This window comes from Caballeronia sp. RCC_10, assembly GCF_041360715.1.
In the GTDB taxonomy this organism is placed as follows: domain Bacteria; phylum Pseudomonadota; class Gammaproteobacteria; order Burkholderiales; family Burkholderiaceae; genus Caballeronia; species Caballeronia grimmiae.
The window spans coordinates 571,611-629,281 of record NZ_JBFUPT010000002.1; the positions used below are offsets into that span (position 1 = coordinate 571,611).

Here is a 57,671-nt window from a genome sequence, read left to right on the forward strand (position 1 = left end):
TCGGGCGCCTATGCAAAAGGCGTCTTGGGCAATTTGCTGAACCCTAAAGCGCTTTTGTTCTGTTCGGTGCTTCTGCCGCAGTTCGTGGAACCCGTGGCCGGCGCGGTGTGGCCGCAGGTGATGGAGCTTGGCGTCGTGCTCGTCGTCGTGGGCGCGGCCTTCGACCTGACGCTTGCGGCCGGCGCGACGCGCCTCTCACGCTGGCTCACGCGTCACCCTCGCATGCAGCAAGTTCAGCGTTGGGCGTTTAGCGCGACCCTGCTTGCGTTCGCTGCGCGCCTGTCAATCGATTGAAGCTTCTTGCCGCGTGTCCATGATCTGAAGAATTTGCTTGTACTAGGGTATACGTAGGGTCTTAATTACCGCATTATTTTCGTAAAATCCAGGTAAAACATTCCAACATATCTGAGAGAGCGCGGTAATGGAAAGCGATTACGAAGTGCTGTACAAGGGCTGCACGCTGTCGCCACTCGCTGTTGAGGACGGTCCGTTTTACACGGCGATGCTCATCATGCGCACGGCCGACGGCGAAATGCGCGCGAGCGGCGCGCTCGGCCAGTTTGCATGCGCGTTATCTGCAAGACGTTACGCGCTTGCATACGGCATGGCAGACGTCGACCACCGCGAACCGCCGCTCCCGGACTGGCCACCGGTTCAGGCCAAAGCGGTAAAGGCTACCCATCGCGCAAGGGTTTGACCGGAAGCTCGAACAAGGCTTCCGCGTTACGGCGCGAGGGCGTACGCCACCTCGCTGTTCCAGTACGCGGGAAGCGCTTTATATGGGTTCGGCAGCGTGAACGAAGTGACGTACACGCTTCCGGCACCATGCGTTTTTGCATACGTCACCACGCGCGGCAATTGCGCGGCGCTCACGTTATAGACGATATGCACGAACCGGCTCTTCGGATAAGCCGCCTGCCATCCCATCGTCTGATAGTTCGCATAGCTCCTCGCATTGCTTTCGAACACGACGAATTGATCGGCAGTCGGCAAGCTCGCGTAAAGCTCGGGAATATTCGTACCCGGATTTCCGATGACCGTATATGTCGGCTTCAGCCCCTTGATGTAGTCGTAGACCGACTGATAAAACTGGATATGCGACGCCTCGTTGTCCGCCGTCATTTCGTCGATGAAGAATCCGTCGACCGCATATAGCGCGATATATCGATTGATGTCAGCCACGACCGCGGAAAGCGATCGCTTCGTGTAAGACGTCGATACATAGCCGATCACCTTGCCGCCCGCGGCGCGCAATCGTGCGATGGCGGCCGTGTAGTTCGGATCGGCGGTGACGCCCGGACCGCTATTGGGATTCAGAATCGCGGTGGTCGGTATCTTGCGCGCCGTTGCCGTGAGCGCGTCCCAGTTCGCAACGCCTTTCGCTGCATCGAAATAGGCAGGCACGACCAACGTAACCGGCGCGCTCGCCGTACTCGCCGTCGTGCCCGCGAGCGCAGCGCCGCTGAACGCGATCGACGACACCACTATGCTCGCCTTGATAAATTTCATTCGTCCTCCTTACGCCCGTCGTCGGAATCGTGTCGATTGGCCCGCCTAAGTGCGACGGGCAACTTTGTTATGCGTCGCCGGATTGCTCCCGCTTCGCCCGACGTATTAACGGCGTCGTGGTGCCGGTTCTTTAGTGCATCGGGCAATCCTTGGCGTCCATTTTATGCGCCGATTGCCCGATACGCCCTCGCGAAACAGCCTTCATCGGCGCGAGCAAGCGTCGCGCGCGCTCGACTTCCGCTCCGAGCTGCTCGATCAGCCATCGCGCGACGTGACGCGTGCCGTCCGGCGGATTCGACGAACGATATTCGAGCACGTAATGGCAGCCCGTTTCAATGTAGCGGTCCCATGCGGGAATCACCTTGCCCTCGTTGAGCGGCGCGGCGATAGCCAGCAGCCAGCCGAGCACGACGCCCTGGCCGAGCATCGCGCATTGCACGGCGAGACCCGGGTCCGTATGATGCACCGCCTCACCGATGCCTTTATCCGAAAGCCCCGTCGCGCGATGAAAATCCGCCCATGAATGCGTGGTCACATCGAGATGAATATAAGCATGACCTTCATGCGACTTCGGCGCATCGATCGGTCCGGATTCAGCTAGATAGTTCGGACTGCAAACGGGAACGATGATTTCGGGGCAAAGACACGAAGGATCGCTTTCCGAGCCAGGGCCGTGCAGCCGGATTCCGAGGTCCGCGTCTTCGAGCGGTCCGTACAGGCGGCCCGGCATGACCTGCAGACGCAGATTGATCGACGGAAAGCGCTTGCGAAAGTCCGCATAACGCGGCAGAAGCCATAAGGCGGCGAAACCGCTTGCGAGCGATAGCGTGACGATCTCGCCGCGCGCATGATCGCGCTTGAGTTGGTCGATGGTGTCGCCGATCTGACCGAAGCCGGATGCGACCGCACGTTGCAGCGTTGCGCCGCGATCCGTCAGGGTTAGCCCTAGCTTTGTGCGTTCGAAGAGCTTGAAGTCCAGCGCGTCTTCAAGACGCGCCACCATGCGGCTCACCGCGACGGGCGTCACGTTGAGTTCGCCCGCCGCTTTGGTGAAGCTCAGGAGCCGCGCGGATGTTTCGAATACGAGCAGTGCCTGAAGCGAAGGAAGTCGCAGACTCATACAACACCATGTTATGGGGCATGCATCGATTTGTAATTTGACGGACGATATTGGTCTTCTTACCTTGAGTCCGACGCTCAACTCATCTGGCAGGCCATGACACCCCACACCGATCACCGCGCCGCCGCACCCGCATCGTCGGACCCGTTGCTTCAGCCATTAACCCTCAGGCATCTCGTCCTCAAGAACCGTGTCATGAGCACGAGTCACGCGAGCCGCCTGACGCGCGATGAATTCCCGCAAGAGGTCTATCAACGGTATCACGAGGAAAAAGCGAAAGGGGGGCTTGCACTGACGATGTTCGGCGGTTCATCGAACGTCAGCATCGACAGTCCCAACACCTTCCAGCAGATCAACGTATCGACCGATGCCGTCGTGCCGCATCTGCGGCGCTTTGCCGATCGCATCCACACGCATGGCGCGGCGCTGATGTGCCAGATCACGCATCTGGGACGGCGCGGCGATGCCTACACGGAGCCGTGGCTGCCGATGATCGCACCATCGGCGGTGCGCGAAACGCTGCATCGTGCGATACCTCAGGCCATGCACGATGCCGACATCAAGCGCGTGATCCGCGACTTCGGCCTCGCGGCGAAGCGTTGCCGCGATGGCGGCCTCGATGGCATCGAAACGCATGCGGGCGGGCATCTCATCGGGCAGTTCATGGATCCGACCGTGAACCTGCGCACTGACAAATATGGCGGTTCGACCGCTAATCGCGTGCGCTTTGCGATCGAAGTCCATGAGGAGATATGCAAGCAGACGGGTGACGATTTCATCGTCGGCTTCCGCTTCGCGCTCGAAGACGGATGCAGCTTCGAAGAGGGGCTCGAGATGTCGCGCATTTTGCAGCGCACCGGGCTCTTCGATTTCTTCAACGTCACGTTCGGGCGCATGGACACCAAGATGTCGCTCGCGGTGAATTCCATGCCGGGCATGTTCGTGCCGTCCGCGCCGTGGCTGCCGAAAGCCGCAGCATTCAAGCGCGCAGTCGATTTGCCCGTGTTCCACGCGGCGAAGATCGCGGACCTCGCCACCGCGCGCTATGCGATCCGCGAAGGGCTGCTCGACATGGTCGGCATGACGCGCGCGCATATTGCGGAGCCGCATCTCGTGAAGCTCGTCGAAGCGGGCAAGGAAGACGAAGCGCGGCCTTGCGTCGGCGCATCGTTCTGCCGCAATTTCCGCGCGACCTGCATCCATAATCCGGCCACATCGCGCGAGACGTATCTCACGCATGACATTGCCGAGGCGGCGCAAAAGAAGCGGGTGCTGATCGTCGGCGCGGGACCGGCGGGTCTCGAAGCGGCGCGCATCAGCGCAAAACGCGGCCATGACGTGACCGTGCTCGAAGCCAATTCGACGGCGGGCGGACAGATGCTGCTCGCGGCGACGGGAAGCTGGCGGCGCGATCTCATCGGCATCGTGGACTGGCGCGTGTCGCAACTGGAACAACTCCGCGTCGAGGTACGCTACAACCACTATGCCGAACTGAGCGACGTGCTCAGTCACGGCGCGGATGCCGTCATCATCGCGACGGGCGGCCTGCCCGACCTCGATGCGTTGCCGGGCGGCGAACTCTGCAAGTCGGTGTTCGACGCGCTGACGGAAACGCTGCCGCGTGCCGGCAGCGTGCTCGTGTATGACGGCACGGGCCGGCACAACGCCTATCTGTGCGCCGAGCGGTATGTCGATGCGGGCCTCGACGTATCGCTTGCATTGATCGACAGCACGCCCGCGCAGGAAACGGGCGGACGCGGCGACGATCAGGCATGGATGCGCCACATCGCGCGGTGGGACGTGCCGGTGCGGACCAATGTCGAACTGGTCGAAGTCAGCGCGTCAGCGAGCGGCAAGCGACGCGCGGTGTTCCGCCATCATCTGACGAACGGGCTGGTCGAAGTGGAAGCGGATCATGTGGTCGTCGAGCGCGGCATGCTCGCCGTCGAAGACCTGTTCGAAGCCGCGCGCATGTATTCGGTCAACGACGGCTACACCGATCTCGAAGCCTTCGCGACAGCCAGGCCGCAGCCCGCCGCACAGGAAGGCGAGGCAGGGCAGTTCCATCTGTACCGCATCGGCGATGCAAGCGCATCGCGCGACATCCATACGGCCATCTACGACGCGTACCGGCTCTGCCTCGCGCTGTGACGGACGACCCATCCATCCGCATGACGACATCACCGAGCGAGGCTGCCCATGACATTGCCGAAAGACTTCGTTGTCGCCGATCCTTCCCGCCGCAAGGCGATCAAAACGCTGGCCGCCGCGGGCGCCGCGACGCTCGTTCTGCCGGGTGCATCGTCGCTTGCTTTCGCTGCAACGGAAGCCGCTCCGCAACGCGGCGGACGCATTCGCGTTGCGCTCGCGAATCAGTCGCTGATGGACTCGCTCGATCCCGCGAAGGGCACGCATACCGGCGACTATTCGCGCGCCTATATGTTCTATAGCGGCCTAACCGAACTCGACGCCGACTTCAAGACGCAGAACGCACTGGCCGAGAAGCTCGAATCCGACGACTTCGTGAAGTGGAACGTGACGCTCAGGCCCAACGTGCACTTTCACGACGGCAAGTCCTTCACTGCCGACGATGTCGTGTTCTCGCTGATGCGTCACAAGGACCCGGCGACGGCGTCGAAGGCGAAGTCCATCGCGGACGGCATCGCATCGGTGAAAGCGCCCGGACCGCTCAAGGTCGAGATCACGTTGACGGAGCCGAACGTCGATCTTCCCGCGCTGCTCGCAATCCCGCACTTCGTGATCGTCGCGGCGAACACGACGGACTTCTCGAAAGGCAACGGCACCGGCCCGTTCATCTGCAAGGAGTTCACGCCGGCGCAGCGCTGCATCGGCGTGCGCAATTCGAACTTCTGGAAGCCGGGGAAGCCCTATCTGGATGAAGTGGAAGTCATCGGCATTGGCGACGATGCCGCTCGCACCAACGCGCTGCTCGCGGGCGACGTGCAGCTCATTTCGCCGCTGCCCGCACGCGATGTCGACCGCATCAAGCAGACCGGCAAGGCGACCGTGCTCGAAAGTCCGGCGCAGCTTTATTCGGACCTCGCATTGCGGCAGGACATGCTTCCGACCAAAAGTACCGACTTCAACGAGGGCATCAAATATCTGCATGACCGGCAACGCATCGTGAACGTGATGCTGCGCGGCCACGGCACGCTCGCGAACGATCATCCGGTGCCGGAGTGGCATCCGTATTTCATGAAAGGATTGCCGCAGCGCGCTTATGACCCGGACAAGGCGCAGTTCCACTTCAAGAAGGCCGGCACGCAGAGCGCGCGGGCGGAAATCATCGCGCCGCCATCCGTGGAAACAGCGCTCGATTCCGCGATGCTCGTTCAGCAAGCGGCGAAACAGGCGGGCGTCGATATCAACGTGCGCCGTGTGCCCGCCGATGGTTACTGGAGCACGTACTGGATGAAGTACCCGATGACCTACGGTTCCATCCTGCCGCGCCCGACGCTCGATCTGCTGTACACGCAGTTCTTCCGCTCGAACGCGAACTGGAATGAATCGGGCTGGAAGAACGAGCAGTTCGATCAACTGCTGGTGCAGGCGCGCCGCGAGCGCGACGATGCGAAGCGCAAGCAGATTTACGGCGACATGCAGACCATCGTCTACGAGAAGAACAGTCTCGTGATACCCGCGTTCATCAACTTCATCGATGCGCAGAGTTCGACGCTGCGTGGCTTGAAGGGCAGTCCGTCGGGCCGCGTGATGGGTTATCGCTTTGCGGAATTCGCGTGGCTTGCGAAGGCGTGAGCATGCCTGGTCTTACCAGAGCGCCTGGCTCGTGAGGGCGAACTGCGTGAGCGATGCATCGGTGGATGGCGTGCCGTTCAGCGCCATCTGCTCGATGGTATCGACGAGCGGCAGCCCTTGTCCTTCGAGCCACGCTGAAAGCCCGTACCGCAGCGCGGTATCGACGCGCACGAACATGCCCGCGTTCAGCGCGAGCCAGTAGCTGATCAACGCTTTCGCGCGGCTTTGGTCCGGCGATTCGGGCGCGATCACCGGGCCGATCACGTGGCCATCGCCGAAACGCCGGAACAGCGCAAAGCCGATCAGTTCGCCGTCGCGGTCCAGCGCGATGCCGCTCGCGACATCGAGCAGATGCGGCATCACTTCGGTGCGATCCATGCCCGTCGCGCGGGTCGCGAGATCGGCGAGACGGGGCGTGTCCTTCGCGCCGATCGGGCGAAGCCGCTCGCCCGGCGGCAGCGAAACGAGCGGCGGCTGAAAGGCCGCGCCCTGATGCTGATGAATCGTATCGATGCGCGTGAAGCCGCGTTCCTCGCACAAGTGCCTGCCTTCATTGGATACATGGATGAGCAACATGCGCGAGGCGTGCGCCGCGATCAGGCGGTCGAGCAATGCACGCCCGATGCCCTGACGTTGATGCTCGGGCGACACGATGAACATGCCGAGCGTGGCGGCGCTTTCGCCGAACTGCCAGGCGAGCGCGGTGCCGACGAGCGCGCCTTGCGCATCGACGGCGGCGAAACCGCGGCCGAGACGTGCGGCGAAGCGCCAGTCGTCGGCCCGATGCCGCCATTTGACGGACATGGAAAGCGCATGCCCGGCGGGGATGTCGTCGAGCGTGAAAGCCCGGTATTCGACCACATCGCGATTGTTCGAGTCGGGCACGCCGGCCTCCTCATTTTGAAGACTATTACCGTGACTGTGACACCGCGCCGCGTGCATGGCTAGGACGATCTTCCTGTCCCCCATAGGCAATGGACCGCCGGATGTGGTGCAACGCAAAAGCAAAGGTTATCGCGCCGACAACGCGCGTGCTGTGCTGTATCGGCAATTTTGTCGGCGATTTATGCCGGGCCTCCGGTCCTACGATGATGTCATGCCAACGCAGCATCCCGAGGAGGATTCACGCATATGGACCGTTTCGATCCCGCCAGCATCGGCATCAGGAGCGGGCACTTCATCGGCGGCGAATTGATCGATGCAGGCGCGTCGCGCATCGACGTCGCGCGGCCATCGGATGGCCTCACGTATGCATCGGTGCCCGTCGCCGATGACGCGATGATCGACTATGCCGTGCAAAACGCATACGCCGCGTTCAAACGAAGCGACTGGGCGCGCCGTGCGCCGCGTGAGCGCGCCCGCGTGTTGCGCCAGTTTGCCGATCTCGTCGCGGCCGATGCAGCGAATCTCGCGCCGCTCGAAGCCGTCGGATCGACGCGTCCCGTGCGTGATGCGTACCACTGGGACGTTCCGTTCACCGCCGAGAGCATCCGCTTCTATGCGGAGCTTGCCGACAAGATCGGGGGCGAAGTCGCGGCGACGGATCATCGTCATCTCGGCATGACCATCGCCGAACCGTATGGCGTGATCGGCGCCATCGCACCGTGGAATTTTCCGCTCGTGATGGGCATATGGAAGGTGGCGCCCGCGCTCGCGGCGGGCAATGCGGTCGTGCTGAAGCCTTCGGAAATGACGCCGTTTTCCGCATTGCGGCTGGCCGAGCTTGCGCTGCAGGCAGGCGTGCCGCCCGGCATCTTCAACGTCGTTCAGGGCGATGGCCGCATCACCGGCGATGCGCTCGTGCGTCATCCGCGCATCGGCAAGGTGACGTTCACCGGCTCGACGCGCACCGGCGCCGCGATCATGGCCGCGTGCGCGGAGACGGGCACCAAGCCGGTCACGCTCGAACTCGGCGGCAAGAGCCCGCAGATCGTATTCGCCGATGCCCCGCGCATCGACGAAGTGGCAAGGCGCATTGCGGGCGCGATCACGGGCAACGCGGGACAAGTATGCGTGGCGGGATCGCGTCTGCTCGTTCAACGCGCGATAGCGGATGAACTGATCGAACGCATCGCGCAAGCCTTCAGCGAACTGAAGGCGGGACCGACATGGGCCGCAGGCGCGACCTTGCCGCCGATCATCTCCGAGCCGCAGGCAGCGCGCATCGATGCGATCGTTCAGCGCAGCATCGCGAGCGGCGCGACCTTGCGATACGGCGGCACACGCGCCGATGCCTCGACGCCCGGCGCATTCTATTCGCCGACCTTGCTTTGCGATGTCACGCAGGAAAGCGAAGCGGTGCGCAGCGAAATCTTCGGCCCCGTGCTGACCGTGCAGTCATTCGACACGGAAGAAGAAGCGCTCGAACTCGCGTCGCATCCCGAATACGGGCTTGCCGCCGGCGTGCATACCGCCGATATCGGCCGCGCACTGCGCATGGTGCGCGGCATCGAAGCGGGCACGGTATGGGTCAATCGTTATGGACGCACCAGCGATTTCGTCATTCCCACCGGCGGGTACAAGCGCTCGGGCATCGGCAAGGATCTTGGCCGCCAGTCCTATGAAGCGAATTTGCGCTTCAAGAGTGTGCTCATCGACACGGAAGGCTGAGTTGCACGACCGTGCATAAAAGCACACCGCATTTTGTGCTGTCGCGGAGCTTGAAAACGCATGACTTGTATCGTCGCCGGGCACGCATTCGACGCCAGCAGTCATTTTTGCCTTGTTTAAATTTTCTCGACAGTTCGCTGTTCCTTGTTTCCACCACTGAACTCCGGGCGGGTTCACTACACGACAGGACTGAAACCATGATCGATTTCGAGCCGAAGTACATCACGTTCGACTGCTACGGCACGCTGACGAAGTTCCGCATGGCCGATATGACCCGCGAGCTGTACGCCGACCGCCTGAAAGGCGACGACCTGGAGCAATTCGTCAAGTTCTTCGCAGGCTATCGTCGCGATGAAGTGCTCGGTGCATGGAAGCCGTATCGCGATGTGATCGTCAATTCGGTGCGCCGGGCGTGTGCGCGAATGAACGTCGAGTTCAACGAAGCCGAAGCCGAGAAGTTCTATCTTGCCGTGCCGACCTGGGGCCCGCATCCGGACGTGCCGGAAGGCCTCTCCCGGCTCGCGAAGAAGTACAAGCTGGTGATCCTGTCGAACGCATCGAACGATCAGATTCAAAGCAACGTCGACATGCTCGGCGCGCCGTTCCATCGCGTGTTCACGGCGCAGCAGGCGCAGTCGTACAAGCCGCGCATGCAGGGCTTCGAGTACATGTTCGATCAGCTCGACTGCAATCCGGAAGACGTGCTGCATGTGTCGTCCAGCCTGCGTTACGACCTGATGACCGCGCATGACATGGGCATCAAGCACAAGGCCTTCGTGAAGCGCGGGCATGAGCCGGGCACGCCTTACTACGAGTATTACGAAGTGGAAACCATCGGCGAGCTCGCGGGTCAGCTCGGTCTGTAACCGCACTCCTTCACGCGAGCAATGCCGATGAAACTCGACTCCTACTGGCTCGACACCGCGCCCGCGATGACCTCGGCCTGCGAAGGCCCGGTCGATGGTCAGGCCGATGTCGCCGTGATCGGCGGCGGGTTCACGGGTTTGTCGGCGGCGCTCGCGCTGGGAAAGCGCGGCGCGTCGGTCGTGGTGCTCGATGCCGGGCGCATCGGCGGCGGCGCGTCGGGCCGCAATGGCGGCCAGTGCAACACGGGCGTCGCGCAGGACTACGCGGCGCTGCGCGCGCAACTCGGCGTCGAGCGTGCGCAGGGCTGCTATCGCGCGTATGCGGCGGCGGTGAGTACCGTGGAGCGCCTGATCCGCGAAGAGAGCATCGATTGCGATTACCTCGCGTCGGGCAAATTGAAACTGGCCGCAAAGCCGCATCATCTGGAACACATCGCGGCGACCGCCGAACTGATTCGCCGCGAAGTGGATCCGCACATCGACTTGCTCGATCGCGAACAGGTCCGCAATGAAGTGCAGTCCGATGCCTTTCACGGCGGCCTGTTGCAGCGTCATGGCGGACAGATGCACATGGGAAAGTTCGCCGCAGGACTTGCGAAGGCAGCCGCAAGACAAGGTGCGCGGATTTATGAGCATGCCGAAGTAACGGCGATTGCGAAGGAAGGCGGAGCCTATCGGATCGATTCGAAGCGGGGTACGGTTCGCGCGAAGCAAGTGTTGATCGCAACGGGCCCATCGAAACACGGTCCGTTCTCGTGGTATCGGCGAAGAATGGCGCCGGTCGGCTCGTTCATCATCGTGACCGAGCCGTTGGCCGCTGATCGTTTGAGTCAACTGATGCCGAACCGCCGCTCGTACACGACGAGCCGCCTGATGCACAACTACTTTCGCGTCACGCCCGACTCGCGGCTGCTGCTGGGCGGCCGCGCACGGTTCACCGCGTCGGAGCGTCCATCGGATGAAAAAAGCGGGCGCATTCTGCAAGGCAACCTGGCCTCGATTTTCCCGAGTCTTGCGAACGTGCGAATCGACTATTGCTGGGGCGGGCTCGTCGATATCACCGCCGACCGCCTGCCGCGTGCGGGCCAGCACGACGGCCTCTATTTCTCGATGGGCTACAGCGGCCACGGTACGCAAATGTCGACGCACATGGGCCAGGTGATGGCCGACGTGATGAACGGCAACGCCGATGCCAACCCGTGGCGCGAACTCGCCTGGCCCGCGATTCCGGGCCATACGGGCAAGCCGTGGTTCCTGCCGCTCGTCGGCGCGTATTACTCGATCAAAGACGTGTTTTATTGACGCAACGGAAGCATCGGCATCAAGGACAGGCGGCCCGCAGCAAACAATGAAGCCGTCGCACATTCATAGCCCCCCAATCGCGGAGAAGTCCATGAGCATCGACAAAACGCCTGAAGCTATCGCCCACGCCGATGCCGGTCAACGGCTCGAACAACTGACGCGCCGTGGCGCGTCGCGGCGCACCGTCCTTCGCGCGATGGCCGCGGGCGGGCTGCTGTCGATGACCGGCGCAGGCCTGCTCGCTGCGAGCGGTGCGGCTTTCGCGCAAGACAAGCCGAAGCAGGGCGGCCGCATCCGCGTGGCGACGCAATCGTCGTCCGCGGCCGATACGCTCGATCCCGCGAAGGGCGCGCTCGGCACCGACTACGCCCGCGCCTTCATGTTCTATAGCGGTCTCACCGAACTCGATAACCGCCTCGGCGCGAAGATGGCGCTCGCCGAATCGCTCGACACGAACGACGCGACCGTGTGGGTCGTGAAGCTGCGCAGCGGCGTGCAGTTCCACGACGGCAAATCCCTCGCGCCGCAGGACGTCGCCTATTCGCTGATGCGCCATAAAGACCCGGCGGTCGGCTCGAAAGCGAAGACGCTTGCCGATCAGTTCAAGGAGATCAAGGCGACCGGTCCGAACGAGCTGACGATCACGCTGACGGGCGCGAACGCGGACCTGCCGGTGATCCTCGCGGATTCGCACTTTCTCATCATCAAGGACGGCACGACCGATTTCAAAACGGCCGTGGGCACGGGGCCGTTCAAGCTCAAGGAATTTTCGCCGGGCGTGCGCACCGTGGGCGTGCGCAACGAGAAGTACTGGAAGCCCGGCATGCCGCATCTGGACGAAGTGGAATTGATCGGGATTGCAGATGAACCGGCGCGAGTGAATGCGCTGATGTCCGGCGACGTGCAGCTCATCAACGCGGTAAGCGCGCGTTCGACCGAGCGTATCAAGGGGACGCCGGGCTTCGCGGTGCTCGAAACGAAGACCGGCCAATACACCGATCTCATCATGCGCGACGACGGCGGCATCACCGGCAACGCGGATTTCCGGCGCGGCATGATGCACCTGATGGATCGCGAGCAGATGCGCAAGACCATCTTCCGCGGCTACGGTGCGATCGGCAACGATCAGCCGATCGACCCGAGCAACAAGTACTACATGGCGGGCCTGCCGCAGCGCACGTTCGATCCCGAGAAGGCGAAGTTCTATTTCCAGAAGGCGAAGCTCGGCAACGCGCCGATTCAGCTTTACGCATCGCCGGCGGCGGAGGGTTCCGTCGAGATGGCCGTGCTGATGCAGCAGGTCGCGCCTCAGGCCGGCATCAATCTGCAGGTCGTTCGCGTGCCGTCGGACGGCTACTGGTCGAACCACTGGATGAAGCATCCGCTCGGCTTCGGCAACATCAATGCGCGCCCGAGCGCGGACGTCATCTTCACGCAGTTCTTCAAGTCCGACGCGCCGTGGAACGAAGCGAACTGGAAAAGCGCCCAGTTCGATCAACTGCTGGTCGCCGCGCGAGGCGAGCCGGACGACGGAAAGCGCAAGAAGATCTACGGCGACATGCAGGAACTCGTGCACAAGGATGGCGGCGTCGGCATTCCGATGTTCCAGAGTTCGCTCGATGCGCACACCGCGAAGCTCAAGGGTCTGGGCGGCATTCCGCTCGCGGGCCTGATGGGCTGGATGTTCGCGGAGAACGTGTGGCTCGAGGCATGAGCGTGCTTTAGCAGCGGACGCGCGCCGTTTCCACGATACGGCGCGCGATATCAACCCTTTGAACGAGAGGCGATATCCGATGAAAGTTCACGCGCAACGACTCGTCGCCGCGCGCCTCGGCCTCGCGCTGCTGACGCTCCTGATCGTGTCGATGATCGTATTCGGCATCACCGGCCTCTTGCCGGGCGATGCCGCACAGCAGGCGCTCGGCCAGGCGGCCACGCCCGAACAGGTCGCCGCGCTGCGGCATCAGTTCGGTCTCGACCAACCCGCCGTCACGCGCTATCTGCAATGGCTCGCGCATGTGGCGACAGGCAACTTCGGCACGTCGCTGTCGAACAATCTGCCGGTCAGTGAACTGATCTCGACTCGTTTGCCGAATTCGCTCGTGCTCGCGGGGCTGACGGCGCTCGTGTCCGTGCCGCTTGCGCTCACCATCGGCATTCTGTCGGCGATGTATCGCGGCTCGCTGCTCGATCGCGCGCTGAACGTCCTCACGTTGTCGACGGTCGCGGTGCCCGAGTTCCTCGTCGCGACCATTGCGGTGCTCATCTTCGCCGTGAAGCTGCGCTGGCTGCCGGCGCTGTCGTATCTGTCGGATGTGTCGTCGTTCGGCGCGCTCGTGCGTACCTATGCGATGCCGGTGATGACGCTCTGCTGCGTGATCGTCGCGCAGATGGCGCGAATGACGCGGGCGGCGGTGCTCGATCAGCTCAACGCCTCGTATGTGGAAATGGCCGTGCTGAAGGGTGCTTCCCCGATGCGCGTGGTGTTGCGGCATGTGTTGCCGAACACCATCGGACCGATCGCCAATGCGGTCGCGCTGTCGCTGTCGTATCTGTTCGGCGGCGTGGTGATCGTCGAGTCCATCTTCAACTATCCGGGCCTTGCGAGCCTGATGGTGGATGCCGTCACCAATCGCGACATGCCGCTCGTGCAGGGCTGCGTGATGGTGTTCTGCGCGGCGTATCTCGCGCTCGTTCTGATCGCCGATCTGGCCCAGATCGTCTCCAACCCGAGGCTGCGTCAACGATGAACCGGAACGTCTCTTCTCACGCCACCACCGTGCTATACGACCAGCCGCCCGCCGACGCCCCGCAAGAGCAGGCACCCGCTCCGGCGCGGCGCGGCGCGGTCAGCCGCCTCGTGCACCGCTTTTCCGTGCTTGGCCTGATTGGTCTCGCGCTTGTCGTGTTCTGGCTCGCGGTCGCGTTCATCGGGCCGCTCGTCGCGCCGTATAAAGGCGGCGCGTTTACGTCGACGGAAATCTTCGCCTCATATAGCGCGGCGCATCTGCTCGGCACCGACTACCTCGGCCGCGACATGCTGAGCCGCATCCTGTACGGCACGCAGTACACGGTCGGTCTCGCGCTTGCATCGACGGTCGCGGCGAGCGTCATCGGCACGTGCTTCGGTCTCATCGCCGCCGTCTCGGGCCGATGGGTCGATGAAGTGCTGAGCCGCCTCTTCGACGCACTCATCTCGATCCCGAGCAAGATACTCGCGCTCGTCGTGATCGCGGCATTCGGCTCGTCCATTCCGATGCTGATGACAGTCGCCGCGCTCGCGTATATCCCCGGCGCGTTCCGCATCTCGCGCTCACTCGCGGTCAACATCATGACCCTCGAATACGTGCAGGTGGCGAAGGCGCGCGGAGAAAAGCTCTTCTATATCGCACGCGTCGAAGTGCTGCCCAACATGATTCATCCGATGCTCGCGGACTTCGGCCTGCGCTTCGTGTTCATCGTGCTGCTGCTGTCGGGCCTGAGCTTTCTCGGCCTCGGCGTGCAGCCGCCGAACGCCGACTGGGGCTCGCTCGTGCGCGAGAACATCGGCGGTCTGTCCGAAGGCGCGCCTGCGGTGCTGATGCCGGCGGTCGCCATCGCGACGCTGACGGTCGGCGTCAACCTGCTGATCGACAGCCTGCGCCGTCATGGCGCGCGTTCGCACGGAGGCGCGAAATGACGACGGACATGATCGAAGTAAGGGGCTTGCGCGTGGTCGCGGGCAGCGCGCCCGATGCGGTCGTCGAGATCGTGAAGGGCGTCGATTTCACGGTGAAGAAGGGCGAAGTGCTTGCGCTGATCGGCGAGTCGGGTTCGGGCAAGACGACGATTGCGCTGGCGTTGCTCGGCCATGCGCGCGCGGGATGCGCGATCGCGGGCGGCTCGGTGAGAATCGGCGATGTCGATGTGCTCGCGCTCGATGAAAAGGGCCGCCGCGCCTTGCGTGCGCGCACCGTCGCGTATGTCGCGCAAAGCGCATCGGCGGGCTTCAATCCGGCGCGCACGATCATGGATCAGGTGACCGAGCCGGCGCTGCTGCACAAGCTGATGACGCCCGCCGCCGCGCGGCAGAAAGCTGTCGGGCTCTTTCGCTCGCTTGCGTTGCCGAATCCTGAAATCATCGGCGACCGTTATCCGCATCAGGTATCCGGCGGGCAGTTGCAGCGCCTGATGGCGGCGATGGCGATGATCACCGATCCCGCTGTCGTCGTATTCGATGAACCGACCACCGCGCTCGATGTGACCACGCAGATCGAAGTGCTCGCCGCGTTCAAGGGCGTGGTGCGCGAACTGGGCACGACGGCGGTGTACGTCTCGCACGATCTGGCTGTGGTCGCGCAAATGGCGGACCGCATCGTCGTGTTGAATAACGGACGCGTGCGTGAAAACGGCGCGACGGCTCAAGTGCTCGATGCGCCCGCCGACGACTACACGCGCCAGTTGCTTGCCGCGACGCGCCGTCCAGAACTCGAAGTCGACGGCACGCCAGTAGCGAAGGCAACGCCGCTGCTGGAGATACGCAATCTGAGCGCGGGCTATGGCCGCGTCGATGCGAACGGCGTTCCGGCCGTGCGCGTGCTCGATGACGTGAGCCTGACGATCGCACGCGGCGCGACGCTCGGCGTGATCGGTGAATCGGGCTCGGGCAAGACGACGCTCGCTCGCGTGATCGCGGGTCTCGTCGATCGTGCGCGCGGCGACGTCCTGCTGGACGGCAAGCCCTTGTCCGCGAAGCTGTCGGAGCGCACGCTGGATCAGTATCGCCGTGTGCAAATCGTGTTTCAGAACGCCGATACGGCGCTGAACCCGAGCCGCACCATCGCCGATATTCTCGCGCGGCCAATGAACTTCTATCACGGCTTGCGCGGCGCAGCCGCGCAAAAGCGCATGCTCGAATTGCTCGATCTGGTGAAGCTGCCCGCATCCATCGCGAAGCGTCAGCCGGGCGGTTTGTCGGGCGGGCAGAAGCAGCGCGTGAATCTCGCGCGCGCGCTCGCGGCGAATCCCGAACTCATTCTCTGCGATGAAGTGACGTCCGCGCTCGATACGGTCGTCGGCGCCGCGATTCTCGATCTGCTCGCGGAACTGCGCCGTGAATTGCGCGTGTCGTATATGTTCATCAGCCACGACATATCGACGGTGCGCGCGATCTGCGACGACGTCATCGTGCTGTATGCAGGTCAGTGTGTCGAAGCCGGCCAGCGCGACGCGCTTTCCCATCCGCCGTATCACCCGTACACGGGCTTGCTCGTCGATTCGGTTCCGGCGCTGCGTCCCGGCTGGCTCGACGCGCGACGCGCGACGGCGCTTGCCGCGTTGCCCGCAATGGGCCCCGAAAGCGGTGCGCAGCAACTTTGCAGCTTCCGCTCGCGCTGCGCCGCGCGTATCGACGGTAAATGCAACAAGACGCCGCCCGCGAAGAAGACGCTGCCATCGGGCTCGCAGATTTTGTGTCATCACAGCGCGGATGATCTCGCGCGCATGCAGTCGCCCGAAACGGTGATGGCATGAGCGGACGTTTCGTGAGAGTCGCGGAGAAGGGGCGCAAGACCTTCGCCATTCATATCGACGGCCAGCGCGCGCTCGCAGCGGAAGGCGACACGTTGATGGTCGCGCTGCTGACATCGCACGACGCCTTGCGCGATTCCGAATTCGGCGATGGCCGGCGCGCCGGCTTCTGCGTGATGGGCGCATGCCAGGACTGCTGGGTGTGGACGGCGGACGGCGAACGCGTGCGCGCGTGCACGACGCCAGCGGTCGAAGGCATGTCGATCGTCACGCGGCTGGCGGACAGGGAGGGGTTATGGCCGCGACTGTAATCGTGATCGGCGCGGGACCGGCGGGCGGGCGCGCGGCGCAGGCGCTCGTCGAAGCGGGCTTGCGTCCGGTCGTCATCGAGGAAGGACGGCGCGACGGCGGGCAGATTTATCGCCGGCAGCCCGAAGGATTCACGCGCACCTACGCGGCGCTTTACGGCACCGAAGCGGAACGTGCGCATTCCTTGCACCGGGACTTCGATGCGTTGCGCGCGAACATCGACTACGTGCCCGATACGCTCGTGTGGAACATCGAGCCGCACGCGGTCCATGTGGTGAGCGGCACGCGCCATCGCAAGATGGCGTTCGATGCGCTCATCATTTGCAGCGGCGCGACGGATCGGCTGATGCCGGTTCCCGGCTGGCATCACGCGGGCACGTACAGCCTCGGCGGCGCGCAGGTTGCGTTGAAGTCGCAGGGCTGCGCGATCGGCTCGCGCGTCGTGATGATGGGCACCGGCCCATTGCTGTATCTCGTCGCTGCGCAATACGTGAAGGCGGGCGCGACGGTCAGCGCCGTGCTCGATACATCAACGTTCGCTCAACGCGTGCGCGCATTGCCGCAACTGCTCGCGATTCCGTCGACGTTGAAGAAAGGCATCGCGTTGATGCGTGTGCTCAAGGATGCACGCGTGCCGGTTCATCGCGGCGTCACGCCGGTTGCCATCGAAGGAACGCCGGAGAACGGCGTGCAGAACGTACGCGTGAAGCAGGCCGATGGCGCGACGCTGCAAGTGTCATGCGATGCCGTTGCGCTCGGCTATCACCTTCGCCCGGAGACTCAGCTTGCGGACCTTGCGGGCTGCGAATTCCGCTTCGATCACGCGTTGCAGCAGTGGCTTCCCATCGCCGATGAAGACGGCCGCAGCAACGTGAAGGGCGTCTATCTTGCGGGTGATGGCGCGCGCGTGCGAGGCGCCGATGCAGCCGAACGCGCGGGACGTCTCGCCGCATTGGCCGTGTTGAAGGATACCGGCGTCGCTTGCAATGAAGACGAAGCCGACCGGTTGCGCATGCAGTTGCAGCGCTTCACGCGCTTCGCCGCCGGGCTGCGCGCCGCGTTTCCGTGGCCCGCGCAATTCGCCGCCGCATTGCCGGACGACACTATCGTCTGCCGATGCGAAGCGATTACCGCCGGTGAATTGCGGCGCGTCGTGAACGAGATGGGCGCGAAGGAAGCGAATCGCGCGAAAGCGTTTTCACGCGTCGGCATGGGCCGGTGCCAGGGCCGCTTCTGTGCCCATGCAGGCGCGGAAGTCATCGCGGCGGAAGCACGCGTGCCGCTCGAAGCAGTGGGGCGGCTGCGCGGACAGGCGCCCGTCAAACCGCTGCCGATGGCGATCACGACGCAAGCAGACATGGAGACGAGCGAATGAGCGAACGCGCCGATGTGATCGTGATCGGCGGCGGCATCGTCGGCACGACGACTGCCTTCTTTCTGCGCCGCCGCCAGCGATCGGTGATTCTGCTCGAGCGCGGCTTGACGGGGCAGCAGGCAAGCGGCGTCAACTTCGGCGGCGTGCGCCGGCAAGGGCGTGCGCTCGAACAGCTTGCGATGTCCAATCGCGCGCTCGAGACGTGGCGGCGTTCGCGCGAATTGCTGGGCGAAGACGTCGAGTTCATGCCGTCGGGTCATACGCGCGTGTGCTATCACGCGCACGACGCCGAATACTTTCATCGCTATGCCACCGATGCGCGCGACCATGGCCTCGATCTCGAAGTGCTCGATGGCGCAGCGATGTTCCGGCGCTATCCGCATCTTGGCCGCGAGGTGCTCGCGGCATCCGTTTCGCCCTTCGATGGTCACGCGAATCCGCGACTCGCTGCGCCTGCATTCGGACGCGCGGCATCGCGGCTGGGAACGCGCATCGTGGAAAACACGGAAGTCGTGCGCGTCGAAAAGGAAGCGGGCGGCTTTCGCGTGGAAAGCGCAACGGGCGAGATCTATCGCGCGGAGCAAGTGCTGATTTGCGCGGGCGCATGGGCCAATACGCTATCGACGCAAGCCGGCGAGCCGGTGCCGCTCGTCGCACGCGGTCCGCAGATGGCCGTGACGGAGCCGGTGCCCTACGTGTTCAGCACGTCGATGGGCGTCTATACGTCGATCAAGAAGGAGAGCGTGTATTACAGGCAGGTGGCGCGCGGCAATATCGTGCTGGGCGGCGGCCCGCCTGGTCCCGCCGATCCGGTCACGCGCCGCGCATCCGTGTTGCCCGAGAACACCGTCGCGCAGTTGGCGCAGTTCGTCCGCATGGTGCCCGCGATGCGCCCGCTGCAAGTGATTCGCGTATGGAGCGGCGTGGAAAGCTATCTGCCGGATTCGGAGCCGATCATCGGGCCCAGCTCGAAAGTCGATGGCCTGTTCTACGCATTCGGTTTCAGCGGATCGGGTTTTCAGATCGGCCCGGGCGTCGGCGAAACGCTTGCCGAGTTGCTCGATACGGGCAGCACGCCCATCGACCTTTCATCGTTCTCCATCAGACGATTTCAACGTACATCGTCGACGCAAGCCGAATCGGTGACTTCCGAAACTTCGCCATGAGCCAAGCCAATCTGGTCGATGCACTCGCCTATATCGAATCCAATTTCGACAAGACCGTGAGCCTCGCGCAACTCGCGGATTTGTCGGCGTTGAGCATATCGCGCTTCGCGACCGTGTTCCGCGAGCAGTTCGGGCTGTCGCCGTACAAGTATCTGTGCGAACTGCGCGTGCGCCGCGCGCAGACCTTGTTGCTCGCGGGCGTGCCGGGATCGGTCGTCGCCACGGAAGTGGGCTTCTTCGATCAGAGCCATCTCGCGCGGCATTTCAAGCGCTTATGCGGCATGACGCCGAGCGCGTTCATCGAACGCACGCGCGAGAAGGCGCGTTCAGCCGAGTTCGATGCCGGTCTGAAGAAGCGCGTTGCGCAGGCCCAGGCGCGGGTAAGTGCTTTCGACCGTGCGCATGTCGCTTGATGCTTCCTGAATGATCCATTCACGCACGTCCGCGACGATGGGCCTCACAGGCCGGTTCGGCGGCGTGAGCAGGCAGCAACGGCGGCTCGTGACGATCAGCTCTTCTTCGGCCGGCACCAGCGCGCCTTGCGCGAGCCAGTGCGATGTCACGTTGAGCCAGCCGAGCGCGAGCCCTTGACCGAGCAAGGCCGCCTGCACGACGATCGCATAGTCGTTGAAGCGCAGCATGCCGGCCGCATGACGTTGCCTGGACGCGAACGCATGAAAACGCTCGTGCCAGCCGCGCTCTTCGTCGTCCATCACGATGACCGTATCGCCGTGCGCGCGCGCCGCCGGCGTCTTTGCAAGCTCGTGATAACGCGGGTTGCATACCGGCAGGAGGATTTCGGGCATCACCAGCACGGCGTTTTCATCAATGTCCTCGTCGTGCACGAAGCGCATGCCGAGATCGACATCGACGAGCGGCCCGCCTATGCGCCCCGAAATCAACTGAAAGCGCAAGTCGATGGAAGGAAACGCCTCATTCAGACGGCTCATGCGCGGCATCAGCCAGTGCGTCGTGAAGCCGGTGGACACCGACAAGGTCACGGTTTCCACACCGGTCGCACGCGCTTCGATTTCGCGTATCGCGCTTTCTATGCCGCTGAAACCCTCCGATATCTTCCGATAGAGAATCTCGCCGCTTTCCGTCAGTTCGATGCCGCCGCGCACGCGCTCGAACAGCCGCACGCCGATATGGTCTTCCATGCGTGCGAGCATGCGGCTGACCGCAGGCTGGCTGACATAAAGCTCTTGCGCTGCACGGGTGAAGTTGCCGCAGCGCGCGGCCGCTTCGAACACGAAGAGCGCATTCGCGCTGGGCAGTTTCTTTCGAAGGTTGGGCATGACTTCATGTTATGCCCGATCCAACAATTTTGGAATTGCCGTCAAAAACATCGCGGCTTAGTATTTTCCCAACCTCTCTCTTTTGGACGAGACGAACGTTATGGACGCACGCGCTAAAACCGGAGTGTCGATCAGGTCCGCCACGAGGCGCTATGGCGCGGTGACTGCGCTGGATGACGTCTCGCTCGACATCGCGCCCGGCGAATTCGTCTCGCTGCTCGGACCTTCGGGTTCGGGCAAGACGACGCTGCTCGGCATTCTCGGCGGCTTCGTCCAGCCGACTTCGGGCAGCGTGTGGGTCGGCGAGCGTGACATTACATTCGCGCCGCCGCACAAGCGGAACATCGGCATCGTCTTTCAGAACTACGCGCTCTTTCCGCATATGACGGTGGGCGAGAACGTCGCGTTCTCGCTGCGTGCGCGTCGCGAGCCGAAATCGACATGGGCCAAACGCGTGGCCGACGCGCTCGCGATGGTCGAACTCAAAGGCTATGAAAGCCGCAGCATCCATCAGCTTTCGGGCGGGCAGAAGCAGCGCGTCGCACTGGCACGCGCGATCGTCTTCGAGCCGCAACTGATCCTGATGGACGAACCGCTCTCCGCACTCGACAAGCAATTGCGCGAGACGATGCAGATCGAATTGCGCAGGCTGCATCGTCAGCTTGGCGCGACCATTGTCAACGTGACGCACGATCAGCGCGAGGCGCTCACGATGAGCGATCGCGTCGCGGTGCTGAAAGACGGCAAGCTCGTGCAGATCGACACGCCCGAGCGTCTTTACGACCGCCCTTGCGATGCGTTCGTCGCGAGCTTCATCGGCGAAGCGACGATGCTCGACGTCACGCGCGCCGGCGACGATGCCGTGCGGCTCGGCGACACGATCCTGCGCACGGCGCATCCGTTGCCGCGCGGCCAGAAGCTGTTGCTCGCGGTGCAGACGGAGAAGCTCGTTATCGACGGCGAGAATCGTCATGCGCATGCGAACCGCCTGTCGTGCCGCGTGACGGAAGTGCTGTATCAGGGCGAAAGCCTGCGTGTGTTCGCGGCCCTCGCCGACGGCACCGCGATCAGTCTTCGCCAGCCCGGCGGCCATGACGCCCGCAAGCGCATTCCCGCACCGGGCGGCTCGATGACCGTGGCGCTCGATCCGCAAGACACGATCGTGGTCGCGGCCTGATCTCCATTCACCGCCTGTGCACGGGCGATTTCGACTGTCAACGTAGCGATGCAACCCGTAGAGGATGAAGCAATGAATCTCACCGATTTCAAGGTTCTGACGTTCGATGTCGTCGGCACGCTGATCAACTTCGAAAAGGGCGTGCTGGATTCCGTGCGCCGGCTCGGCGGCGCGAAAGCCCGGGATCTGACCGATGAGCAGATTTTCGAGCCCTACATGGAAGGGCGCGCGACGTATCCCGGCCGTTCGAGCCATGAGATGGCGAACGTGTATCTGCATCTGGCAAAAAAGTTAGGTCTCCCGGACGATGAGCAATCGGCGGCGGCATTCCAGCGCGACGTGCTCGAATGGCCCGCATTCGAAGACTCGGTGGCTGCGTTGAAGCGTCTGCGCAAGCACTTCCGTCTCGTCGCGATGACGAACGCGGATCGCGTCGCGTTGTCGGCGTATGCACACACGCTCGGCAATCCGTTCGACGATACCGTCTGTTGCGATGAAACCGGCGTCGCGAAGCCCGATCCGCAATTCTTTGCCTATAACCGCGGACGCCAGGCCGCGTTCGGCTACAAGTTCGAAGAGATTCTGCATACGGCGCAGAGCCAGTATCACGACATCGGCATCGCGACGAAGCTCGGTTACGCGACGTGCTGGATCGAACGGCGTCAGGGCATGAAGGGCTTCGGCGCGACGCCGGTGCCGGAAGCCGTCACCGAACCGACGTGGAAGTTCGCGACGCTGGCCGCGCTCGCGGATGCCGTCGACGACGAAGTCCGCGCCGCGGCCTGACGATGCGCGCTCCGTCCGCTCCGCTGCGCCCGCAACCGGAATCGCTATGGCGAGCGATGGCCGCCCGCGTGCCTGCGTTCGACGCGCCAGTCAGCACGGGTGCGCCGCTCGCACGCGATATCGATGTCGAAGTCGCGATCGTCGGCGCGGGCTATTCGGGGTTGAGCGCCGCGTATGCGCTGCAAAAGCGCGGCGTCGAATGCGCGGTGCTCGATGCGAATCCGGTCGGCTGGGGCGCGAGCGGGCGCAACGGCGGCGTGGTGTCGTCCAAGTTTCGCGTGTCGTTTCCGGCGATCGCGAGCGCGCACGGCATGGACGTGGCGAAGCGCATGCATCGGCTTGCGCACGATGGCGTGCGCACCGTCGAGGCGCTCGTCGACGAATTCAAGCTCGAACGCGCTCATTTCGAACGGTCCGGCAGCTTGCGGTGCGCGCATACCGAGCGCGCCTTCGCGTCGATCTGCGCGGAAGCGGACTGGCTGCGCACATCCCTCGTCGATACATCGATGACCGTGCAATCGCGTGCGCAAGTGGCGCACGAGACGGGATCGGCGGGTTTCGTCGGCGGCGTGTTGAGCGCGGATGCGGGCACGATCCTGCCGCTCGAATACGTGCGCGGCATCGCGGCGGGAATGACCGCACGCGGCGTGCCGATTTATGAATCGACGCCCGTCATCGAGATGTCGCGCGCACAGGACGGCCGGGTGCATCTGCGCGCGCCCGGCGGCAGTGTTCGCGCGAAGCAGGTCATCGTCGCGACGAACGCGTATTCCAATCTCACCGATGCCACCGCTTCGTATCATCGCGAACTGGTGCCGTTCCGAAGCGCGATGATCGCGACCGCGCCGTTGCCGCCCGATCTCGACGCGCAACTCATGGTCAATCGCCGCAGCTACACGGAAACGCGGCGCATGATGAAGTGGTTCCGCAAGGTCGATGGCCGCATGCTCTTCGGTGGCCGCGATGCGTTCGGCAAGGAAGGCGAACCGACCGGCTTCGATGCGCTGCAACGCGCGATGATCGCGCTCTTTCCGCAATTGAAGGACGTGGCGGTGGACTATCGCTGGTCGGGCTATGTCGGCATGACGTTCAACGCGCTGCCGCACGTGGGGCGCAGCGACGATGCGACGACGTTCTGCCTCGGCTATAACGGCGCGGGCGTCGCGATGGCGAGTCTCATCGGCCAGCATGCGGCTGCGCTCGCGCTCGGTGAAACGCCCGAGCTTGCCCTGCTCGCGCAGAACGGTCTGCGGCCGGTGCCCTTTCACACGCTGCGCGCGCCGGGCGTGAGGCTCGTCGCCGCGTGGTATCAGTTTCTAGACGCGGTAGGTGCATGATGACGACAGCCAAACGGATACTCCAGGACACCGCCGTGATGCATGCCGCGACGCTCGACCCCACGGTGCGCCATCAACGCCGCGAAGACCGCACGATGCTGCTGTTGATGACGCCGGCGCTGCTCGTCGTGATCGTACTGCTGGTCGCGCCGCTCGCGTGGCTGTCGTGGCAATCGTTCGTGCACGATGGCGCGTTATCGCTCGTGAACTACAAGCGCGTCTTCACGGGCGCGTATCTCGACACGTTCCTGCTGACCTTCAAGCTCAGCCTCATCGTGACGCTCATCACGTTGTTGCTCGGCTATCCGGTCGCGTACTTCGCGGCGTCGCTCTCGCCGCGATGGAGCGCGCTCGTGCTCGGCATGGTGATCCTGCCGTTCTGGACCAGCGTGCTCGTGCGCACCTATGCGTGGCTCGTGCTGTTGCAGCGCACGGGTCTCATCAACAAGGCGCTGTTGGGCATGGGCCTGATAGACCGTCCCTTGCAGCTTTCGTATAACCAGTTCGGCACGATCATCGCGATGGTGCACATTCTCCTGCCGTTCATGGTGCTGCCGCTTTTCTCCGCAATGCAGAAGATCGCGCCCAATCTGTCGCAAGCGGGCGCGAGTCTCGGCGGATCGCCCTTGCATGTGTTTCTGCGCGTGTTCCTTCCGCTCTCGATGAGCGGCGTGCTCGCGGGCGTGACGCTCGTGTTCGTGCTGTGTCTCGGCTTCTACATCACGCCGGAGCTGATGGGCGGCGGCAAGTCGATGATGGTCTCGATGATCGTGAGCCGCAACGTCGAGATCTACAACAGTTGGGGCGCGGCAAGTTCGGTGAGCGTGGTCTTGCTCATCTGCGTGTTCGCGATTTTCTATGCCGTGAGCCGCGTGATTCCGCTCGAAAAGACGCTGGGGGCGAAATGAATACATGGTCGTTCGGCCGCGTGACGCTGGGTGCATCGGTGATGCTGATTCTCGCGTTCCTGATGATTCCGGTGGTGATCGTGGTGCCGCTGTCCTTCTCCGATGCGCGCTTTCTCACGTTCCCGCCGCCCGCGTATTCGTTGCGCTGGTATCACGCCTTCTTCGATAATCCCGCGTGGATCGACGCGGCGAAGACGAGCTTCGCGGCTTCTTCGTGCGCGGCGCTGATCGCGACGCCGCTCGGCATCGCGGCCGCGTATGGCATTCAGTACGGATCGCATCCGTCCTTGCGCTATCTGCGTCCGCTGCTGATGCTGCCGCTGATGGTCCCGATCATCATCGTCGCGGTGGGCGTGTTCTTCGTCTTCACGCAGATGGGTTATGTGAACACGCTCGGCGGTCTCGTCATCGCCGATACGATGCTCGGCCTGCCTTATGTGCTGATTTCCGTGGGCGCCGATCTGCGCACGTTCGACCGCACGCAGGAGATGGTGGCGCGCAGTCTCGGCATGAATCGCTTTCGCGCGTTCATGGCGGTGACGCTGCCGCAAATCAAGGCGAGCGTGATTTCCGGCGCGGTCTTCGTGTTCATTCAGGCGCTCGATGAAACCGTCGTCGCGCTGTTCATCTCGGGCGGCAACAACCAGACGCTCACGCGCCGCATGTTCGTCACGCTGCGCGATGAAATCGATCCGACCATCGCCGCGATCAGCACGATGCTGACGGCCCTGACCTTGTGCCTCGTGATGATCGTCGTCGTGAGCCGGCGCTCTTCTTCCGTGGCGCGAGCCTGACCATTTCACCCCTGAAAACATGCGACATTTGCAGCAGTTCTACATCGATGGCGAGTGGGTCGACCCGATCGGCGACAGGCGTCTGGCCGTCATCGACCCATCGACGCAAGAGCCGATCGGCGAAGTCGCGCTCGGCGATGCCCGCGACGCCGAGCGCGCAGTAGCCGCCGCGCGACGTGCGTTTGCATCGTTCGCAGCGAGCTGCGTCGAAGAGCGCGTCGCGTTGCTGCATCGTTTGCTCGACGCGTATCTCGCGCGTTACGACGAGATGGCCGACGTCATCATGCGCGAGATCGGCGCGCCGAAGAAGCTCGCGCATGCGTGGCAGGCCGGACTCGGCAAGCGGCATATCGAGGAGACGCTGCGAACGGTCGAGCGTTTCCAGTGGCAGCGCATGAAGGGCTCCACGCTCATCAATCACGAGCCTGTCGGCGTAGCGGCGCTCATCACGCCGTGGAACTGGCCGATCAATCAGATCGTGTGCAAGGTCGCGCCTGCGCTTGCCGCAGGATGCACGGTGGTCCTCAAGCCAAGCGAAGTGTCGCCGATGAACGCGGTGCTCTTCGCCGAAATCGTCGATGCGGCGGGCGTGCCCAAAGGCGTATTCAATCTCGTCAACGGCGATGGCCCGACCGTCGGTGCGGCGCTGTCCGCGCACCCGGACGTGGACATGGTGTCGTTCACCGGATCGACACGCGCGGGCGTCGAGATTGCGAAGCTCGCCGCGCCGACCGTGAAGCGCGTGCATCAGGAACTCGGCGGCAAGTCGGCGAACATCCTGCTCGATGACGCTGATTTCGACGCAGCGGTGACGGCCGGGGTGAACGCGTGCTTCAGCAATAGCGGTCAATCGTGCAATGCGCCGACGCGCATGCTCGTGCCCGCATCGCGTCACGTCGAGGCGGTGGACATCGCGGTGCGCGCGGCGCGGCAGCATCGCGTAGGCCCCGCCGATGCGCCCGGCACGACGATGGGCCCGGTCGTCAGCGACGTGCAGTTCGAACGTGTCCAGCGCATGATCGAGATCGGCATGAGCGAGGGCGCGGCGCTGGTTGCGGGCGGCCCCGGACGTCCCGAAGGACTGGCGCGCGGGTACTACGTGAAGCCGACGGTGTTCGCGAACGTGAATCCTTCGATGACCATCGCGCGCGAGGAAATATTCGGGCCGGTGCTCGCGATCATGCCGTATCGCGATGAAGAAGAGGCCGTTGCGATAGCCAACGACACACCCTATGGTCTCGCGGCTTACGTGCAGTCGAAGGACCGGGAGCGGGCGCGCCGCGTCGCGATGAGGATGCGCGCGGGCAGCGTCTACGTGAACCATCCGGCGTGGGACCCGGGCTCGCCGTTCGGCGGTTACAAGCAGTCGGGCAATGGACGCGAGTACGGCGAGTGGGGACTGGAGGCGTTTCTCGAAGTGAAGGGCATCGTGGGCTACGGGGCGTAGTTCGCCGTTTGCGCGGCGTTCGCCGGTTCGACCGGCCGTGCGCCGCGCAATGCATCGGCAATGCGCTCGGCCATCATGATGGTCGGCACGTTCGTGTTCGCGCAGGGAATCGAGGGCATCAGCGAGGCATCGCACACATAGAGGGCGTCGACGCCGTAGACCGCGCCGCTCGAATCGGTGACCGCGTGCATGTCTCCCGACGAACCCATGCGGCATGTGCCCGATGGATGCCACGTGCCGCCCACCGAACGCATGACGAACGCGGTCAACGCGTCGTCATCGCGCAGCAGGTCTTCGATCGACACGCCTTGCGTCACGACGCTTTTGATCAACGCGCCGCGCAACGGGCCGGCCACATCGAGCAGCGCGCTCAGTGCGCCACGCTGCAGCGCATTCCACTTGCCCGGCACGGCGACAGCCGCCACGCGCGGAGAATAGCTCGACGGAAACACGGCATCGCGTGAGGCGTTCATCATCGGCGATGCAAGCGTCGCAGCGCCGAAGCGCAGCGCAAGTTTCAATCGTTCGAGATCGCGCGAATCGCCGAGCATGGCGAAATCGACGTTCGGTTCATCGGACGCATTCGGCGATGCAAGCGTCACGCGTCCGCGCGAATACGACTTATTGACCCAGAAAAAGATCGTGCCGAGCCGATAACCCACCGAATGCCAGCCGGAGCGCGAAAGAATGGCGCCGTGCATATCGCCCGGAACGGTATCTGGCAGGCCGGAAGAGAAACGCACGATGGCCTGCTCGTGATGCTCGTCCGGAAACGGTGTGCGCGCGGCGCGCGGCAGGAACGCGGACACGGCAATCGACGGATGCTCCATCAGGTTGCGGCCGACGCCGGGCCGGTCCGCAACGACATCGATGCCGAGCGCGGCGAGTTCTTGCGCAGGCCCGACGCCGCTTCGCATCAGCAATGCGGGGCTGTGAATCGCACCGGCCGATACGATCACGCGCCGTGCTTTCAGATCGTGACGCGTGCCGTCGCTGCGAACGATGCGGGCGCCAATCGCCCGTTTGCCATCGAACAGAATGCGCTCGACGACTTCGTCGGTGCGCAGCGTGAGGTTGCTGCGTGAGCGGGTGGCATCGTCGAGATAGCAGACCGAAGTCGGAATGCGCTCGCCTTGCGCGCTCACCGCGATGGCTCCGATGAACGTGCCGTCTTGCCACGGCCCGTTCTGATCGTCGTGCAGGGCATGACCTTGTTCGGCGAGCGATGCGAGCACGGCACGCACGAACGGCGAAATGCGCGAAAGCGGCGTGCGCTGGATGCGCAACGGTCCGTCGCCGCCGTGATGATCGCCGCTGAAGTCGCAGTCCGATTCGAGCTTGCGGAAGTAGGGCAGGCAGGTTCGCCAGTTCCAGCCCGTTGCGCCGAGTGCTTCCCATTCGTCGTAATCGGCGGGCGAGCCGCGATTGGCCATCAGCGCATTGATCGCCGACCCGCCGCCGAGCAGACGCGCCTGCTCATAACGCCGGGATGCCGGGCGCGTGCTCATGCGCGCTTTCAGCGCCTGCCAGATGTTGCGGGTATCCAGATAGGCGCGGCCCGGATAGCGGCTGCGGATCGCATCGGGCATCGAGTGGGCGGAGATATCGCGGCCCGCTTCGACGAGACAGACGCTCGTGCGCGCATCCTCGGAAAGACGCGCGGCCAGCACGCAGCCGGCCGAGCCGCCGCCCAGGATCAGATAGTCGAACACGTCGAACACGTCGAGCGCGCGAGCCGCGTCACTGCATGAACTTGAGCCAGCGGGCCTTCGCCTGAATGCCCGGCTCGGACGCCCACCAATCCTCCGACATCAACGCTTGTTTCGCTGCATTGGCCGGGGCGCTCGGCAATTCGGCCGCGCGCTTGCCGGTGATCTTGCCGGTCTTGAATGCAGCGGGATTGCCCGGACCATAGTCGATATAAAGCGGCAGATTCGCCTGCAATTCCGGCGATACCGCTGCATTCACGAAGCGCACCGCGTCGCTGAGATTCGGCGCGTTCTTGAGGATGCAAAGCTGCGTGTTCTGCAGGATGCCGTCGTTGAAGGTGAACGCGACGTCCGGATCGTCCTTCATCACGGCGCTTGCGCGGCCGTTCCAGATCATCGTCATGTCGACTTCGCCGTCATGCAGCAATTGCGCGGACTGGCCGCCCGATGTCCACCATACCGTGATGTGCGGCTTGATCTCTTCGAGCTTCTTGAACGCGCGATCCACGTCGATCGGATAGAGCTTGTCACGCGCTACGCCATCCGCGAGCAGCGCGGCTTCGAGCACGGTCGTCGGGTCGTTGCGCAAGGCGCGCGTGCCGGGGAAGTTCTTCACGTCCCAGAAGTCTTTCCAGCTTTGCGGGACTTTCTTGAGCGTCTTCTTGTTGTAGCCGATGACGGTGGAATAAAACTCGTAAGGCACCGAATAAGGCGTACGGTACTTCTCGGGAATGCTCGCGGCATTGGGCAGTTTCGAAAAGTCGAGCTTCTCGAGCAAACCTTCGCGCCCACCGCGCAGACAGTTCGATGTGGGCGTGTCGACGACGTCCCAGATCGGCTTGCCCGTCGCGCCTTGCGCCTTGATCTGCGGCCACGCATCCGGAATGCTGTCCTGGTTGATGGTGATGCCCAGCTCTTTCGCGGCGGGATCGAGAATCGCCTTGGTCTGCGCTTCCTGATAGGCGCCGCCTTGCGACACGAACGTGATCTTGCCGGCCGCGAAGGCGGGCGCCGCGCCCGCGACCGACAGCAGCAATGTCATGGCGAGCGGACGAACGGGAATGTGCGGACAGCGGAACCTTGCAATTTTCATCACGGCGTTTTCCTCGACAAGGTTGAAGCAGTGGACCTGTTGCAGGTCGCGCGGCCCCGCCCGGTTTCAGTCCGAAGCGGCGACGACGCGGGGATGATTCGAAATATATTGAGTCAATTAGGCGAGGGCAACGCCGCAATTGTTGGAGTGACCATGACCTGATGTTATGCCGCTCAGAAGATCACATAGACCTTGCGCATGGTTTCATCGACTTCCCATGTGCCTTCGGTGTCCGCCGCAAAGAAGAGCGTATCGCCGCCCGCGAAGTGCACGGTGTCTTCGCCGTCGGGCGTGAAGCGGCCGCTGCCCGCGAGAAAATGCATGACCTCCGCCTGCTTCACCGCGCGACGATACGTGCCGGGCGTGCATTCGAACACGCCGGTATCGATGGCTTCGCTGCCGGGAATGACTTTCTGCACGCCCGATACCCTGATTTCCCGCGTGCCTGGAAGTCCGGCCGTGCCCCAGTCTTCGAGTCCTTCAATCGCCACGCTCTGCCGGATCTGCTGAACTTTCATGTCTCGCTCTCAAGTACGCTGGATTCGCCGTTCTATCTTGCCGAGCCGCACGACCGTCACGCCGGGCCGCAGTTGCCGTAATGAAGGCATGACGAGCATGCAGTCGTCGTAGGGTGTTTCGACAGGCTTGCCTTCCGACCAGCCGATGACGCTGCCCGCATCGGGAAAGACTTCGAGACCGGTGTAATCGGCGGCGAAGCGGAAATCCATGCTCGTTGCGACGACGGGTTGCGTCACGCGCACGACGAGCATTTCCGGCGGCGCTGGCTGTATCCATCCTTCGGGCGCGTCTGGTTCGTCGATCACGCCGGAGAGCACGAGAAAGCGCGCGGTCACATCGCGGGCGACCGTCACCGCGTTCGCTTCCCAATGCTGGCCGCATTCGATGAGCAACGCGTTCTTCGCACTCGATGGATCGCCGAAGCCCTCGTAATCGCGCATGCGCCGGCCTTCGGGATGCCCTTCGTCGCAGATGACGGTGGCGGGCGTGCCGAGCCGCGCCGACAGTTCGATGCCCTTGTCGAGCGGCCCCGCGACAATCAACGGTTTGCTCTTCTCGTGCATCGAATGCAGGTCGAGCAACAGATCGACGGTGTCGATGACGGGCCGCATCGCCCGGGCGCGACGCAGCTCGCTCGAGTCGCGCGAGGCGTCATCGAGCGTTTGCGCGGTCCATACGCGATTGAAGTCCTGATCGACGAAGCGCGAAGCGTCGGGCTGGTCCGCATCGAAACGGCGGTATGCATCGACGTTGGCAAACGCGAGCGTGAGCTTGCCGCGCTTCGGCCGCAGTGCCGCGCGCAGCAGTTGATCGACGACGATCGCGCCGCACACTTCATTGCCGTGCGTGAGCGCGTTGATCATCACATGCGGACCGTCGATGCCCGAATCGAAGGTATGCACATACGGCACACCCGTATTGCCCGCCTCATGCGCGCCGATGTCCGGAAACGCGATCTCGATCGGATACGCGTTCATTCGAGACCGCCCTCGCACAGGTACTTGATCGACAGGTAGTCGTCGAGACCATACTTCGAGCCTTCGCGTCCGTAGCCCGATTCCTTCACGCCGCCGAACGGCGCGGCCTCGCTCGCCAGCGCGCCTTCATTGATGCCCACGATTCCCGCTTCGAGCAGACGCGAGACGCGGTCGATGCGCTTTGCATTCTGGCTGTAGAAGTACGAGGCGAGGCCGAAAGGCGTATCGTTGGCGGCGCGAATGGCTTCGGCTTCATCTTCGAAACGGAAGAGCGGCACGACAGGACCGAAGGTTTCCTCGCAACTCAACTGCATGTCCGGCGTGGCGTCGGCCAGCACCGTGGGCGCGTAATAGTTCGGTCCGATCTGCGAGAGACGCTTGCCGCCCGTGAGCACGCGAGCGCCGCGCTTCACGGCATCGCTCACATGGCGCTCGATCTTCTCGACGGCGCGCGCGTTGATCATCGGGCCGATCTGCGCGTCGGGATCGGTGGCGGGCGCAACCTTCAGCGCGGCGACGCGCTGCGTCAGCAAGTCGGCGAACCTGTCATGGACGGATGACTGCACGTACACGCGATTGGGGCACACGCAAGTCTGTCCGCCGTTGCGAAACTTCGATGCCATGAGGCCCGCGACAGCGGCTTCGATGTCGGCGTCGTCGAACACGATGAAGGGCGCGTTGCCGCCGAGTTCGAGCGACAGCTTCTTCAACGTGCCCGCCGATTCCCGCGCGAGATACTTGCCGACGGGTGTCGAGCCGGTGAAGGTGATCTTGCGCACGCGGCCGTCTTCGAGCCAGTCCGCGACCGCTTCCTGCGCGTGCTCGCGCGACGCGCTGATCAGATTCAACGCGCCCGGCGGCACGCCCGCTTCATGCGCGAGCAGCACGAGCGCAAGCGCGGTGAGCGGCGTGTCTTCCGCCGGCTTGCCGACGACCGTGCAGCCCGCCGCGAGCGCGGGCGCGATCTTGCGCGCGATCATCGCGAGCGGGAAGTTCCACGGCGTAATCGCCGCGACGACGCCTACCGGTTCTTTCACCGCGCTCATGCGCTTGCCGCGCTGCTGCTGCGGAATGATGTCGCCGTAGATGCGCGTGGCTTCGTCCGCGAACCACGCGACGTAGGACGCGCCGTACATCACTTCGCCGCGCCCTTCCGCGAACGGCTTGCCTTGTTCCAGCGAGATGAGACGTCCGAGCGCATCGGCGTTCTCGACGATCAACGCATGCCAGCGATGCAGCACCGCCGCGCGTTCCTTCGGCAAGGCATCGCGCCAGGCGGGGAACGCGCGTGCGGCGGCGTGGGTGGCGGCGCGCGCATCGGCGGGGCCGCTGTCGGCGACCTGCGCGATGACTTCGCCCGTCGCGGGATCGGTGACGGCAAAGCGCTTGCCGCTTGCAGCCGCGACCCACTTGCCGTCGATGAAGTTATCGGCGCGAATGAGATCGCTCAACTCGTATCGTTGCGTCATGATGGTCTCCCGGAAACATCAGCCGAGCAGTTGGGCGATCGCCGCGCCGACGTCCGCCGTCTTCGCCGTGCCGCCGAGATCGCCGGTACGGGGGCCTTCTTTCAGCACCGCGGAAATGGCGGCGAGCATCGCGTCGTGCGCGTCACGTTCGCCGAGGAAGTCGAGCATCATCGCGGCGGACCAGATCATCGCAATGGGATTGGCGATGCCCTTGCCCGCGATATCCGGCGCGGAACCGTGAACCGGCTCGAACAGCGATGGAAAGTTGCGCTCGGGGTTCATGTTGGCCGATGGCGCGATGCCGATGGTGCCCGTGCATGCGGGGCCGAGATCGGAAAGAATATCGCCGAAGAGATTGGTCGCGACGACCACGTCGAAGCGATCCGGATTCAGCACGAAGCGCGCGCACAGAATGTCGATGTGCTGCTTGTCCCACTCGATGTCAGGATACTGCTGCGCGATCTCTGCGGCGCGCGCATCCCACCACGGCATGCTGATCGAGATGCCGTTGCTCTTCGTCGCAACGGTGATCTTCTTCTCGCGCTTTTGCGCCAGATCAAATGCGAACTTCAGCACGCGCTCAGCGCCCTTGCGCGTGAAGATGGAAGTCTGCGAGACGAACTCGCGCTCCGTGCCTTCGAACGACACGCCGCCCACCGCCGAATACTCGCCTTCGGTGTTCTCGCGCACGATCATGAAGTCGATGTCGCCCGCCTTGCGATTCGCGAGCGGCGAGGGCACGCCCTCGAAAAGACGCGCGGGACGCAGATTGATGTACTGATCGAACTCGCGTCGAAACTTCAGCAACGAACCCCACAGCGAGATATGGTCCGGCACCGTCTGCGGCCAGCCGACCGCGCCGAACAGAATCGCATCGGCGTCCTGCAACTGGGCTTTCCAGTCATCGGGCATCATCTGGCCGTGCTGCGCGTAGTAATCGCAGCTCGCCCATTCGATCTGCCGGTATTCGAGCGCGATGCCAAAACGCTTGCTCACGGCATCGAGCGCGCGCAATGCTTCGGGCATGACTTCCTTGCCGATGCCGTCGCCCGGAATCACGGCAATGCGATAGGTGCTGGACATGGATTACTCCGCGTGAAGTTGATCGACGTGAAAAAGCACGCGCGTGCACTGGCGCGAGCGTGCCTTCGACAAACGAAAGAGAGACGAGGCGTGCGCCTCAGTGTTGCGGCTGCGAGAAGAGCGTTTCGAGCGGATAGTGCGACTTCACGAACGACGTCTTGATGATGACGTAGCTGAAGTACTTTTCGATGCCGATGCCGCGCTCCAGCAGCCCTTCGATGATGCTTTGATAATGACTCACGCTGCGCGTGACGAACTTGAGCAGATAGTCGTAGCCGCCGCTCGCGAGATGACACTCGACGATCTCGTCGACATCCTTCACCGCATTCACGAAGTTGATGAAGTCCTCGCGGCGATGATCGGCGAGCGTGACTTCGGTGAAGACCACCTGCACGTCGCCGAGTTTCTCGAGTTGAATCTGCGCACCATAACCGACGATATACCCCGCTTTTTCCAGCCTTTTCACGCGGATCAGGCAAGGACTGGGCGACAGACCGACTGCATCGGCAAGCTCGACGTTCGTGATGCGCCCGCGCTTCTGCAATTGCGAAAGAATGCGGAGATCGAGGCGGTCCAGCTTGCTGTCGTTGCTCATCGTGGCGAGGTCGGTCTTGCATGTCGGCGGTCGGTCGATGTTATCACGCTGCCGCGCGGGAACTGCATCCGGAAACGCCCTTCAACGCAGCGCGGACCTCGCTTGCGGCGAGCACGTCGTCGAGCGTTTTGGTGAGCCGCTCGAACAGCATGTCGAAGTTCGCTTCCGTATAGCAAAGCGCCGGTGCGAAGCCGAGAATGTTGTCGCCGAACGCACGAAACACGAGCCCGTTGCGATACGCCGCCGCCGCGATGCGATCGGGCAGCTTGAGCGAGGCGTCGAAGCCGCGCTTGCTGTCCTTGTCCGCGACGAGTTCGAGCGCACCGAGCAAGCCGCGATGACGCGAATCGCCGACGAGCGGGTGATCCAGCAGCGCATCAAGCCCTTGTGCGAAGCGCGGCGCTTGCGCCTGGCCGTTCGCCAGCAGGCCGCCTTCGTGATAGAGCCGCATGACTTCGAGACCGATGGCCGCGCTCACCGGATGCGCCGAATACGTATGACCATGACCGATCGGCGCCGCTGCATCGCCGCCATTCGCGATGCCCTGATAGACCGCATCCGACATGAGCACCGCGCCCATCGGCGCATAGCCTGCCGTCAGACCTTTCGCGACCGTCATCAGGTCCGGCTCGACGCCTTCGCCTTCGCAAGCGAAGAGCGGACCGGTGCGGCCGAAACCGGTAATGACTTCATCGGCGACGAAGAGGATATCGAGCTTGCGGCAGGCTTCGCGCATCGCTTTCAGCCAGCCGGCGGGCGGCACGATCACGCCGCCCGAGCCCTGGATCGGCTCGCAGAAAAACGCAGCGACGTTGTCCGCGCCGAGTTCGGCTACTTTTGCTTCGAGCGCTTTCACCGATGCATCGATGAGCGCGGCGTCATCCGCGTAATCGTTGCGATAAGCATACGGCGACGGAATGTGATGCTGCGTGCGCTGCGGCAGATCGAAGTTGCGATGAAACGCGGGCAAGGCCGTCAGCCCCGCGCCGATGGACGACGATCCGTGATAGCCGCGTTGCAGCGCGATGAAATGCTTCTTCGACGGACGGCCCGTTGCGTTGTAGTAGTGCGTGATGAAGCGCAGCGCGGAGTCGACTGCATCGGAGCCGCCGAGCGTGAAGTACACGTGTTGCAGCGATGCCGGCGCGAGTTCGACGAGCTTCGCGGCCAGTTCGATCGCGGGCTCGGAGCCGAAGTGGAAATAACCGGTCGCATAAGGCAGCTTCGCCATCTGTTTCGTAGCGGCTTCGACGATGCTCGCTTGCCCATACCCCGTGTTCACGCACCAGAGGCCCGAGAACGCGTCGAGCAGCTGGTTGCCTTCGATATCGCGCAGGAACACGCCATCGGCGGAATCGAGCACGGTGACGCCGCGCGCTTCATGCGCGCGATAGCTGACGACAGGATGAATCAGATGCTTGCGGTCGGACTCGACGAGCGACTTGATCGACATGATGCGGCTTCCTCTTCGCGAAGTGTTCGGAATGGCTCTTGACCGCTTCCATCGTATCGGCAGGAAGGCACTGCGCGCATCGCCAAAAAAATCGCCAAATAGCGCAAATGCGGCGTTTTGAGGGGCCGCGCAGCATTTTGTGCTGCGTGCTTCAGCCAATGGGTTCAGTAGCCGCGCGTGCGGTCTATCTCGCCGATCATCCGTTCTCCCGCGCGATGACGCCGCAGATTGTCCAGCACCACGTCGACGGCGCTTTCGGGACGCGTGGCGCTCGCGATATGCGGCGTCAGGCGCACGCGCGGATGCGTCCACAACGGATGCGTCGGCGGCAAGGGTTCGGGATCGGTCACATCGAGGATGGCGGCATGCAGATGGCCGCTGTCGAGCGCGTCGAGCAAGTCCTGCTGAATCACGTGCGGGCCGCGCCCGACGTTGATGAACGACGCGCCTTTCGGCAGCGTCGCGAAGACGTGCCGATTGATGACGCCGCGCGTCGCAGCGGTGAGCGGCAGCAGGCAGATGAGGATATCGGTGCGGGCGAGGAAGGCGTCGAAGGACGCATCGCCCGCATAACATTCGACGCCTTCTATCTCATGCTGCGAGCGGCTCCATCCCGCGCACGGAAAGCCGAAGAGACGCAGCGTTTTCAACACTGCCGTGCCCAGCATGCCGAGGCCGAGCACGCCGATGCGCCGCGTCGAAGCGGCGCGCACCGGCATCTCGCGCCATGCACGCTCGCGTTGCAGCGTCGCGTAGTCGAGCAGGTCGCGATGAACCGTGAGCACGGCTTGCGTCACGTATTCCGTGATGCCTTCCACGATGCCCGGCTCGGTCATCCGCACGACCGCCACATGCTCCGGCACGGCGGACAAATCGAACTGATCGATGCCCGCGCCCACCGAGAAGATCACTTCGAGATTGGGCAGCGTCTGCATGATGCCGGCGGGCGGCTGCCATGCGGCGAGATAGCGAACGGCGGCGGCGTCGCCGATATCGGGCCACAAGCGGAAGGGCACGTCCGGCGCTTTTTGCGCGAAGTGCTGCGCCCATTGCCTGCCGCGCTCGGGATCGGCCTTGTAGAGGATCGTCATGGATCAGCCCAGCCCTTGATTGATGATCGCGAACTGCGCGACGGATTCATCGTGCGGCGGCGTGCCGTTGCGCGCCATCTTGATGACGGTATCGACGCGCGGCAGGCCAAGCGCCGCGAGCCAGTCCGACAGGCCGCTTTCGCCAGGCGTATCGATGCGCGTGAAGCGATCCTCGTTGCGTGCCAGAAGATGCGCGATGAGCGCCTGCGCATGGCGCATGTGCTCTTGACCGGCGGTGCTCACGACGACCGGGCCGATGGCATGACCGCGCCCGAATTCGCGGATGAGCGCGAAGCCGAGCGTTTGCCCCTCGCGCTCGATCAGCACGCCTTGCGCGATGCGCAACAGCGCCGGCAGCACGGCGCCGCGATCGAATCCGCATGCCCGCGATGCCAACGCGACGAGCGTGGCGGTATCGCCCGGTTCGATCGCGCGAATGCGCTCGCCGGGCCGCAGATTCACGACAGGCACGGAGAAACTCGCGGATTGGTGCTGATGGACCGCGCCGATGCGCTTGAATCCGAGCTTCGCATAAAGCGGCTCGCCGGCGGGCGTTGCGTGCAGCACGGTGATGCGGCTGCCGAGCGCCTCGAGCAGCAGTTCCATCAGCTTGCGTCCGATGCCTTTGCCCTGGCTGTCGGGCGCGACGATGACCATGCCGAGCGATCCGCCCGCGTCGCCGTGCTTCCAGCAGAGCGCCGTGCCGACGACGCGTTCGCCGTCCTGCGCGATGAAGCCCGCGCCCACATCGAGTACGAAGCGCCAGTCGTCGGCGCGATGCGGCCATTTCACTTCGAGCGAGAGCGCGTGCGCGGCGGGGATGTCATCGACGGTGAAAGGGCGGTAGAGAAGAGCGGATGTTTCGGCGGCCGACACGGCATGCTCCACGTTGGAAGATGCCTGTCACTTTGACACGCTGTCCCGGGGCGCGGATAGGACGATCCTGCTGCGTCATGTCGCCGGATCTTGAACCGGATAGTGAACGATGCCCGGCGCGCGGACGGCGGCGCCTTGCGTCAGATGCGCTTCTTCGATGCGGTCGTCGCCCATCAAATGAAATACGGTCTCGCCGTGCGCGAGCAGATAGTCCGCGACGATGCGCCGGTGACAGCGCCACCAGACCGCCTCGGAACACATGACGGCGCAGCGTTGCTGACGGCCGAGGCGGATCAGTTGGTCGAGACCGCTGCGGAAGGAGTCCGACAGCGCATAGTCCGCGTAGTTGTGAAAGCTGCGGTTCTCCCAGAAGCCGTTCACATCGGGCGCAACGTCTTTCGCTTTGCTGCGCAGACCGCCCAGTTCGGCGATTCGCTCATATGCGATGCCGTAGGGCGCGAGGCTCGTGGGCAACGTGTCGGCGTTGAACTGGGGATTCGTCCGGGATTTCGGCACCGTGCGGATGTCGACTAGCTGCTGCACGTCCGCTGTTTGCAAGAGCGCGGCTAGCTCGTCGATGGTCCGGGTGGAATGGCCGACGGTGTAGAAGGGCAGGGGCATCGGGCGCTCGTGGGTGAGAGATCGAATGAAGCAGGGGGCGTGCCGTGGACGAGGGCGAGCGCCATCCCGGCACGACGCACGTCCCTAGGGTTTACACAGATTTTCAACTTCGCCCCGCGTCCTACAATGAGCATCAATTCACGTATGGCAAGAACAGTTGCTATAAATAAATTGAGTGGCGGGAGACGCGGCATGCAGACCGATTATCAAAAGTTGCGATTCGACTACGTCCGGCCGGCGGAGCACGATGCGCCGTCGGACGCGGTGCATCCGGTTGTCGTCATCGGCGCGGGGCCGGTCGGGCTTTCCACCGCGATCGATCTCGCGCAGCAAGGCGTGAAAGTCGTGCTCGTCGATAACGACGACACCCTGTCGACCGGCTCGCGCGCCATCTGTTTTGCCAAGCGCACGCTCGAAATCTTCGATCGGCTGGGCTGCGGCGATCGCATGGTCGAAAAGGGCGTGAGCTGGAATGTCGGCAAGGTGTTCCTCCAGGACGAACTGATCTATACGTTCAACCTGCTGCCGGAAACGGGCCATGCGCGGCCTGCGTTCATCAACCTGCAGCAGTACTACGTCGAAGGCTTTCTCGCCGATCGCGCAATGCAGCTCGACAACCTGCAGATGCGCTGGAAAAGCAACGTCGTCGGCATGACGCAGCACGATGGGCACGTCGAATTGCAGATCGAGACGCCTGACGGCACGTATCCGCTGCGCGCGCAGTATGTCGTCGCCGCCGATGGCGCGCGCAGCCCCGTGCGACGCATGCTCGGTCTCGATAGCCGGGGCCGCACGTTCAAGGACCGGTTCCTCATTGCCGATGTGAAGATGAAGGCATCGTTCCCGACCGAACGCTGGTTCTGGTTCGATCCGCCGTTTCACCGCAATCAGTCCGTGCTGCTGCATCGCCAGCCGGATAACGTGTGGCGCATCGACTTTCAGCTTGGATGGGACGCCGATCCGGTTGCCGAGAAGGCGCCCGAGCGCGTGATTCCGCGCGTCAAGGCGCTGCTCGGCGAGAACGTCGAATTCGAACTCGAATGGGTCAGTGTCTATACGTTCTCGTGTCTGCGCATGGATTCGTTCCGGCACGGCCGCGTGCTGTTCGCCGGCGATTCCGCGCATGGCGTCTCGCCGTTCGGTGCGCGCGGCGCTAACAGCGGCGTGCAGGACGCCGACAACCTCGCGTGGAAGTTGCGGCTCGTCGTCAACGGGGATGCGCCATCGGCGCTGCTCGACACCTACGCATCGGAGCGCGAATACGCCGCCGATGAAAACATCCGCAATTCGACCCGCGCGACCGATTTCATCACGCCCAAGAGCGCGGTCTCGCGCCTGTTCCGCGACGCGGCGCTGAAGCTCGCGAAGGACAGCGCATTTGCGCGCCGCATCGTCAATAGCGGGCGGCTGTCGGTGCCGGCGGTGCTGTCGAATTCGCCGCTCAACACGCCGGACGATGCCGCCGATGCGTTCTCCTGCACCATGATTCCCGGCGCGGTCTGCACGGATGCGCCCGTCGCCGTCGATGGCGAAGACGCGTGGTTCTTGCCTCAGACTTCAGGCGGCCAGTTCACCGGCGTCTATTTCTGCGGGCTGCACAACGACATCGCAGAGACCGCCGAACGGCTCGCCGCGCTCGCACGGCTGCCGGTGCGCGTGCGTGCACTGATCGTCGCGCCGCGCGGCGCGAAGACACCTGCAATCGCCGACGCGAAGGTGATCGAGGACGTGGAGGGCATCGTGACGCATCGCTTCGATGCGCGCCCCGGCACGTTCTATTTGCTGCGTCCGGATCAGCACGTCTGCGCACGCTGGCGCACGCTCGATGTCGCCTTGGTCCGCGCAGCGGTGAACCGCGGGACCTGCAACGCCCAAGTCAACGGATGAACGACGATGAGCCATCTGAATCTCGAACCGAACATCGCGGATATGGACGCCTTCTACGAGCGTCTGATCGACACGCACAACGGCCTCTCCGATACCGACAGCCAGATGGTCAACGCCAAGCTCGTGCTGCTGCTCGCGAATCATATCGGCGATATGGACGTGCTCGTCGAGGCGTTTGCTAAAGCTCGCTCGGGCGTAGGCGTGACCGAAGCCGACCGCGCCAGCGTTCTCACGCACTCGACGGAACGTTGATCTCTGTAGCGCATCGCGGCTCTGACGCTCGCACAACGCGGTGCGTATGAATCGGCTTTGGCGACGATGTGCCGCGCGCCGGACTCAATTCGCCGCAGCGCGTCGCACGAAGCTTGTATGCGAAGCGGCATCGGCCGTTCAGTGCGATAAAGATTGATCGCTTCGTCGACAACACGCGGCGATGCCGAAGACGCCCGCCAGATCAGTTGCCGTTTCCCGTTGCTTGAGCGGAATCGCGCCTCGTGATGCCGCTCACCGGCCTGTCATCGTCGCGCCGGCGCCGAAGCGCCACGAAAGCCGCTGCGTCGCCGCGAGCAGCGCCCGCGCGACCGGACCGTCGTAGTCGCGGTCGATGCCGCGCGACGAGCCGATCACCGCGATCACCAGCCGGATGCTGCCGGTATGGTCGAAAATCGGCGCGGCGAACGTGCCGACACCGGGAACCGGCGCGTCGAAGGCTTCGTCGATGCCACGCTCGCGGATGCGTTCCAGCCGCTCCCTATACTCGCGTTCGAGCGGCGGCTTGGTTGCCGCGCCGGCAAGCCGGATCGGTTCCTGTGCGAGCAAGCCTTCCAGCACGTCTTCCGACATATGCGCTGCAAAGACACGCCCGATTGCCGTATTGACGAGCGACATCACCGTGCCGACGCGCAGGCTGATGTGCTGCGGCCGCGCGGACTCTTCCAGCCGGATCACCGTCGGCCCGAGCGGCCCGAGCGTGGCGGCGGCGACGCTCAGTTGCGTCGCGGCGGCGAGCGAGACGATTTCGGGTTCGGCATCGCGCGTCGGCGAAAGGCGTTGCAGCGCGATGAGACCCAGTTCGAAGCCGAGTGCGCCCGCCGAAAAGCAGCCGTCGTCGTCGCGCGAGAGCAGGCCGATCTTCTGCAGACTGACGAGGTGCGGGAATGCCTTGGCGGGCGGCATGCCCGCAGCGGCGGCGAGATCGCGCAGGTTCATCGGGCGGCTCGCCGACACCAGCGCGTTCAGCAGTTCGCCCGTGCTGTCGAGCGCATTGATGCCGCGCTGCGCCTTCGCTTCGGACGACGCGGCGTCGTACGGGTTCGGGAAAAAATCAGAGGGCATGAATGGATGACGGCTGAGTCAGTGCTTCGGTGATGCGCCGCGCGACGTCACGCAGCTCGCGTGCTATGTCGCCGGTCCAGGTCACGTCCATCGCGCCCGATGGGCCGATGACCGTCAGCGCGAGTTGGAGATGTCCATCCACGTCGAGGATCGGCACGCTCAGGCTGCTGATGCCGGGGCTCGGCATGTCGACGCTGCGCGCCATGCCGCGCTTTCTCGTGTCATCGAGGTTGGCCTGCCGGACGGCGTGATCCGGGGCAGCCGTATCGTCCATGCCGATGCGCGGCCGGTCGATGCCCTGGCCTTTCATCATCGCGGCAAGCTGGCCGGGATCGAGAAACGCGCTGAACACGCGCCCGGTGGACGTGGTCTGCAGCGACATCACCGTGCCGACGTGCAGGTTCACGTGCAGCGGATAGCCGCCGCGTTCATACCGGACGATGGTCGGCCCCTGAGCGCCCGCAACGCACACCGCCACGCTATAGCCGATTCTTTCCGCAAGCCCCGCAGCATGAGAGGCGGCCACGCGATACGCCTTCTGCTGCTCGACGAACATCAGCCCGAGACGCAACGAGAGCGGGCCGGGCTCGTAATAACCGGTGAGTCCGTCACGCTTGACGAGGCCGAGCCGCGTCAGGCTGACGAGATAGGTATGCGCCTGCGCCGTCGACAGCGCGGCGGCGTTGGCCAGTTCGCTCAATGCGACCGGCTCACGGCGTTTCGCGAGCGCTTCGAGAATGCGCCCGGCCACTTCGACACTCTGAATGCCTCGTTGCGGTTTGTCTGTGACTTCTTTCAAGGGTGCTTCGCTCCTGCGCGCAGTCCGATCGGCCGATGCTAGCGCATCCGGCCTGTCCATCATAGAACCGGGGTTTTCCCGTAGTTCACGTATAGCAAATAACGTTGCTATTGACAAATATCAACGGCGGCGCGACCATGCATCATCCCTGCCGATCAATGGAGACAGACATGGCAAAGGCGTTCGCATCCCAGGCCGATCTCGAAGAGAAGAAGATCACCTTCACGCAGCTTTCCGATAACGCATGGGCCTACACGGCCGAGGGCGATCCGAATTCCGGCGTCGTCATCGGCGACGACGGCGTGCTGATCGTCGATACCACTGCGACGCCCGCGATGGCGCAAGACCTGATCGCCAGGATCCGCACCGTCACCGACAAGCCGATCAAATACGTGGTGCTGTCGCACTATCACGCGGTGCGCGTGCTGGGTGCATCGGCGTATTTCGAGGAGGGCGCGCAACAGATCATCGCGAGCCGCGGCACGTATGAAATGATCGTCGAGCGCGGCGAGCAGGACATGAAGTCGGAGATCGAGCGCTTTCCGCGTCTGTTCGCCGGCGTCGAAACCGTGCCGGGCCTCACCTGGCCGACGCTCGTATTCGAAAAAGAAATCACGCTGTGGCTCGGCAAGCTGGAAGTGAAGATCGCGCATCTCGGCTCGGGCCATACGAAGGGCGATACGGTTGTCTGGCTGCCGTCGCAGAAAGTCTTGTTTTCGGGCGATCTCGTCGAATACGACGCCGCCTGCTACTGCGGCGACGCGCAACTCGACGAATGGCCCGCCACGCTCGAAGCGCTGCGCAAGCTGGAGCCGCACAAGCTCGTGCCGGGACGCGGTCCCGCGCTGCTCGATCCGGCGGCAGTCGACAAGGGCATCGACTATACGAAGGACTTCGTGACGACGCTCTTGCAAGCGGGACGCGACGCCGTCGCGCAGAAGCTCGATCTGAAGAACGCGATGGCGCTCGCGCGCAAGTCGATGGACCCGAAGTTCGGCAACGTGTTCATCTACGAGCACTGCCTGCCGTTCGATGTTTCCCGCGCGTACGACGAAGCGAGCGGCATCAAGCATCCGCGCATCTGGACGGCTGAGCGCGACAAGGAAATGTGGGCGGCGCTGCAGGACTGATCTTCGTCGCTATTCTCATGGGCCCGGCACCGGGCCCTTTTCCCGATTAATGTTCCAGGACGCGAAAGACGTCCGGGCAGCGAGCGCGCGTCCGTCCTCTGAGGAGGCGGCGTTCTGGAGAGAGACAATGCATCAATCCGTCGATATTGAATCATCAGGAATCCGTAACGTTTCGGTCGAAGACGATCGCCTCATTGCGAAAGTCGCGTGGCGCATCATTCCGTTCTTGTTCCTGTGTTACGTCGTATCCTTTCTGGACCGGATCAACATCGGCTTCGCGCAGTTGCAGATGAAGCACGACCTGGGCTTCTCCGACGCCATGTACGGCCTCGGCGCGGCGGTGTTCTACATCGGCTACGTGCTCTGCGAAGTGCCCAGCAACATGCTGCTCGCGAAGTACGGTGCGCGTCGGACTTTCACACGCATCATGCTGCTTTGGGGCGCCGCGTCGGTGGGCATGATGTTCGTCAGCAAGCCATCGCATTTCTATCTGCTGCGCTTCGTGCTCGGCGTGTTCGAAGCGGGCTTTTTCCCCGGCATCGTGTTGTACCTCACGTACTGGTTCCCGGCCAATCGCCGTGCGGCGGTGATGTCCGTGTTCTTCGCGGGCGTGGCGGTAGCGGGCGTGCTCGGCGGACTGGTGTCCGGCTGGATCATGCGCGACATGAGCGGCGTGATGGGCCTTCACGGGTGGCAATGGATGTTCGCGATCGAAGGCGCGCCTGCTGTGCTGCTTGCGTTCGTCGCGCTGTTCTATCTGGTGGATCGGCCCGAGCATGCGGCGTGGCTTTCCAGCGAAGAAAAGGCGCGTCTGATTACGTTGTGTTCGCAGGAACGCACCGGGAAGAGCGACCACGATGCCCGCACTTTCGCGGCGGCGCTCCTGAATCCGCGCGTGTATCTCTTCGCATTCATCTATTTTTCGCTGACCTGTGCCTCGCTCACGCTCAATTTCTGGATGCCGTTGATGATTCGTGACTTCGGCATCAAAGATGTAATGCACGTAAGTCTCTACACGGTGATACCGAATGCGATTGGCGCGATCGGCCTGATTCTCATCGCGCGCCGCTCCGATCGCATGGGCGAGCGCCGCAAGCACTTTGCGTTCTGCACGATCGGTGGCGGCATCGCGCTCGCGGCGCTGACGCTTCATCTCGACAGCTTCCCCGCAATGCTCGCGATTCTTTCGGCAGCCGCCGTACTCATTTTCGCCGCGTTGCCGATCTTCTGGGCGGTGCCGCCGAGCTATCTGTCGGGGAACGCGGCGGCGGCGGGCATCGCGTTGATCAGCAGCATCGGCATCACGAGCGGAATCGTGAGTCCGTGGGTTATCGGAATGATTCGCACGAGCACGGGCAGCATGGATCTCGCGCTGTACATGCTGGCGGGCTTGCTTGCGGTGAGCGGCGTCGCGCTGCTGGCAGGCGTGCGTGCCAGCGATACGAGAGCGCGTTGATGCGGGCGGGGGCAATGCGTTCATCGCCTGGCATGCAATTCTCTCGACAGACAAGCTTGCGCGGGTTTGCACCTAGCCCGCCATAAACAGATGGAATCGGTTCGACGGTAAATTTGATTGGATTTCCGGCAGAGGCAGACATATCGTGCGCAGATCACCTGCTGTGCATGCTGCGCCAGTTGCGAGCAGCGCGTGCGGCGTCGAAAACAGATTAGCCACGATAACAATCTTGCCAGGAGACTCATACATGGAGCAGTCGTCCCCCGTTTCAGGTGCGCCGCATTCCGATGCAGGCGGCGCGCACGACTTCGCCGCGAGCGAGAAGGCATCACCAAGAGTGCGAAGAATTCAGCGCACCGCGCTCGCGTTGCTCCTACTAAGTGGGATCATCAACTACATCGACCGTGCGACGCTGTCGATCGCCAATCCGCTCATTCGACAAGACTTAGGGCTATCGGTCGCGGAAATGGGTCTGCTGCTTTCGGCGTTTCTTTGGGCCTATGCGTTCGCGCAGTTGCCCGCAGGCGCATTCGTCGATCGCTTCGGCGCGCGCATCATGCTGTCGGTCAGTCTCGCGACGTGGTCGGTCGCGCAGGCGTTCGGCGGCGTCGTCAACAGCTTCGGGCAATTCTTCGCGGCGCGCATGATTCTCGGGATCGGCGAGGCGCCGCAATTCCCGACGAGCGCGAAAGTCGTTCGCGACTGGTTCGGCAAGAAGGAGCGCGGCGCGGCGACTGGCATATGGAACAGTTCATCGACCCTGGGTACCGCGATATCGGCCCCGTTGCTCACAGTCGTCATGCTGACGGTCGGATGGCGATGGATGTTCGGCATCATGGGCATCGCCGGACTGGTGGTCGCACTGGGCTTCTATCTCGTCCATCGCGATCCGCATCAGGTCGATCTGACGCAGCGTGAGCGCGCCTATCTGAACGACGGCGAAGAAGAGGTCGCAGCGCGCCCGACATGGAACGACTGGCGCCGCCTGTTCGGATTCGGTACGACGTGGGGCATGCTGCTGGGTTTCTTCGGCACGATCTATGTGCTCTGGCTGTATAACGCGTGGCTGCCGACCTATCTGCAGATGGAGTTCCATTTGACGATCGCGAAGTCGGGATGGGTCGCGGCGGTTCCGTATCTCTTCGGCGTGGTCGGCAGTCTGTCCGGCGGCAAGGTGTGCGATGTGCTCGCGAAACGAGGCGTTTCCGCGATCAACAGCCGCAAGTATCCGATGGCTGCATCGTTGCTGGGCGTCGCGTTCTTCACGGTTCTGACGGGCCTCACGCACAGCGCGACGCTCGCGGTCGTCTTCATCTCCATCTCGATGTTGCTGCTGTATGTATCGAGCAGCGCGGCGTGGGCGATGGCTTCCGTGGCGGCGCCGGCCAACTGCACCGCATCCATCGGCGCGATGCAGAACTTCGGAGGGTATTTCGGAGGCGCGTTGGCGCCGGTCATCACGGGCTTCATCGTGCAGCAGTCGCACTCGTTCCAGCCTGCGCTGTTCGTCGGAGCGGCGGTGGCCGGTATCGCGGTAGTCGGCTATTGGATCCTCGTGCGTCAGCCGATACCGGCGGCCGTGCAGACGCGCAATGCGTAAAAGAAGCGGCTGAAGATGGCACCCGCGATGACCGTCGCGGGTGCTTCGAAGACAAAACTACGCAGTCAGTGCCGCAGGAAAGCGCAGGTCATAGCGCTCTGCGCAGGCTTCCAGCGCCGGCGCGATGCCCGGATACAGCGCGACGCCGTCGCGCAGTTGCTCGCGCTTGAGGCTCAGTCCGCGATCGCCCGGCATCCGGACATTCGAGAAACCGGGGCGGGGCGGATTCTCGCGGCATGCGTCACCGATCCAGTCCATCTGCCTGCTGAACGCGGCGGGGCCGCCGAACGCAGCCGGATCGTATAGCGACAGGAACACGGTCGCACCCCATCCGTCAGCGGGATCGGCTCGACCGTGGCCCGCGAGTCCACCCGTCATCGCCTCGATCAGAAGCGCCAGCCCAAAGCCCTTGTGTCCCCATGTCATGCCGCCAACCGGCAGGATCGACCCGGGCGGATCGGCGGACAACACGCCGGGATCGCGGCTCGGCTCGCCGTTCGCATCGATAAAACAGGCTTCATCGAACAGTTCGCCGGCTTTGTGCAGACGCGCGGTCATGCCGTTCGTCACCGTCGATGACGAGATGTCGATCAGGAAAGGCGTACCCGAAGTCGGAATGCCGGCGGCAATCGGATTCGGCGTGAAGACCGAACGTGTGCCGCCGTGCGGCGCGACGCTTTGCACGGCCGGGTCCGAACTGCTCAGCACGATCATGAAGCCGTCGGCCGTGGCCTTCTCCAGATAGCTCGCAAGACACGCGATATGGTGACTGCGGCGAATGACGAGCGTCGCGCTTCCATATTCTCGCGCCCTCGGGGCGAGCGTTTCGATGCCCTGCAAAACGAGCCACGGGCCGGGAAGACGCCGTCCATCCCAGAGCAGGCTCGCGCCGCGGTCCGAGATCACGTCCGGTTCGCCGGAGCATGTCATTGCCGCACGTTCAATCTCGCTGATGTAAGGGGCGAGCAACGCGAGGCCGTGGGTGTCGTGTCCCATCAGGTCGCCGTCGACGAGCGTGCTCGCAACGGCTCGGGCCTTCGGGTCATCCAGGCCCGCTTTGACCAACAGGTCCTGTGCAAAGCGTTGCAGCTCGGTAGCGGAATATCGCACTCTTGCGTTCATGGTTTGGCTGAGTCTATGGATTGGATTGAGTGTGGATTCATTGCGCTCGTCGATTGTCGTTTGGCCGTTCGATAAGCGTCCAATCGCTAATTGCGTAGAATCCATTCCATCCGGTTATGAGGCTGTGTGCGTTTACCCTTATGTCCCACGATTCCGCCATCTCGACCTTTCAGGTTTTAACGAAGCTGCGCTTCAGGCATTTGCAACTGCTGGAATTGCTGGGCCGTACTCGCAACCTGCGCCTTGCGGCCGAACAGATGCACGTCACGCAGCCCGCGGCGACGAAGATCCTGAGCGACGTCGAAGCGATGCTCGGCGCGCCGCTCTTCGACCGATTGCCGCGCGAGATGCGGCCGACCTATCTGGGTGAGTTGTCGGTGCGTTATGCAAGCACGACTCTCGCCAACCTGAGCAAGTTCTCGGGGGAGTTCGCCACGCTCAGGAACGGCGGCTACGGCCATCTGACCGTGGGCTTCATACCGGCGTCGGCTGCGCAACTGGTCATCGCCGCGATCAAGGAGATTCAGCGCAGGCGGCCACGGCTCATCATCAAGCTCGTCGAGCAGAGCAGCGATCAACTGGCGACTTGGCTCGAAGAAAAGCGCCTCGACGTGATGGTCGGCCGCCCGACCGAGCCGCGCCATGCCGCGCTCTTCGATGTCGTGGATCTGCTGGCGGAGCCCGCGTGCGCGGTCGTCGGGCAGCATCATCCTTTGCTGAAGCAGCGGCAACTGGAGATTGCCGATCTGGGACGATGGCCGTGGATTCTTTATCCGCCGGGCACCGCGATGCGGCAGCTATTCGAGGAGACGTTCGCGGCTGCGGGCATGGTGGCCCCGGTCGGCATCGTGGAGACGCCTTCCATCTTTTCGACGCTGGAGCTGTTGCAGGCTACCGACATGCTGTCGCTGCAGCCGCAATCCGCGATGGACAAGTACGTAAAGAACGGATTGTTAGGGTATCTAAGCGTTCCCATTCGGCGCACGTTGACGAACTACAGCGTCATCACGCGAAAAAACGAAATCGCATCGCAACCGATAGAGGAATTCGTCGATATTCTCGTCGGGATCGCGCGTCAGAGCGACGAACACCGTTAGTTCGAACCGGGAAAGCAAGCCGGGAATGAACACAGCGGTTATGTGATAATCCTTAACCCGCGCCCGGCCGGCCCACAAGGTCGTCGACCCATGCGCGCGAGGCCCGTTACCCCTCGTGGCCTGCTTTTCTTCTCGCGATATCAAACAGCCACCACGATGCCTACATACCGTTCCAAAACTTCCACCGCAGGCCGAAACATGGCGGGTGCTCGCTCGCTCTGGCGCGCCACCGGCATGAAAGACGAAGACTTTTCGAAGCCGATCATCGCCGTCGTCAATTCGTTTACCCAGTTCGTGCCGGGTCACGTCCACCTGAAAGATCTCGGTCAGCTCGTCGCACGCGAAATCGAGGCGGCGGGCGGCGTGGCCAAGGAATTCAACACGATTGCGGTCGATGACGGCATCGCGATGGGCCATGACGGCATGCTCTATTCGCTGCCGAGCCGCGACATCATCGCGGATTCGGTCGAATACATGGTCAACGCGCACTGTGCCGATGCCATGGTCTGTATCTCGAACTGCGACAAGATCACTCCCGGCATGTTGATGGCCGCGATGCGCCTGAACATTCCGGTGATCTTCGTTTCGGGCGGCCCGATGGAAGCGGGCAAGACGCGCCTCGCCAATCCGAAGACGAAGGCCATCGAACTGAAGAAGCTCGATCTCGTCGATGCGATGGTGATCGCCGCCGACTCGTCATACTCCGACGCGGACGTGGCCGAAGTCGAACGCTCCGCATGCCCCACGTGCGGCTCGTGCTCGGGCATGTTCACGGCGAACTCGATGAACTGCCTGACCGAAGCGCTCGGTCTTTCGCTGCCGGGCAACGGCACCGTGGTCGCGACGCATGCGGACCGCGAGCAGCTTTTCAAGCGCGCGGGACGCGGCATCGTCGAACTGGCGCGCCGTTACTACGAGCAGGAAGAGGCGGGTGTGCTGCCGCGCTCGGTCGGCTTCAAGGCCTTCGAGAACGCGATGACGCTCGATATCGCGATGGGCGGCTCGACCAACACGATCCTGCACCTGCTTGCGATCGCACGCGAAGCCGAAATCGACTTCACGATGGAGGACATCGACCGCCTCTCGCGCACTGTGCCGCAGCTTTGCAAGGTCGCGCCGAACACGAACAAGTATCACATCGAGGACGTGCATCGCGCGGGCGGCATCATGGCGATCCTCGGCGAACTTGATCGCGCCGGCAAACTGCATACCGACGTGCCGACTGTGCATGCGCCGACGCTGAAGGATGCGCTCGCGCAGTGGGACATCAAGCTTACCGACGACGAAGCGGTCAGGACGTTCTACATGGCCGGCCCCGCAGGCGTTCCGTCGCAGGTCGCGTTCAGTCAGAACACCCGCTGGCCGAGCCTCGACACGGATCGCGCCGAGGGCTGCATCCGCTCGTATGAGCACGCGTTCTCGAAGGAGGGCGGCCTTGCGGTGCTGACGGGCAACATCGCGCTGGATGGCTGCGTGGTGAAGACTGCCGGCGTGGACGAAAGCATTCTGGTGTTCGAAGGCACGGCGCACGTGACAGAGTCGCAGGACGAGGCGGTCGAGAACATCCTGAATGACAAGGTGAAGGCGGGCGATGTGGTAATCGTCCGTTACGAAGGCCCGAAGGGCGGACCGGGCATGCAGGAAATGCTTTATCCGACGAGCTACATCAAGTCGAAGGGGCTCGGCAAGGCGTGCGCGCTGCTGACTGACGGGCGCTTTTCAGGCGGCACGTCGGGTCTGTCGATCGGACACTGCTCGCCGGAAGCGGCGGCGGGCGGCGCGATTGGCCTCGTGCGCGACGGCGACAGGATTTGCATCGACATTCCGAACCGGACGATCGACGTGCTGCTGTCCGATGAAGGACTCGCTCGGCGCCGTGAAGAGCAGAACGCGAAGGGCTGGAAGCCCGCGAAGCAGCGTCCGCGCAAGGTGTCGGCGGCGCTGAAGGCGTATGCGAAGCTGGTGATGTCGGCGGATAAGGGTGCGGTCAGGGATTTGTCGTTGCTGGGGGATTGAGTTCTCTTGGTGTGATTGATCCGATTGGAGCCGCTCTTGTGAGCGGCTTTTTTTTTGCGGCGGCGACGAAATTGGCGCGGTTGGTTCTATCCAGGCGTGGTCGATTGTGGGGTCGTTGATAGAGCTAAACCAAAGGTCCCGCGCCGCGTCCGGACTTAGTGGCTGAACCGCTCGCGGCCGGTGGTGGTCCCGAAGGCAGTCTTCTGATCGACGATTTCCGACGCATCGACCACCCGATTGCGGCCGCGCGACTTCGCCCGGTACAGAGCGGCGTCTGCCATGCCCAGCAGCGCTTGCGCCGACTCGGGCTGGTTCGGGAACGTACAAGCTAATCCGATCGAGACGGTGACGGGTCCGCCGCTCGGCGATGCCGATGGGATCGCGAGCTCCTCCACCGCCCCCCTGAGCGACTGACCGACGCGCAGTCCCGCCTCCGATTCACACGCGGGCAGGACGACGACGAACTCTTCACCGCCGTATCGTGCGATGAAATCGCTTTGACGACGCAAGGTGCTCGCGAGCGCGCCGGCGACTTGTTTCAAGCACTCATCGCCCGCCAGATGCCCAAACGTGTCGTTGTATTGCTTGAAGTGGTCCACATCGATCAGCAAGACGCTCAACGGCTGGCTGCTGGCGGACGCCAGGGAAAACTCCTGCGCAAAGCGCTCATCGAAGTAGGCGCGATTGAAGACGCCCGTGAGGCCGTCACGTGCCGACGTCTCGACCAATCTCCGGTGAGTCTCGGACAGACGGCGGTAGAGGCCCGTCGTCTCATAGACCAGCATTCCAAGCACAGCACTCGATGACATCATCGAGGCCCCGCGTGCGGCGTACCAGCCCACGCTGTAACGGGCGCTCGCCGACAGGGTCAGCGTTACATCGATCAGCGCGCCGAGCAGCGCGACTCCCAGCCACAGGTCCATCAGGGACCGCAGGCGAGTGGTCGAGATGTGTAGTCCAAGCGCTGCAAGACACGCCGCTTCGACAATGAGTGCAGCAGGGCTGCTCGATAGCTGCGCATATGAACCAGACTGGGCGACAATCGGCGGAAGGTGCGACTGGCCGACAGTTGCAACTACGCAAAGGGCGATCGCCAAGGCGACCGCGCCCACGACGACCGCTCTGCCGCGCGCTCGGTGAGTCAAGTTCGATGGAACGGAACGGGAAATCAACGAGGCTGTCACGAGAGCAGGGAAGCCGCCGTGCCAGAACACCCAGATCCAGATCGCCGTTTGCGGCCCTGCGCCAAGCAGACCTGTTGGCGAGAAGATGCCGGGAAAGACAAGTAACTGAATGGCGGCGATCACGCCGGTGAACGCGTACGCCCCGCTGAGCGCTGCGAACAGCAACCTTCCCGAGACGACGTACTGGGTCCAGAGCAGCAGCGCGGTCAGCCCCTCGGTGACCGTGACCCAGGTGGCGAATATCGGCAAAAAGGCGGGAATGACCGGCCCGGGGTTCTTGGCAAGCGGCCAGATGAGGACGGCAGCAATAATCGACAAAGCCGCCGCAGCGGCGGCCATAGCACGATGCCGCGGCGTGGATGGCAGGTGAATGAGCGTAGTTTGCATTGCTGGAGATGGCGTAGGTGCGACCACTGCCGCTGTAGCCCCTCGGCCGAGGAATCTATGCTCTGTATAACGGCTGCGGGCCAAGGTTCTTGAAAAACCGTAGGTTCGGTTGCTATCGATATCCAGCCACGGTAGCTCCGTTCAATTCGAATGCGACCATTGTTTCACACGAGCTTCCACCGCTCGGATCGTCCGACGAACTCCATCGGTTCCGCTTCGAAGCGGATGACGGCTCGGGGCTCGCCCAGAGGCCACAAAATCGCGTTCGCACCGCTTGCGCCATCGCTGAGAACCTGGGTCGCCATGATGCCGTTACCAAGATGCTCCGCTTAATCGTCAGCATAAAGCGCGCCGATCCCGACAATCTGATCAGTACGACGTGCACGAACGCCGACGACGCCGACGATGCCCGGTGCGCTGCAGCCGATGCAAAGTTGGTTGATGACCGATCCATTCTCCTCTGGATCGGAGTCGTCAAGGCGTCGCCGGGACAACCTCGCGTTGCTTCAGACCGCCGGTTTCATCCTCGACAGAGCGCTTCCGCGTTAGGGGTTAAAACTACTATTGGACGAATATCGGACCGGTAAGATCAAACATCAGAGCCGACCGTATGACGATAGCTCTTCAAACGAACGGTCGATCAACGACCGCGCGGGGCTTGAACACCGGCAGGAGACGGCACCAAAGATTGCCGGTCCACCTAAGAACCTGAGAGAGAACCGATGATTATTTATCACGGAGGAGCGGCGTTCGAACCGAACGTCCTGCGCGACGGGAAATCGTTCGTCGCAACAGCGTCCATCTTCGAGGAGGATGGTCATGTGACCTCGCTCGGAAGGTGGGGCTTATTCACCAACGAAGAGTGTGCAATGCACTTCGCGATTCTGTCGGCGACGGCGTTTATCGAAGGGGATGAATTGCCGGTGCCGCCCATCAGGTTGTTGGCGTAGGGTGACTCATCTGGCCGGGCGGCCGTGATCGACATTCGGTCTGGAGCCAATAGTCCACCAGTCGCTGGCGGCCTGCAGGCCCTCCGGATAGTACGGGGCGTACCATTGCGGCATGGCTGCAAGTCGAGCCGTATGAAGCAATCATCGAGTCGGAGGTTCGCGGTGAGCCAGGAGACAGTCCCCATCAACACCCGCGAACTGCGCGACGCGTTCGGCGCGTTCATGACGGGTGTCACGATCGTGACCACCGCGACCGACGACGGCAAGCCGCGCGGCTTTACCGCCAACTCGTTCTCGTCCGTGTCGCTCGATCCGGCGCTGCTGTTGATCAGCATCGCCAAGACGTCGAGCAATTACAAGGCGTTTTCGTCGACCGGCCATTTCGCGATCAACATCCTTGCGGAAGGACAAAAGGACTTGTCGAATACGTTCGCTCGTCCGAACGACGACCGCTTTGCCAACGTTCACTGGCAAATGAGCGCGAACGGTAATCCGCTGCTCGACGGCGTCAGCGCATGGTTCGACTGCACGACGCACCACATCGTCGATGCGGGCGACCACGCGGTCATCATCGGCAAGGTCGAAGCGTTCCGTTCGGCGGGTTATGCAGGTCTCGGCTATTACCGCGGCGGCTACTTCACTCCGGCGAAGGTTTCGGCCGAAGTCATCGCCGGCCCGAGCGTGATCGTCAGCGCCATCATCGCGAGGGATGACAAGGTGTTGCTAGTGAGAAGGCCCAACGACACGTGGGGCCTGCCATCGCGCGAGATGGGCAAGGAAGGCGCGGACAAGACGCTCGCGGCACTCTTTCGCGAGTATCAGCCAGAGGCATCGGCGAGCTTTATCTACTCGGTGTACAACAACACGGAAACCCGGCATCAGTACATCACGTTCCTGTGCAGCGCGCCGGATGATTCCGCCGCCTCGGGCAAGTTCGTCGATCTCGACGATATCGGAACGCTCACGTTACAGGACAGTGCGCTTGCAAGCATGCTCGAGCGCTACCGCAAGGAAAGCCAGCTGGGGAACTACGGCCTGTATCTGGGCGACCATAGCAGCGGCACCGTCCGCCCGCTCCATCCGTGAAGCGTCATATCACGGCGATGCGCTATAGCCCGCTTTCCCTGGCGCGGGAGTTCGCCGTGGTGTTGCGCCACCGTTGGAAGAGGGTTGCTCCGCAGCGGTGAGTCGCGACATTCGGCGTCGGTCAGGTGCCGCCCGCAGCGCACCTCGCGAGCACCAGCGACCTGAACCCCAAGTACGCGACGGTAGTTGCATGACCTTTTTTCAGGGTGTCACGAGGAGTCGTTTATCGTGCAGGTCGTAGGTTCGGTGACGGCTGCCCCTGGGATAGACATCGATACCCGTGTCGTCAGGCGGGAGCCGCCACTGACCATCAGCACAGCTACTTGTCGCTGCTGCCGATCTCGTCGTGCCTGTGTGTATGCGTGGCAGGATGAACGAGTTCGTAGTGAGCGCCTTTGCCGCTTCGCGTCGGCGGAAAATGCTCGGACTCGACGCATGTCACCTGAAAACACCAGCCGCCGTCACCTTCCTTGACTACCTTGTAGATGCCGGGCTTGTGTTGGCGTGCCATGTTCGCCGCCTCATATCCCCCGACTGCATTGATAACGCCGGGACATCAATGCTTAAGAAAATTGCACTTATCGTGTCAATTTATTTGCGTGATTATCTGTACTCAAGATTCCAGCCAAAAAGTGGAAAGCAATAAAACGCATCGGAGACACGCCATGCACGACGCAAAACGCATTCGACGCGGCTGACGAATGCCACCCGGGGCCGCTAACTCTCGTGGCCCGGCCTCAACCCATCCCGGACATCGCTACCCGAGCGCAAATGGCGCGGCGGCCGCTTTGTCACGTCCGGCGCTCGTTCGAACACCCGCTCTTATCTATCGCAATGCCCTCAGGAGACAAACTTCATGCAAATCACCGGTATGTTGCACGGCGCGCGCCTGCTGCAATTCGTCGGATTCCCGGCGAGTGAAATTCTCGGCCCGAGCGCGAGCGAGGAGGAGATCAAGACCTTGATCGATCGCCATCGCCAGATTTTCATCAAGCCTGTCTTCAAGGGCGGAGTCGGGAAGAAGGGCAAAGCGGGCTTGCTCGGCCGCGCCGCCGATCTCAAGACGGCGCTGATCGAGAAAGAGCGGTTGTACTTTGCCCAGCATGCCGTCGGTCACCTGACAGCGAAGGCGAATGGCGTGACGTTCGAAGCCGGCGTGCCGGCCGAGCATGAAGTCTATTTCTCGATCACCGATTCCACCCGCTTTCGTGCACCGACGATGACGCTCTCGCACAAGGGCGGCATGGATATCGAAGAGGTCGATCCGAAACATGTGGCGATGGTGCCTTTCGATGCGTTGACCGGCCTCAAGGCGTTCGTCGTGGCGAACGCGCTGAGCGAGATCGGCGCGCCGAAGGAAATCATCTCACCGCTCGTGCAGCAGTTGCCGAAACTCTGGGAGCTCTTTCACGACTTCGGCATGACGACGCTGGAGCTCAATCCGATCCGGATGCGCGAGGACAAGAACGGACGGCTGACACCGGTCGCCTGCGACTTCAAGTGCGGCTTCGATCGCGACGACCCGCGCTGGACGCGTCTCGGACTGCCCCAACACCTGTTCGCCGCCGACTATTCCGACTTCGAGCAGGAGATCAATCAGTTGCGCACGCATCAGGGCCAAAGCGACGTGTACGTGATCAACGACAAGGGAACGATCCTCGCGCCGACGTTCGGCGGCGGCGCCAACTCGCTCGTCACCGAGATGCTCGGCGACGCCGCGATCATTTCGTCGGATTTCGGGGGCAATCCGCCCTACGCGAAGATGAAGGAAGTAGCCCGTATCTGTTTCAAGCACTGGCTCAAGCAGTCGAACGTGCTTTTCATCATCGGCGGCAAGTCGAACAACACCGACATCTTCGAGACGCTGCGCGCGATGGCCGATGCCCTTCGCGAGCACTTCAGCGAGCATGGACCGACGCCGCTCTACGTGGTGCTGGGGCGCGGCGGGCCGAACCTCGTGCGCGGCATGGCGGCGTTGAGAGACACCTGCGACTCGCTCGGCCTGCCTTACAGACTCTTCGGATTCGACTCCGACATCAGCGAAGTCATCCAGTACGCACGAAAGGCCGATGCGTGGATGCGAGAGGGCGGCCGGGCCGAGGTCGCAGCACGGATCGGCGCGACTGCGGTGAAACCCGAAACTGCACAGGCTTGAGGAGCACGACATGCATAAACAACACAGCAACCCGTTCAAGTACTTCGTCGGCGTGAACTCGCTTGCGCAGATCGCCACGCGCGACGATCGCGTGTGCGTGCTCAATATCCTCGGCGGTGAGTCTTCGGATGTGACACCCGTCAGTCATGCCTTCTCGGGCGGCAATATCGTCTTCGGCACGTCACCGGGGAAGGGCGGGCAAACGCTCTCCACATCGGCCGGCGATATTCCGGTGTACAACAACGTCCGCGAAGGGCTGGAGGCAGGGCACCGCTTCAACTGCGGCGTGGTGTATCTGCCGCCATCGGCTGCCCGTGACGGCGTCGCCGAACTGATTCGCGTCAATCCCGACCTCAAGAAGATTTTCATCATCACCGAGAAGATCGCCGTGCATGACGCCCGCGAAATCCGCGCGATGGGTCAGCAAGCGGGCATCGACATCTTCGGGGCGAACGGACTGGGCGTTGCTGACTCGTGGAATCGAGTGAGAATCGGCGGAGCGCTCGGCGGCGACAATCCGGACGATTCCCTGCGCAAGGGTTCGATCGCTATCTTCTCCAACTCCGGTGGTTTCAGCACGACGATCGCACAATATCTGCGCATGAGCGGCTGGGGCACGTCGACCGTCATTTCGAGCGGCAAGGACGTCTACATCCACTACGCCGCGGCGGAATTCGCATTCGCGCTCGCCA

At 63.2% G+C, this 57,671-nt stretch carries 50 protein-coding genes and 1 pseudogene (2 of these 51 cut by a window edge); 32 read left to right on the forward strand and 19 right to left on the reverse strand.

Annotation, left to right across the window (positions count from 1 at the left end; genetic code table 11):
• On the forward strand, positions 1–294 hold the 3' end of the coding sequence (locus AB6804_RS07135; protein WP_370885857.1) for a LysE family translocator. Its footprint begins 333 nt before the window's first position; 294 of the gene's 627 nt are visible here — the last part of the coding sequence; the start codon falls outside the window, past its left edge; it ends in the stop codon at positions 292–294.
• Between the two features lie 127 nt (positions 295–421).
• On the forward strand, positions 422–697 hold the full coding sequence (locus AB6804_RS07140) for a hypothetical protein (RefSeq protein WP_244797150.1): 276 nt from the start codon (positions 422–424) through the stop codon (positions 695–697).
• 26 nt (positions 698–723) lie between these two features.
• Here the strand turns inward: AB6804_RS07140 and AB6804_RS07145 are convergent, their stop codons facing one another.
• Together AB6804_RS07145 and AB6804_RS07150 are read right to left on the reverse strand one after the other, a co-directional pair.
• Positions 724–1,509, reverse strand: a complete 786-nt coding sequence (locus tag AB6804_RS07145; RefSeq protein WP_370885858.1) for a spherulation-specific family 4 protein — start codon at positions 1,507–1,509, stop codon at positions 724–726.
• Positions 1,510–1,639: 130 nt separating this feature from the next.
• Positions 1,640–2,629 carry a LysR family transcriptional regulator gene (locus AB6804_RS07150; protein WP_370885859.1) on the reverse strand — a complete coding sequence of 330 codons (990 nt, stop codon included), beginning with the start codon at positions 2,627–2,629 and terminating at the stop codon, positions 1,640–1,642.
• A gap of 96 nt (positions 2,630–2,725) precedes the next feature.
• Between AB6804_RS07150 and AB6804_RS07155 the strand changes: the two genes are divergently transcribed.
• Positions 2,726–4,780 carry an FAD-dependent oxidoreductase gene (locus AB6804_RS07155; RefSeq protein ID WP_370885860.1) on the forward strand — a complete coding sequence of 685 codons (2,055 nt, stop codon included), beginning with the start codon at positions 2,726–2,728 and terminating at the stop codon, positions 4,778–4,780.
• A 48-nt stretch (positions 4,781–4,828) separates the two neighbouring features.
• Positions 4,829–6,406: an ABC transporter substrate-binding protein gene (locus AB6804_RS07160; RefSeq protein ID WP_370885861.1), complete on the forward strand. Its 1,578-nt coding sequence runs from the start codon at positions 4,829–4,831 to the stop codon at positions 6,404–6,406.
• A gap of 12 nt (positions 6,407–6,418) precedes the next feature.
• Here the strand turns inward: AB6804_RS07160 and AB6804_RS07165 are convergent, their stop codons facing one another.
• On the reverse strand, positions 6,419–7,291 hold the full coding sequence (locus AB6804_RS07165) for a GNAT family N-acetyltransferase (protein ID WP_370885862.1): 873 nt from the start codon (positions 7,289–7,291) through the stop codon (positions 6,419–6,421).
• 246 nt (positions 7,292–7,537) lie between these two features.
• Here AB6804_RS07165 and AB6804_RS07170 point away from each other — a divergent pair, with 246 nt between their 5' ends.
• The 11 genes from AB6804_RS07170 to AB6804_RS07220 all read left to right on the forward strand — a co-directional run bounded on the left by AB6804_RS07170 (position 7,538) and on the right by AB6804_RS07220 (position 19,955).
• Positions 7,538–9,016, forward strand: a complete 1,479-nt coding sequence (locus tag AB6804_RS07170) for an aldehyde dehydrogenase (protein ID WP_370885863.1) — start codon at positions 7,538–7,540, stop codon at positions 9,014–9,016.
• A gap of 197 nt (positions 9,017–9,213) precedes the next feature.
• Complete coding sequence (locus AB6804_RS07175) at positions 9,214–9,882, forward strand: haloacid dehalogenase type II (protein WP_244797144.1); 669 nt, start codon at positions 9,214–9,216, stop codon at positions 9,880–9,882.
• Between the two features lie 27 nt (positions 9,883–9,909).
• Complete coding sequence (locus tag AB6804_RS07180) at positions 9,910–11,184, forward strand: NAD(P)/FAD-dependent oxidoreductase (protein WP_370885864.1); 1,275 nt, start codon at positions 9,910–9,912, stop codon at positions 11,182–11,184.
• Between the two features lie 91 nt (positions 11,185–11,275).
• Positions 11,276–12,898, forward strand: coding sequence for an ABC transporter substrate-binding protein (locus AB6804_RS07185; RefSeq protein ID WP_370885865.1), 1,623 nt, complete (start codon positions 11,276–11,278; stop codon positions 12,896–12,898).
• A gap of 79 nt (positions 12,899–12,977) precedes the next feature.
• Entirely contained in the window at positions 12,978–13,934 is a 957-nt protein-coding gene (locus tag AB6804_RS07190; protein ID WP_370885866.1) for an ABC transporter permease, read from the forward strand.
• Complete coding sequence (locus tag AB6804_RS07195) at positions 13,931–14,863, forward strand: ABC transporter permease (RefSeq protein ID WP_370885867.1); 933 nt, start codon at positions 13,931–13,933, stop codon at positions 14,861–14,863. The genes AB6804_RS07190 and AB6804_RS07195 overlap by 4 nt, the downstream gene beginning before the upstream one ends.
• The gene (locus AB6804_RS07200; protein ID WP_370885868.1) at positions 14,860–16,695 is read left to right on the forward strand and encodes an ABC transporter ATP-binding protein; all 1,836 of its coding nucleotides are present in this window, start codon (positions 14,860–14,862) and stop codon (positions 16,693–16,695) included. The genes AB6804_RS07195 and AB6804_RS07200 overlap by 4 nt, the downstream gene beginning before the upstream one ends.
• On the forward strand, positions 16,692–17,003 hold the full coding sequence (locus AB6804_RS07205) for a (2Fe-2S)-binding protein (protein ID WP_370885869.1): 312 nt from the start codon (positions 16,692–16,694) through the stop codon (positions 17,001–17,003). Before AB6804_RS07200 ends, AB6804_RS07205 begins: the two co-directional genes overlap by 4 nt.
• A complete protein-coding gene (locus AB6804_RS07210; protein ID WP_370885870.1) occupies positions 16,988–18,376 on the forward strand; it encodes an NAD(P)/FAD-dependent oxidoreductase in 1,389 nt (462 codons plus the stop codon). The genes AB6804_RS07205 and AB6804_RS07210 overlap by 16 nt, the downstream gene beginning before the upstream one ends.
• The gene (locus AB6804_RS07215) at positions 18,373–19,542 is read left to right on the forward strand and encodes an NAD(P)/FAD-dependent oxidoreductase (protein ID WP_370885871.1); all 1,170 of its coding nucleotides are present in this window, start codon (positions 18,373–18,375) and stop codon (positions 19,540–19,542) included. Before AB6804_RS07210 ends, AB6804_RS07215 begins: the two co-directional genes overlap by 4 nt.
• Complete coding sequence (locus AB6804_RS07220) at positions 19,539–19,955, forward strand: helix-turn-helix domain-containing protein (RefSeq protein ID WP_370885872.1); 417 nt, start codon at positions 19,539–19,541, stop codon at positions 19,953–19,955. The genes AB6804_RS07215 and AB6804_RS07220 overlap by 4 nt, the downstream gene beginning before the upstream one ends.
• Here the strand turns inward: AB6804_RS07220 and AB6804_RS07225 are convergent.
• Positions 19,869–20,840 (reverse strand): LysR family transcriptional regulator, encoded by a 972-nt coding sequence (locus tag AB6804_RS07225; RefSeq protein ID WP_370885873.1) that lies wholly within the window; start codon positions 20,838–20,840, stop codon positions 19,869–19,871. The genes AB6804_RS07220 and AB6804_RS07225 overlap by 87 nt on opposite strands.
• Positions 20,841–20,940: 100 nt before the next feature.
• On the opposite strand from AB6804_RS07225, the gene AB6804_RS07230 reads away from it, so the two are divergent.
• The 6 genes from AB6804_RS07230 (at position 20,941) to AB6804_RS07255 (ending at position 27,289) form a co-directional block, all read left to right on the forward strand.
• Entirely contained in the window at positions 20,941–22,017 is a 1,077-nt protein-coding gene (locus tag AB6804_RS07230; RefSeq protein ID WP_035962762.1) for an ABC transporter ATP-binding protein, read from the forward strand.
• A gap of 72 nt (positions 22,018–22,089) precedes the next feature.
• Positions 22,090–22,803: an HAD-IA family hydrolase gene (locus AB6804_RS07235; RefSeq protein WP_370885874.1), complete on the forward strand. Its 714-nt coding sequence runs from the start codon at positions 22,090–22,092 to the stop codon at positions 22,801–22,803.
• Between the two features lie 2 nt (positions 22,804–22,805).
• Positions 22,806–24,140 (forward strand): NAD(P)/FAD-dependent oxidoreductase, encoded by a 1,335-nt coding sequence (locus AB6804_RS07240; RefSeq protein ID WP_370885875.1) that lies wholly within the window; start codon positions 22,806–22,808, stop codon positions 24,138–24,140.
• On the forward strand, positions 24,137–25,048 hold the full coding sequence (locus AB6804_RS07245; RefSeq protein ID WP_370885876.1) for an ABC transporter permease: 912 nt from the start codon (positions 24,137–24,139) through the stop codon (positions 25,046–25,048). Before AB6804_RS07240 ends, AB6804_RS07245 begins: the two co-directional genes overlap by 4 nt.
• On the forward strand, positions 25,045–25,842 hold the full coding sequence (locus tag AB6804_RS07250; protein WP_370885877.1) for an ABC transporter permease: 798 nt from the start codon (positions 25,045–25,047) through the stop codon (positions 25,840–25,842). The genes AB6804_RS07245 and AB6804_RS07250 overlap by 4 nt, the downstream gene beginning before the upstream one ends.
• A gap of 19 nt (positions 25,843–25,861) precedes the next feature.
• Positions 25,862–27,289 carry an aldehyde dehydrogenase family protein gene (locus tag AB6804_RS07255; RefSeq protein ID WP_370885878.1) on the forward strand — a complete coding sequence of 476 codons (1,428 nt, stop codon included), beginning with the start codon at positions 25,862–25,864 and terminating at the stop codon, positions 27,287–27,289.
• Here the strand turns inward: AB6804_RS07255 and AB6804_RS07260 are convergent.
• From AB6804_RS07260 to AB6804_RS07310, 11 genes are all read right to left on the reverse strand, one after another.
• Positions 27,277–29,001, reverse strand: coding sequence for a GMC family oxidoreductase (locus tag AB6804_RS07260; protein WP_370885949.1), 1,725 nt, complete (start codon positions 28,999–29,001; stop codon positions 27,277–27,279). The genes AB6804_RS07255 and AB6804_RS07260 overlap by 13 nt on opposite strands.
• A 28-nt stretch (positions 29,002–29,029) precedes the next feature.
• Positions 29,030–30,091 carry an ABC transporter substrate-binding protein gene (locus AB6804_RS07265; RefSeq protein ID WP_370885879.1) on the reverse strand — a complete coding sequence of 354 codons (1,062 nt, stop codon included), beginning with the start codon at positions 30,089–30,091 and terminating at the stop codon, positions 29,030–29,032.
• Positions 30,092–30,264: 173 nt separating this feature from the next.
• Complete coding sequence (locus AB6804_RS07270; protein ID WP_370885880.1) at positions 30,265–30,609, reverse strand: cupin domain-containing protein; 345 nt, start codon at positions 30,607–30,609, stop codon at positions 30,265–30,267.
• A gap of 9 nt (positions 30,610–30,618) precedes the next feature.
• On the reverse strand, positions 30,619–31,587 hold the full coding sequence (locus AB6804_RS07275; protein WP_370885881.1) for a M14 family metallopeptidase: 969 nt from the start codon (positions 31,585–31,587) through the stop codon (positions 30,619–30,621).
• The gene (locus AB6804_RS07280) at positions 31,584–33,056 is read right to left on the reverse strand and encodes an NAD-dependent succinate-semialdehyde dehydrogenase (protein ID WP_370885882.1); all 1,473 of its coding nucleotides are present in this window, start codon (positions 33,054–33,056) and stop codon (positions 31,584–31,586) included. Before AB6804_RS07280 ends, AB6804_RS07275 begins: the two co-directional genes overlap by 4 nt.
• An 18-nt stretch (positions 33,057–33,074) precedes the next feature.
• Entirely contained in the window at positions 33,075–34,139 is a 1,065-nt protein-coding gene (locus AB6804_RS07285; protein WP_370885883.1) for a tartrate dehydrogenase, read from the reverse strand.
• Positions 34,140–34,236: 97 nt separating this feature from the next.
• Positions 34,237–34,734, reverse strand: coding sequence for an Lrp/AsnC family transcriptional regulator (locus AB6804_RS07290; protein WP_035962638.1), 498 nt, complete (start codon positions 34,732–34,734; stop codon positions 34,237–34,239).
• Positions 34,735–34,777: 43 nt separating this feature from the next.
• On the reverse strand, positions 34,778–36,187 hold the full coding sequence (locus AB6804_RS07295; RefSeq protein WP_370885884.1) for an aspartate aminotransferase family protein: 1,410 nt from the start codon (positions 36,185–36,187) through the stop codon (positions 34,778–34,780).
• A 164-nt stretch (positions 36,188–36,351) separates the two neighbouring features.
• Complete coding sequence (locus AB6804_RS07300) at positions 36,352–37,278, reverse strand: 2-hydroxyacid dehydrogenase (protein ID WP_370885885.1); 927 nt, start codon at positions 37,276–37,278, stop codon at positions 36,352–36,354.
• A gap of 3 nt (positions 37,279–37,281) precedes the next feature.
• On the reverse strand, positions 37,282–38,154 hold the full coding sequence (locus tag AB6804_RS07305) for a GNAT family N-acetyltransferase (RefSeq protein ID WP_370885886.1): 873 nt from the start codon (positions 38,152–38,154) through the stop codon (positions 37,282–37,284).
• 75 nt (positions 38,155–38,229) lie between these two features.
• Complete coding sequence (locus tag AB6804_RS07310; protein ID WP_370885887.1) at positions 38,230–38,775, reverse strand: DUF488 family protein; 546 nt, start codon at positions 38,773–38,775, stop codon at positions 38,230–38,232.
• 192 nt (positions 38,776–38,967) lie between these two features.
• Between AB6804_RS07310 and AB6804_RS07315 the strand changes: the two genes are divergently transcribed.
• On the forward strand, positions 38,968–40,662 hold the full coding sequence (locus tag AB6804_RS07315; RefSeq protein ID WP_370885888.1) for an FAD-dependent oxidoreductase: 1,695 nt from the start codon (positions 38,968–38,970) through the stop codon (positions 40,660–40,662).
• Between the two features lie 6 nt (positions 40,663–40,668).
• The gene (locus tag AB6804_RS07320; RefSeq protein WP_370885889.1) at positions 40,669–40,914 is read left to right on the forward strand and encodes a DUF2783 domain-containing protein; all 246 of its coding nucleotides are present in this window, start codon (positions 40,669–40,671) and stop codon (positions 40,912–40,914) included.
• A 252-nt stretch (positions 40,915–41,166) separates the two neighbouring features.
• Here the strand turns inward: AB6804_RS07320 and AB6804_RS07325 are convergent.
• Positions 41,167–42,856: pseudogene (locus tag AB6804_RS07325) on the reverse strand (IclR family transcriptional regulator).
• A 110-nt stretch (positions 42,857–42,966) separates the two neighbouring features.
• Between AB6804_RS07325 and AB6804_RS07330 the strand changes: the two are divergent.
• The 3 genes from AB6804_RS07330 (at position 42,967) to AB6804_RS07340 (ending at position 46,982) form a co-directional block, all read left to right on the forward strand.
• Complete coding sequence (locus AB6804_RS07330) at positions 42,967–43,926, forward strand: MBL fold metallo-hydrolase (protein WP_370885890.1); 960 nt, start codon at positions 42,967–42,969, stop codon at positions 43,924–43,926.
• Positions 43,927–44,053: 127 nt separating this feature from the next.
• Positions 44,054–45,382 (forward strand): MFS transporter, encoded by a 1,329-nt coding sequence (locus tag AB6804_RS07335; protein WP_370885891.1) that lies wholly within the window; start codon positions 44,054–44,056, stop codon positions 45,380–45,382.
• A gap of 247 nt (positions 45,383–45,629) precedes the next feature.
• Positions 45,630–46,982 (forward strand): MFS transporter, encoded by a 1,353-nt coding sequence (locus AB6804_RS07340; RefSeq protein ID WP_370885892.1) that lies wholly within the window; start codon positions 45,630–45,632, stop codon positions 46,980–46,982.
• Between the two features lie 57 nt (positions 46,983–47,039).
• Here AB6804_RS07340 and AB6804_RS07345 read toward each other — a convergent pair whose 3' ends face one another.
• A complete protein-coding gene (locus AB6804_RS07345; RefSeq protein WP_370885893.1) occupies positions 47,040–48,104 on the reverse strand; it encodes an Ldh family oxidoreductase in 1,065 nt (354 codons plus the stop codon).
• Positions 48,105–48,244: 140 nt separating this feature from the next.
• On the opposite strand from AB6804_RS07345, the gene AB6804_RS07350 reads away from it, so the two are divergent.
• Positions 48,245–49,201 carry a LysR family transcriptional regulator gene (locus AB6804_RS07350; protein ID WP_370885894.1) on the forward strand — a complete coding sequence of 319 codons (957 nt, stop codon included), beginning with the start codon at positions 48,245–48,247 and terminating at the stop codon, positions 49,199–49,201.
• Between the two features lie 156 nt (positions 49,202–49,357).
• Positions 49,358–51,217, forward strand: a complete 1,860-nt coding sequence (gene ilvD / locus AB6804_RS07355; RefSeq protein ID WP_370885895.1) for a dihydroxy-acid dehydratase — start codon at positions 49,358–49,360, stop codon at positions 51,215–51,217.
• A 155-nt stretch (positions 51,218–51,372) separates the two neighbouring features.
• Here the strand turns inward: ilvD and AB6804_RS07360 are convergent, their stop codons facing one another.
• Complete coding sequence (locus AB6804_RS07360) at positions 51,373–52,788, reverse strand: GGDEF domain-containing protein (protein ID WP_370885896.1); 1,416 nt, start codon at positions 52,786–52,788, stop codon at positions 51,373–51,375.
• Positions 52,789–53,510: 722 nt separating this feature from the next.
• Between AB6804_RS07360 and AB6804_RS07365 the strand changes: the two genes are divergently transcribed.
• Complete coding sequence (locus AB6804_RS07365; protein ID WP_370885897.1) at positions 53,511–53,738, forward strand: hypothetical protein; 228 nt, start codon at positions 53,511–53,513, stop codon at positions 53,736–53,738.
• A 162-nt stretch (positions 53,739–53,900) separates the two neighbouring features.
• Complete coding sequence (locus AB6804_RS07370; protein WP_370885898.1) at positions 53,901–54,824, forward strand: flavin reductase; 924 nt, start codon at positions 53,901–53,903, stop codon at positions 54,822–54,824.
• Between the two features lie 319 nt (positions 54,825–55,143).
• Here the strand turns inward: AB6804_RS07370 and AB6804_RS07375 are convergent, their stop codons facing one another.
• Positions 55,144–55,335, reverse strand: coding sequence for a hypothetical protein (locus AB6804_RS07375; RefSeq protein WP_370885899.1), 192 nt, complete (start codon positions 55,333–55,335; stop codon positions 55,144–55,146).
• A 345-nt stretch (positions 55,336–55,680) separates the two neighbouring features.
• On the opposite strand from AB6804_RS07375, the gene AB6804_RS07380 reads away from it, so the two are divergent.
• Together AB6804_RS07380 and AB6804_RS07385 are read left to right on the forward strand one after the other, a co-directional pair.
• Positions 55,681–56,979, forward strand: coding sequence for an ATP-grasp domain-containing protein (locus AB6804_RS07380; protein ID WP_370885900.1), 1,299 nt, complete (start codon positions 55,681–55,683; stop codon positions 56,977–56,979).
• Between the two features lie 10 nt (positions 56,980–56,989).
• Positions 56,990–57,671, forward strand: the 5' end (the start) of a protein-coding gene (locus tag AB6804_RS07385) for a CoA-binding protein (protein WP_370885901.1). The gene runs 2,018 nt beyond the window's last position; only the first 682 of its 2,700 coding nucleotides appear in the window; it begins with the start codon at positions 56,990–56,992; its stop codon lies off the right edge, out of view.

Coding starts and splice junctions, on each gene's coding strand:
- AB6804_RS07140 (WP_244797150.1), top strand. CDS start 422: ATGGAAAGCGATTACGAAGTGCTGTACAAGGGCTGCACGCTGTCGCCA.
- AB6804_RS07145 (WP_370885858.1), bottom strand. CDS start 1,509: ATGAAATTTATCAAGGCGAGCATAGTGGTGTCGTCGATCGCGTTCAGC.
- AB6804_RS07150 (WP_370885859.1), bottom strand. CDS start 2,629: ATGAGTCTGCGACTTCCTTCGCTTCAGGCACTGCTCGTATTCGAAACA.
- AB6804_RS07155 (WP_370885860.1), top strand. CDS start 2,726: ATGACACCCCACACCGATCACCGCGCCGCCGCACCCGCATCGTCGGAC.
- AB6804_RS07160 (WP_370885861.1), top strand. CDS start 4,829: ATGACATTGCCGAAAGACTTCGTTGTCGCCGATCCTTCCCGCCGCAAG.
- AB6804_RS07170 (WP_370885863.1), top strand. CDS start 7,538: ATGGACCGTTTCGATCCCGCCAGCATCGGCATCAGGAGCGGGCACTTC.
- AB6804_RS07175 (WP_244797144.1), top strand. CDS start 9,214: ATGATCGATTTCGAGCCGAAGTACATCACGTTCGACTGCTACGGCACG.
- AB6804_RS07180 (WP_370885864.1), top strand. CDS start 9,910: ATGAAACTCGACTCCTACTGGCTCGACACCGCGCCCGCGATGACCTCG.
- AB6804_RS07185 (WP_370885865.1), top strand. CDS start 11,276: ATGAGCATCGACAAAACGCCTGAAGCTATCGCCCACGCCGATGCCGGT.
- AB6804_RS07190 (WP_370885866.1), top strand. CDS start 12,978: ATGAAAGTTCACGCGCAACGACTCGTCGCCGCGCGCCTCGGCCTCGCG.
- AB6804_RS07195 (WP_370885867.1), top strand. CDS start 13,931: ATGAACCGGAACGTCTCTTCTCACGCCACCACCGTGCTATACGACCAG.
- AB6804_RS07200 (WP_370885868.1), top strand. CDS start 14,860: ATGACGACGGACATGATCGAAGTAAGGGGCTTGCGCGTGGTCGCGGGC.
- AB6804_RS07205 (WP_370885869.1), top strand. CDS start 16,692: ATGAGCGGACGTTTCGTGAGAGTCGCGGAGAAGGGGCGCAAGACCTTC.
- AB6804_RS07210 (WP_370885870.1), top strand. CDS start 16,988: ATGGCCGCGACTGTAATCGTGATCGGCGCGGGACCGGCGGGCGGGCGC.
- AB6804_RS07215 (WP_370885871.1), top strand. CDS start 18,373: ATGAGCGAACGCGCCGATGTGATCGTGATCGGCGGCGGCATCGTCGGC.
- AB6804_RS07220 (WP_370885872.1), top strand. CDS start 19,539: ATGAGCCAAGCCAATCTGGTCGATGCACTCGCCTATATCGAATCCAAT.
- AB6804_RS07225 (WP_370885873.1), bottom strand. CDS start 20,840: ATGCCCAACCTTCGAAAGAAACTGCCCAGCGCGAATGCGCTCTTCGTG.
- AB6804_RS07230 (WP_035962762.1), top strand. CDS start 20,941: ATGGACGCACGCGCTAAAACCGGAGTGTCGATCAGGTCCGCCACGAGG.
- AB6804_RS07235 (WP_370885874.1), top strand. CDS start 22,090: ATGAATCTCACCGATTTCAAGGTTCTGACGTTCGATGTCGTCGGCACG.
- AB6804_RS07240 (WP_370885875.1), top strand. CDS start 22,806: ATGCGCGCTCCGTCCGCTCCGCTGCGCCCGCAACCGGAATCGCTATGG.
- AB6804_RS07245 (WP_370885876.1), top strand. CDS start 24,137: ATGATGACGACAGCCAAACGGATACTCCAGGACACCGCCGTGATGCAT.
- AB6804_RS07250 (WP_370885877.1), top strand. CDS start 25,045: ATGAATACATGGTCGTTCGGCCGCGTGACGCTGGGTGCATCGGTGATG.
- AB6804_RS07255 (WP_370885878.1), top strand. CDS start 25,862: ATGCGACATTTGCAGCAGTTCTACATCGATGGCGAGTGGGTCGACCCG.
- AB6804_RS07265 (WP_370885879.1), bottom strand. CDS start 30,091: ATGAAAATTGCAAGGTTCCGCTGTCCGCACATTCCCGTTCGTCCGCTC.
- AB6804_RS07270 (WP_370885880.1), bottom strand. CDS start 30,609: ATGAAAGTTCAGCAGATCCGGCAGAGCGTGGCGATTGAAGGACTCGAA.
- AB6804_RS07275 (WP_370885881.1), bottom strand. CDS start 31,587: ATGAACGCGTATCCGATCGAGATCGCGTTTCCGGACATCGGCGCGCAT.
- AB6804_RS07280 (WP_370885882.1), bottom strand. CDS start 33,056: ATGACGCAACGATACGAGTTGAGCGATCTCATTCGCGCCGATAACTTC.
- AB6804_RS07285 (WP_370885883.1), bottom strand. CDS start 34,139: ATGTCCAGCACCTATCGCATTGCCGTGATTCCGGGCGACGGCATCGGC.
- AB6804_RS07290 (WP_035962638.1), bottom strand. CDS start 34,734: ATGAGCAACGACAGCAAGCTGGACCGCCTCGATCTCCGCATTCTTTCG.
- AB6804_RS07295 (WP_370885884.1), bottom strand. CDS start 36,187: ATGTCGATCAAGTCGCTCGTCGAGTCCGACCGCAAGCATCTGATTCAT.
- AB6804_RS07300 (WP_370885885.1), bottom strand. CDS start 37,278: ATGACGATCCTCTACAAGGCCGATCCCGAGCGCGGCAGGCAATGGGCG.
- AB6804_RS07310 (WP_370885887.1), bottom strand. CDS start 38,775: ATGCCCCTGCCCTTCTACACCGTCGGCCATTCCACCCGGACCATCGAC.
- AB6804_RS07315 (WP_370885888.1), top strand. CDS start 38,968: ATGCAGACCGATTATCAAAAGTTGCGATTCGACTACGTCCGGCCGGCG.
- AB6804_RS07320 (WP_370885889.1), top strand. CDS start 40,669: ATGAGCCATCTGAATCTCGAACCGAACATCGCGGATATGGACGCCTTC.
- AB6804_RS07330 (WP_370885890.1), top strand. CDS start 42,967: ATGGCAAAGGCGTTCGCATCCCAGGCCGATCTCGAAGAGAAGAAGATC.
- AB6804_RS07335 (WP_370885891.1), top strand. CDS start 44,054: ATGCATCAATCCGTCGATATTGAATCATCAGGAATCCGTAACGTTTCG.
- AB6804_RS07340 (WP_370885892.1), top strand. CDS start 45,630: ATGGAGCAGTCGTCCCCCGTTTCAGGTGCGCCGCATTCCGATGCAGGC.
- AB6804_RS07345 (WP_370885893.1), bottom strand. CDS start 48,104: ATGAACGCAAGAGTGCGATATTCCGCTACCGAGCTGCAACGCTTTGCA.
- AB6804_RS07350 (WP_370885894.1), top strand. CDS start 48,245: ATGTCCCACGATTCCGCCATCTCGACCTTTCAGGTTTTAACGAAGCTG.
- ilvD (WP_370885895.1), top strand. CDS start 49,358: ATGCCTACATACCGTTCCAAAACTTCCACCGCAGGCCGAAACATGGCG.
- AB6804_RS07360 (WP_370885896.1), bottom strand. CDS start 52,788: ATGCAAACTACGCTCATTCACCTGCCATCCACGCCGCGGCATCGTGCT.
- AB6804_RS07365 (WP_370885897.1), top strand. CDS start 53,511: ATGATTATTTATCACGGAGGAGCGGCGTTCGAACCGAACGTCCTGCGC.
- AB6804_RS07375 (WP_370885899.1), bottom strand. CDS start 55,335: ATGGCACGCCAACACAAGCCCGGCATCTACAAGGTAGTCAAGGAAGGT.
- AB6804_RS07380 (WP_370885900.1), top strand. CDS start 55,681: ATGCAAATCACCGGTATGTTGCACGGCGCGCGCCTGCTGCAATTCGTC.